Below are 55,023 nucleotides of genomic sequence, written 5' to 3'. Positions count from 1 at the left end.
CGTCAGGCGCAGTATTTCCGCATGCTGCCAGAAGAGAAGTTCCAAGGCATATCGCCATGATGGTTGTAAGAAATTTCTTTTTCATATCGATTCCGCCTTTCTAAATACTTACAAATATCTTAACATATAATGACGATAAGAGTTGAGTCACCGGGGACGTTTCACTTTGACTCATTTTCCAAGGAGTCAATGGGGACGGTTCTCTTTGACTCCTTTTTTCATGTATGGGGAATTATGCGACGGAAAGTGCATCACAAGCCCCTATATAAGGTCGTGTTGGTTGGAGCTTGTTTTTGAAAAGCATCACAAAAATTCACCTATGAAAAATTAGTTGGAAATTACAAAAGTTTTTCAAGGGCCAAACTCAATAAAACTTCATGCCTAGCGCCTTCCCTGCATCACAACTACCGGCCTACGGGTGCCATGTGATGTAGTTTTGGGTAAACACTAATGCCAGACCACAAAACCTTTTTTGCAATTTCCAACTAATTTTGAAACAGAAGAAAAATGTGGGGTGGTCGAAATACCGTTTCCAACCATCGCACAGAGTATAAGCTTCTTGTTATGTACATCTGGCCATTATATCTGCCTGTGGTTATGCTAAAATTATAATGCACAATACCTAAGATGAAGGAGACAGGCAATGAGCAAAGCCCTCGTAATCCCCGACATACACCTCAAACCCTGGATTTTCAGTCAGGCCATCGATATCATGGAGACCACCGATTGTGATAACGCAGTATTCGTGGGCGACCTTGTCGATGACTGGGGCTGTCAGTACAATCTTGAACTTTATGAAGAAACACTGGATGCAGCAATAGACTTTGCCCGTAGATATCCTGACTCTTATTGGTGCTATGGAAACCACGATCTATCGTACCTTTGGAGCCAGTACGATCACCCGGGCTACTCGATAGTTGCTGCGGACCTGGTATGCGACAAGCTTGAGGAACTCCGCGATACATTAAGCGCGCCGGAGAATTACGGCATTATCCATAGGCTGGACAACACGTTGTTCAGTCACGCCGGCCTCACAAGGGAATTTGTAGAGGCGCAGCTCTATAACATGATGGATGACATCGACTGTATGATTGGTATAATTAACGAATATGGCTATGATGAGTTGTGGGAAGATAACTCACCCATCTGGGGTCGTCCCCAGTATGGAACTCTCGCAAAGGGCATGTTCCCTGATGGCTTGTTTCAGGTCGTGGGTCACACTCCGGTAAAAGAGATTTTCGTTCAGCCAAACCTTATCACTGTAGATACATTCTCCACCACAAGCAGTGGGCTTCCGATCGGGAATCAGGAACTTTGCTGGGTTGATACAGTCGCTAAGACCTGGGGATATATTGGTTGATGAAACTCATATTTAGGAGCAAAAGACATTATGGACCATTTTTACTTCATCAGACATGGCGAAACAGTATGGAACGTTGAAAACAAAATATGCGGAGCCACAGACATAGAGCTGACAGCCAAAGGCCATGAGCAGGCCATAGAGACCGGCAAGAAGATCCTCTCTGAAGGCATAAAAGCAGATAAAATATTGTCATCGCCTTTAGTAAGAGCATCTGAGACGGCAAGACACATTTCGGAAATCACAGGCATTCCTATGGAGATAGAGCCAAGGCTCAAGGAGCAGAACTTTGGAATATGGGAATCAACCCCAAGGGATGGAGCAGAGTTTCATGAAGCCAAGAAAGACATGGCAAGCCGATTTGGAACAGGCGAGTCCATGCTTCAATTGGCCCAGAGAATTTACAACCTGCTTGATGATATCAGAAACGGCGATGAAGTTGTCATTCTTGTCGCACATAACGGAATCACAAGAATGGTTGAGTCATACTTCAGAGAAATGGACAACGAGGAGTTTTCCTCCTGTGGAATTAAGAATTGTGAGATCAAGAGATATGATTTTACCTAAACTTACAAGTATATAATATAGTGCCCAAACCCACTCCCTCTGCAGCTTTGATTACACTTTTTTAAGAATTGTTTATGCCCATTTAAGAATATATTGTATATAATGACATTGAGAATACTAGATGTTGTGGTTGATGTTTGTTTATACAAGGAGGTAGCATATGAACATTGATCTGGTATCCGCAAAAAGAGACATGCGCCGCGCCGTTAGCGGCATTTCACCATCAGGAACTGACATGGAAAGGAAATACAACGGAAGCACCATAATCTCATCCATCTCGTTTTCATCAATGCTCGAGAATGCTCTGAGACAGGAGCTTTCAAAAGATACCGGCAAGTAATTGCCGGCTATTTTTTTGAGTCACTGGGGACGTTTCACATTGACTCATTATGAGTCACCGGGGACGTTTCACATTGACTCATTATGAGTCACCGGGGACGTTTCACATTGACTCATTTTTTAGTGGGCATAAGAAAGAGCCAGTAACCCTATATAGGATTGACAACTTCAAAGTAAATGGAGGATTATGATAGAGAAACTCAATAGTCTCTGATCGAAAGAGAAAAGGTAATAAACAATGAGTAAATTAAAACTATGCCTCAGGCACATATCCGAAGTCTTTTTGTACGAGTACTATTGCCTGGGAGATGATGAATACGAATTAACGGATGTGGACACCCTCACACCTCACAAGGAGAGGGCAAAAGAGCTAATGCTCGCCGGCAATTATTCGAAGTCGCAGAAGGAGTGGCTCGACGCACACTTTGAGAATCCGGTAGACATGGAATCAATCCTGGGGATCATCCTCTGCTGCAAGCAGCTGGGCGACACCGAGGGCGAGTATTCCTACACCACGGAGTCATATAACTACTGCTGCACCAGAGCGGAGCTGGCAGCATATTACAGGAACCTGGGCTGGTATTATCTTGAGAGATACAATCCCGAGCTCTCCGCCGCCTGCTACCTCTACAGCAAGTATTTCGAGGAATCCCAGCAAGCCGATGCAGAGCTTGAGTTTCTCGAGAAGGCCATTGGCAAGAAGGTTTCGGCAAAAGACCTTTCTCAGATCCAAAACATACTGAAGGAAAACAACATTCCCACCGAAGCTAATCCGATAACCCTGGCTCTTCTCTACAAGGCAGCAGAGGAAGCACAGGAAGCAGGGGACAAAGCCCAGGCACTGGATTGCTACCGGATGGTATACGACCTCACTGAAGATGAAGAGGTCGGGAGGAGAATTAGTTGTTTGAGCTAAAGCATAGCCGGCAAGTACTTGCCGGCTATTTTTTGCTTCGTTTAAGCTGGGCTTTAGTTCCTGGCGCCATCTTAAAGATGCTCTTGCTTGTCGGATTAATGTTAATATATATATCAATAAAGCAAATGAAATGACGATAAAATAAGTAGGGACATATTTGTTTTCATCATGAAGTGGAGGAAATTCATGAAAAGGAAGTATGGTCTATGTAGTCTGATGCTGATATTGACTATTTTGACAGTCAACATAAGGGCTGTCACTGCTTATGCAGCGCCTCTAAATGAGAAGGATTCCACAAAAGCCATCGATGCTATTTCTGAGAGTGAGTTTGGAGGGAAGGAAGTAAAAGATGATTACCTTCAGGCTATTTCAGACAGTAATGCTGTTTACATCAGCTCTTTTACCATAACAGATCTGGAAGAACCTGTTAATGGTGAACTGTTGGACAAGAGGGCAACGGTGCTTACAAGTGCGGGATTTAGCTGGGAGATTCCGGTAATCTGGGTTAATAAGTATGGTGATCCTGTAGATTTAGGGATAGTTCTTGATGGAGTTGTGATTTGCTATCCGGTAATATGCTTCTATCTTCCAAAGGGCTATTATATCCTCCACAATGACAGTGCTACTTATGACATAGACATGCCATCCTTTTTCTGTGATCTTGTTGATATAAATGGGCTAACCACTGTTTCAAACACAGAAGATAAGGTGACTTATCTTTTTGCTATGCCTATGGATGATTTCAGGGTTCGTGACATAGTGATCGAACCGGAATCAAGTGGAACGGAGCAGGTGACTCCTGAGCCTACACAGTCTTCGCCTGCTATATCGCCTTCGGGAGGCGGAGGAGAGGAACCAAAGCCGGCACCATATCTGGAGGATGACCCAACGCCGGAACCGGCACCCTCACCGGAACCTCAGCCACAACCTGAACCGGATATCGAGGAAAAGACACGGATTGTGACAACGCACTGCGATTCCAGTGTTGTGACAAGATACGGGGTTGAAAATTTGTACAACCTGATTGCTCTGGTAAAAAAAGTTATACATCCGGAGGCAATGACTTATCTTGTTGATCATTTTCCTACATTCACAAGTGCTTATAGAGAAGAGGGGCTGAGCGAACAGGAAGGACTTCATATTATTTATACTGCAACATCAGATGCATTGAGTTATGTGACTTCGGGGAATGATATATCTGCAGCAACCGGCACACAGGATCTGGAATTCCATCACAGATTAACTCTTAATTCCTGCTATCTGTTTTCTTCTGATACCGATCCGGAGTCAGGAGAAACAGCGTACACACTTGATACAGAAGCGGTAAGAAAAGCACTGGATAACAGAATGATCTATGCAGAGATGCAGTCTGTTCTCAATGATTCCTTAAGGGCCGGGATGAGCGGTAGCCATTATGATGCACAGGATGATAGTGTTACGAAGAGTAATTATTCTTCTGTTAAATATCCTGACTGGTTTGGTGCAGCGCTGGGAGCATCGGTGATGAATCCCTACCAGATGTTCAATGAAGCTTTTCATGAAAATTTTAATTATGATGAAGAGACGGGAACATATTCTGCATCAGGAATAGTGAGTGACAATACTGTTAAGCTTATATCATCATCCAATAATATGTATCCAGATGTGGAGGCCATGAAGCCTGCATATACCAGTAATTATCTGGCTTGTGTTTATCTTGGGCACCTCGCTGCCTTAAAATATAATGGACAATCAGCTATTTCAACTGATTCAGGGGGAAACGTAACAAATGTCGACAGTGCGATCATTCGGGGTGGAGTTGATAAGCTTTTGGAAAAACTTAACTCAGGAATGACGCTTGATGAAGTAATATCTGAAATATCTACAGATGATTCGCAAGCTACGCTATATTCAGACACTCAGGATTTTTCGGATAAGTTTTTGCTGGACAATAATGCTCCGTCAACTGAATTCTGCACGGCCTTTTTGAATTATCTTGAGAGTAAGTGCTCGGATACAGGCACTGTGAATGGTTCCATTCTACAGGATTTTTCGTCAACAGTTACATCTCCTCTGGATGAGAGCCTTTTGGCAGATCCGGTTACAGCTTTTGCTATATCAGACTCTAAAGAATGGGTTGCGTCTTCTGTCAATGAAGAAGATGCGTATACCGGCGGAGGGAAGTCAGCGCCGGGTACGATAAATGATAATTCCGCAGCAAATAACCTTTCAACTATGATGTTGGCAGCACCGGCAGTTCTTGCTCCTGAAAATGAATCGGAATGCGAGGAAGACCCGGAAACTGAAAGTGTTTTGGAATCCGAGGGTGTTGCGGAAACAGCGGAAACAGAAGCCAGTGAGATTAATGAAGATGAATGTAACAATTCGGCTATAGAGGAATATGCTGAAGAAAATGTCCTCATCCCGTCTATAATGATCAATAATGACAATCAGGACGGACAGGAAAATGATTCGGGAGATGACTCGGAAAGTGTGGAGTTTGACGCACTTCCTGCAGAAACATCATCTGATGATGAATTGTCATCTGATGACTCAGTTGAACCCGATGAAACAGGTACATGATAAACAATTGGGAATAATCAAAATCCCCAAAGGCACTTGCTGCCTGAGGGGATTTTTTTGACTATAGTATTTATCTAATTTTGTAATCATGTGTCCAAAGATATATCATTCCAATCCTCTTCCTCAGAAACAAGCCACTCCAGGCCTCGTCTACGCTCGGCCACAACCTCGCCGTTGATCTTCGGAAGCTTTTTAAGATTTAACCTGGCATCTTCGGTCGTCCAGTGATATCTGTAAAAGAGATCCAGCATATCCAGAATTTCTTCTATGCCCCGCATGTTGACCTTTGCCTTGAACTCATCGTAATCCTTGCATTCGCGAATTATCCTGATAGCCTTCATATAGTCCATCACATCGACCGGTACTTTGAATTCGTCATCGCCAATAATGCCAAGCGCCCACAGCAAAGCCCACAACGTCTCATACTTCCAGGTGATATTGCACAGGCTCTGTTTCGTGTAGGTCCCGTTCCACAGCTCTTTTTCTTCCTTGTTCAGATAGTCCTCAACTCCGAAGCGTTGAAATTCCTCAGTGAAATAGGATTTTGATTTCTCAAACTCATTATTCAGAGCGTCATGAGCCACCTGAATGATAAGCAAAGTCGATATGGCTTTCTTGCAGATTACATCTACATCCTTAAGCTCTACCTCAGAAGCATCCTCTATGAAAGGCAGACTCTCCAGATATTCTATTCCCTGCTCCTTCAAAAATTCGATACTCTCTCTTTTTCTTTGTTCTGCAGACTTACAGCCACGCTGATCATTATTGGCACTCTTTGATCTTAATTTTTTGATGAAATCGAACAGTCCCATGAGCATTCTCCTTTCAAACAAAAGGCCATGTTTTTATTTTAGTATGTTCGTCTTTTGAATACAATTGCGTGCGGCTTTTTTTGCAAATACATTGCGTATAGATGTAAAAGTGTGGTAATATTAGTTTGCGCACTATGGTATATATCATTAATCATTACCTTGCGTATTATTGATGGAGAGTGAACTATGGAAATTAAAAGAAATATCTATTATAAGATAGCTGAGTGGAAGAAAGAAACAAAGGGGACGAAGGCATTACTGATTGAAGGAGCCAGACGAATCGGAAAATCAACGGTTGCCGAAGAATTTGCTCAGAATGAGTACAAGTCCTACATCTTGATTGATTTTAATAAGGCTAAGAAAAAGATAAAAGATGCCTTTGAATTCCTTGATGATCTGGATGTTTTCTTTCAAACACTGACACTTGAATATAACACAAGGCTTTACCCCAGAGAGTCTCTGATAATATTTGACGAAATACAGAAATTTCCGAAGGCAAGGGAGGCAATTAAATATCTTGTCGCTGACGGAAGATATGACTACATCGAGACGGGTTCGCTGATATCAATTAAAGAGAACGTAGAGAACATAACAATTCCATCAGAAGAACGGAAAATGCAAATGTATCCGGTAAATTTTGAGGAATTCATGGTATACATGGGCGAAGAAATACTTCTTGAACATATAAGGGAATGCTTTGAGAAAAGTCAGCCTCTTGATAGGCAGATGCATAATAAGGCTATGCGTCTATTTATGGAGTATATGCTTGTTGGCGGAATGCCTCAGGCAATAGTCGCATATAAGAAAAATGGAAGGGATTTCCATGCTGCCGATGTAGAAAAGAGGGACATTCTTGCACTCTATGAAGATGACATCAAAAAGGCAGCCAAGAAATATAAATCAAAGGTCTCAGCTATTTTTGATAATATTCCGGGCTTTTTGTCAACGCATGAAAAAAGGGTTGTTTTAAGTGAAGTGGATAGTAATAATGGAACCTTTGATCGCTATGATGAGCCCTTGTTCTGGCTTGGCGATTCCATGATATGTAATCTTTGCTACAAATGTAATGATCCGAACGTTGGTCTGGCATTAAATAAAAATGAATCATATGTAAAATGTTACATGGGAGATACAGGATTATTGGTCAGCCATGCATTCAGTGAGAATGAAATCATGGATGAACAGCTGTATAAGCAGATAATGGATGGTAAACTGTCACTTAATCAGGGAATGCTCTATGAGAATATGATAGCGCAGATGATTACAGCATCAGGTCGTAAGCTTTTCTTTTACACAAGATATAGCGAGGAAAAGCATAGGAATGATATTGAGATAGATTTCATCATTTCGAACGAGAGCAAGACAAAGTTTAAAATCAGCCCTATAGAAGTAAAATCATCAAAAAATTACACTACATCATCACTTGGAACATTCAAAGAACTCTTTAAGAAAAGAATAGATAAGCAGATAATAGTGCATCCTAAGGGATATTCAGAAGCGGATGAAGTCATAAAGATACCTCCATATATGATGCACCTAATATGAACTACCTCAAAGACAGGAAGGGAAAAATATGAAATTCAATGACTCATGTGCCAAGTGCATGTACGACAGGCAATGCCTGAAAACAGACAACAAAGAATATCTGGCCGAAATAAAGCGTCTTCTCGACAACAGGCCGGATGACATAACCAGCCCTCAGTTAGTTGCAGCATTCAACCGGCTTCACGAGAAGTACATCGGTCCTCTCCCAAGTTTCAAGGACGTAAAAAAGCAGTACAACGACCTGGTGCTTTCAATGGAAGACGATCTGAGGGATAAGCTCAGAAAAAGCGCTGATCCCCTCGCCACATCCCTGGTTATGTCCAGAATCGGCAATTACATTGACTTTGCTGCATTAAATGAAGTTAATGTTGATACTTTTCTTTCGCTTTTTGGTGATATAGAGATGCGAGAAGGTACAGATGAATGGATATCAAAAGTTCTACTGGAAGGAAGAAATAAGGAATATATTATTGTCCGTGAAGTATGGTTGGGTACAATAAAAAAGTTAAAACCTTTTGGAACACACTATGATGCATATTTGAGAAAGCATACCACAATGGGGGCATTGCTTGAAAAATACACTATATTTGGGGTATGGGATCTCGGGTTATGTTGGCCTGAATATGAGTGCAATGGTAGGTGGTCTTTGATTGGTTTGTCACATCATAAGGATGATTCAGAATCTGTGAGATTTTCAATATTTCACAGAAATGTTTTTATAGACGACAGTTATTCAGAATTATATATGGAATATCTTGGAATGATTGAACGGTTCCTTGAGGACGGAATAGAACCGATTAGTAGTTATAGACAGTTCGACTTCTTTACTGTTAAGAAACTAGATTTAAGGGATAGATATATTCCTTTAATGCATGAAGTGGCTTATAGCAAGTGAATTGGGGATTGGATTTTTGAATGCATGTGAGTGGGAGCTTCCACTGTGTTACGACGGGGTACATCTTACAGAGGAAGCCCATTTGTCTTTTGCCAAGGAAATCATTTGCTATACTCCCTGAGTCCATAGTAATAGAACTTCTTGATCTTCTCCTTGAGAGATGCAGGCTCGATGACTATGGCATCTCTGCCAAAACGCTTGAAGTATTCTTCCAGCTGAAGCTCAGGCCAGTCAAAGTAGTACAGGTCTCCTTCAATCTTTGAAACGATGGGCCTGTTCTTGGTGATCACCTTAAACTTTTTAACTCCATATTTGTTCAGACGAACGACTGCCTGAACTGTTAATGACACTGAATGAGGGCTCCGGATAGCTTTTTCCTGGAGCTCTTTTTGTATGTCAGGGTCCACGGGAAAGGTGTCGGGAGTTACGAAGACGCTTCTAAGGCGTGATATTCTAAATGTCCTTGGCTTTCCGGTCTTTCTGTCTTTGCATAGCAGGTAGTTGCACTGCTCTTCTTTGGATGGGGCAATGATATATGGCTCAACGCGGAAAGCTCTTTCTTCATCGGAGGATGTGTTGGTAAAAGAGAGAATCCTGTGCTCTTTAAGTGCCCTGGAGATATCCTCATAGGTGTCTTTGAAGATGATCATTTCTCTTTCGCTTCTCGGAATGGACAGATACGAATTAAACATGTCCTTAAGGTACTGGGACAGAGAAGTGTCTTTTAACATGTTGTTCTCGATGATCCTCAGGATCTCATAAGAAGATCCGCTTACGGTAAGAGTGAGGGCGGAGTTCTTGCTGCTCTGCATAGAGTCGGTTTTGATGTATGTACTTATGATCTTGTCCGCCAGGAGGGCAGCGTCCTTGTCACTGATTGAGGTGATGCTGGTCAGATCCTGCTTGATGTTGGTGAGCAGGTTTTCACTGTCGTGCCTGTAGCGGTCGAAGTAATTGACGATCAGGGTCTTCAGGAATGAGTTGAGGTTGACGGACTCGTCCTTCTTGGTGAATTCGAAGAGTTCTGCGTCGTTTATGAGTCTTGTTCTGGTGTCGTCTGAAAGGTAGATTTTGTATTTCTCGGTCATTGTGCACCTCTTAATTGGGGTTGTGAATTGATGTGATTATTGGCTAAATACTGTATATAATACATTATATTGGGGTTGCGACATGGAGTCAATCTGCATCTTTTTATCTCCAACTATAAGGGCTATGATTAAAACACAACAAAGACACAGACAGCAATCATTACAGGATGGCTAGTGGTAAAGCACCGGATCATTGATCCGGAAACGCGGGTCCGAATCCCGCTCCAACCCTTCGGGGTGTATGTGTCTTGAAGGTGCATACAGCAACTAATACTGATCCCGCGACTGTGAATCGCGTCCCTGCACAGCAGGGCGAGTGTGCCGGGCACTATAACCCGGTTGCACCTAGATAAGAGAGGAAATAAAGATGTTACACTTTTTAAAGAGAGAAGCAAACAAAACATATACAGAGAACGGCGCAGCAACTTACGTTTCAACAAAGTCCGACTGCCTGGATCTCTTTGCAACAATCGGCGCGCTCAGGCACGCATCTGATGAAGATATCATAGCCAGATTCACAAGAGCTTATGCCGAGGATGCTGATCTTGCCATGAAGATGCTTTTCTTCGCAAGAGACATAAGAGGTGGCCTTGGCGAGAGAAGAGTCTTCAAGGTTATCCTTAAATACCTGGCTGAGTGCGAGCCTGAATCAGTTAGAAAGAACATCGAGTTCGTTGCTGAGTACGGCAGATACGATGATCTTTTGGCGCTGTTTGGTACACCGGTAGAAAAAGAAGTGCTGGCGTATTTTGACAAAGCGCTCAAAGCCGATATGGCTGCTCTTTCAGCAGATAAGGAAAATGCCGGAGTATCTCTTTTGGCTAAATGGCTTCCTTCAGTAAATACAAGCAACAAAGAAGCTGTCAGAAATGCCAGGAAGATAGCAAGAGCGATGCAGATGACTGATGCTGAGTACCGCAAGGCGTTGTCTGCCCTCAGAGCACAGATCAGAATCATAGAGAACAATCTCCGCGAGAGAGACTACTCTTTTGACTATGCGAAGCAGCCTTCAAAGGCCCTGTACAAATACAGACAGGCATTCATCAGAAACGACAAGGCAAGGTATGAGTCTTTTATTCAAAGAGCGGCTGAAGATCCTTCAGTAATACACACCGGTACGCTAACACCTTATGATGTTATCGCGCCTGTATTAAGGAGAAAAGAGCTCTCTGAGGCCGAGAGACGTGCCATGGATGCAACATGGAATGCGCTTGAGAATTACGCCGGCGCTGACAATTCCCTTGTTGTGGTAGATGGCTCAGCCTCAATGTACTGGAATGCTAACCCAAGCCCTGCAGCAGTGGCACAGTCACTGGGTATCTACTTTGCAGAAAGAAATACCGGCGCATTCCATAACCACTTCATAACTTTCTCTACAAACCCAAGACTCATCGAGATCAAGGGCAGAGACATAGTTGATAAAGTGCGTTACTGCATGAGCTTCAATGAGTGCAGCAATACAAATATTGAAAAGACATTTATGCTTTTGCTTCAGACTGCAGTGCGAAACAGGCTCAGACAGTCTGATATGCCGGAAAAGCTTTATATAATCTCTGATATGGAGTTTGACTGCTGTGCCGGCGATGCAAAGGCAACTAACTTTGAAAATGCCAAAAGAGAATTTGAGAAAAGAGGCTACAGGCTTCCTCAGGTGATCTTCTGGAATGTTAACAGCCGCAATATTCAGCAGCCTGTCAGGATGAATGATCAGGGCGTGGCGCTGGTATCAGGCTGCAGCCCACAGGTCTTTTCAATGTTAAAAGACGGTAACTTGGAACCATATAAATTCATGATGAGCGTCCTTTCAGCTCCGCGCTATGAAAGGATCGCGGCTTAAGGTAATATAAGTGGCAGGGAGTGTGAGCGCTTCCTGCCGGATTGGAAGGATACAATGAATACAATTGAGATAAAGGGTAAGGTAAATACTGCTCTTTGCTATGCCAAGGTTGTTGAGGACGAGGCAATAGAGCAGATAAGACGAATGTGCGACTATCCTATGACTGAGGGGTCAAAGATCAGGATCATGCCTGACGTTCACGCGGGCAAGGGCTGCACAATCGGAACAACAATGACAATCACAGACAAGGCAGTGCCAAACGTGGTCGGCGTGGACATCGGCTGCGGAATGTACACTGTTAACCTTGGCAAGCAGCCCATTGACCTTGAGAAGTTTGATATGGCTGCTTTCACCATCCCTTCAGGAATGGAGGTCTGGGATGGAAGAGTCGAGAAGTTTGATCTTACTGAGCTTCGCTGCTATCGTCAGCTCAAGGATACAAAGCGCCTTGAGAGATCTTTGGGCACACTTGGCGGTGGAAATCACTTCATTGAGATCGACAGAGCTGCGGATGGAACACAGTATCTGATCATACATTCAGGCTCTCGAAATCTCGGAAAGCAGGTGGCTGAGCTTTATCAGACCCTGGCAGTTGACCTTGCCAAGGGGATAGGAGACTATCTTGAGGCAAGAGATCAGCTGATAAAGGAGTACAAGGAGCAGGGCAGACGCACTGAGATCCAGGCAGCGTTAAAAGAGCTTTATGACAAGAAGTACGTAGAGCACCCATCCACTATGCCTGAGGATCTGTGCTACTTGTCCGGCCAGTACCTTGAGGACTACCTCCATGACGTGGAGATATGCCAGAGATTTGCTCGGATAAACCGTGAGAAGATGGCGGAGATTCTTTTGCAAAAGACCGGTCTCTCAGCCGGAGAGTCTTTTCACACAATTCACAACTACATTGATACCGAGGAGATGATCCTCAGGAAGGGCTCTATTGCAGCTCACAAGGGCGAGAAGGTTCTCATCCCGATCAATATGAGGGACGGATCTGTCCTTGCCATCGGCAAGGGAAATCCTGAGTGGAACTACTCAGCTCCTCACGGTGCAGGAAGACTCATGTCCAGAACTGCAGCAAAGAACAACCTCTCAATGGAGGAGTACAAGGAGTCAATGAAGGGGATTTACACTTCATCTGTCTGCGAGGCGACCATCGATGAGGCGCCAATGGCATACAAGTCACTGGAGGATATCATTGATGTGATCAAGGAGTCAGTGGAGATAATTGATGTGATGAAGCCTATATATAATTTTAAGGCTTCGAACTGAGATGGGTCTTCGGATGGATTTTATACTACAAGTTGAATAGACAGGTAAGGCTTTTGGTGTTACTATTCGATATAGAAAGTGATAAGCGGAGCAGAACACGTGCTTCGGGAAAGGAAAAAACATGACAACAATGAATCGCAGTTATTGCCTCTATAGTGAAAGTTATCAGTCAACACTTGGAAAATATTCAGAGTGTGGATTATATTTCATGCTTTCATTTAAGGATAGGCAAATGCGAGAAAATGTTGTTGACATGCGAACCCGGTGGGAATAAGACCAGGCTTTTGCAGATAGATTAACATGTTTAGGCGGCCGCTTACCTTGGATGAAAGGTAGGCGGTTTTTTATTGGTTTGAGTGACATGTGGAAAGGAGCAGAAAAATGGTAACATTTCCGGCAATAGATATGGAGGCAACCGGGCAGAATATCACTAAGCTACGTAAGGATGCAGGCCTGACCGTTAGAGACCTGCAGGGGATGTTTGGATTTACAACACCACAGGCCATTTACAAGTGGCAGAAGGGAACAGCGATGCCAACCCTGGACAACCTGGTTGTGCTGGCGGTGGTCTTTAATGTTCCCATCGATGACATACTCATCGTTGATAACGGCTTTCAGGCGCAGGTAGGCGCCTGAACGATTAAATTGGATAGAGGAGCTGCGCTTTGGGCGCGGCTCCGGGAGCAAGGGTAAGTAGCGAATCGGCAAACGCGGCGGACTGTAAATCCGCTCTCTTCGGAGGTAATGGGCTCGACACCCATCTTGCCCACTAAAGTGTCATCTGATGACACTATTTCTTTTCCCTATTAGAGATTAATAAACTGGCAAGAAGTGTAACAGGCACAGCAAGTACAGATATGAGCGTAGCAGCTCCTGTACTGATGCTGTGTTTGTTTTTGTCATTGGAATTATTCTCACTCATGGCAGATATCCTTTCTGTGAACCAAATATTTGATAAAATAATTATAGTGCTTATTAATGGTTATGCCAAAAGGCTTGTCGCCCGGCGCGTTTAGGGAGCTATGTATGATACGATGAGTAAAGACATATTCTATGACAAAGATATCAGGGAGCCACTGTTTGATTTCCTCGAAAGCTCTTTTGGAAAAGTAAGGATTCTCGAGGAGAAGAGAACCGGCAGCGCTAGGGCGGATGTTGTCATGATCACGCCGGATTATCTGTATGGTATCGAGATAAAAAGCGATGCTGATACTTACGCCAGGCTCGAGAAGCAGGTTAAGAACTACAACTGGTATTACGATCGCAACATCATCGTGGTAGGCTCGTCACACGCAGCCCATGTAAAAGAGCATGTTCCCGACTGGTGGGGCATCATCACGGTTGAAGCTGACGAGAACGGAGCGCCGGACTTTTATGTGATGAGGCAGGCGGACGTCAATCCCAGAGTAAAAGACAAGAGGAAGATCTCCATACTTTGGAGGATTGAGTTAAATCATCTTTTAGAGAAAAATGATCTTCCAAAATATAAAGAAAAGAGCAAGCTCTTTGTACAGGAAAAGCTCATTGAAAAAGTCCCCGGCGATGTCCTGTGGAAGCAGGCATACGAGGAATTGTTTGAGAGAGACTACAACACGATAGCGGAAGAAATTGAGACATATAGAAAGAACAAGCGAAAAGGAGGAAACAAATGAGCAGAGTTAATTTCGGAGCAAAACCACTTATGTACCCACAGCCGGTCCTAATCATCGCGACCTATGATGAGAATGGAGTACCAAATGCCATGAACGCAGCCTGGGGCATAACCACTGACTTTAAGGAAATTACAATCAGTTTGTCAGAGCACAAGACTACTGACAATCTTGCAAAAAGAGGCGCTTTCACAGTGAGCCTTGCTACAGAAGCGCAGGTAATCCCTTGCGATTATGTCGGCATTGAATCAGGCAGAAAAGTACCTGACAAATTTGAAAAGGCCGGATTCCACGCAGTAAAGAGCGAGTTTGTAGACGCTCCGTTAATTGAGGAATTGCCTGTTGCTCTTGAGTGCAAGGTGAAGAGCTTCGAAGATGGCATCCTTCTTGGAGAGATCGTAAATGTCTCTGCAGATGAAAGCGTAGTGACAGATGGTGCTGTCGATATCACAAAGGTAAGACCTATAAGCTTTGATCCGTTCGGTAATGGATATTACGGAATCGGAGAAAAGGTTGGAAATGCTTTTAAAGATGGCGCAAAGCTGAAGTAATGGAGAAAGATGGGCTACCGGATTTCACTATTCGGTAGCCCATTTCTTGGATTACAGTAGAACGGTGATTACTCATTATCGGACTAAGCTGCATATATCTGGAAAACTGGTCCGACTTTTTAGCTTGAAATCCAATGAAAATGTAAGGGGAATAGCTCGTTTATCGGACTAAGCTGCATATATTCGGAAAACTGGTCCGACTTTTTTGCTTGAAATCCAATGAAACTTAAAGGAAAATAGTCAATTTATCGGACTAGTGATTCTGTGGAGTATGGTCAGTCCGACTATAGCGTCTCTCGAGAAGTTAAGAAAGACATTTTTCTTTAAAAAAGTCGGCCTAAATAAGACGTTTATACTTCTTAATCCGACGACCCATGAAATTCTATAAAAATCACTAAGCCAAACAAAGACTTAGGTGTACTACACATAGCACCGAACCCCAATTTTGACATATAATTAAAAGGACTGATCATGCAGGAGGACTTGTACAAAGAAACATGTGGAAGATCAAGCAGATATTTGATGGAGATTATGGTTGCGAGGAGCTCCAGCCGGGACAGAAGCCTAAGGTGTCAGTAACTCTTGTCGATGAAGCCGGGAACGAGAAGTTTGTATCAGCTGAAGACGACTGGCTTGTGGAACAAGGCTTAGATGTTGGCTCAGAGTGGCCATCAGGAGAATGAGATGAAGAAAGTGAGAATCACTGTTAAGAAGATCGCCCGATATGAGGATCTCATGGCAGAGTATGAAAATCCAATAGAGCACGCCTGCTCAATGGAGCTTGGCCAAACCTTTGTCTGCAATGGCTGGGAAAAGCCGGAAGGTTTCTGCAATAGCGCCTGGGAGACAGTTTCTCCTTTTGTGATGACTCTGGCCCATGGCGGAGAGAATTTCTATGACGGATGGATGAAGAATCCCAAGTCTGCGATGATTTCCTGTAACGATGGATTCAGACCGGTGAGCTTTTTGATTGAGACGATGGATGAGGACTGAGCATGTTAGAAGATAAAGCGCGACTTATCATCAATGATATAAAGAATGAAGCAGGCACAAGCCCTGTTGCCATATTCAAAAGAATGGCCAAGAAGGACTACGTGAGTATCCACGGCCCGGAGCATCATATATTAGATGGTGCATGTCTTTTGATAGCATACAAGAATGCCGGCGGCGATATCAACATCGATGAGGCTCTCGAAAAGCTTCTTGGGGAAGGCCTCAGAATGCCCGGAGCCATGTGCGGACTTTGGGGAGTCTGCGGAGCAGTGACATCTATTGGAGCAGCTCTTTCAATAATTGATGGAACAGGCCCGCTATCTGCTGATGGCACCTGGGGAAATCATATGCAGTTCACCTCAGCCGCCCTGAGTGAGCTCGGAAAGGTGAACGGCCCTCGATGCTGCAAAAGGGACGCCATGATCTCTTTTAAAAATGGAATCGAATATGTTAACGAGCACTATAACGTAAAGCTTGAGTATGAGCAGCAGGAATGTGAGTTTTCTTCCGAAAATCAGCAGTGCATAAGGGCGAAGTGCCCATTTTGTTCAAATAAAGAGAATTAAACCACAGGTTTAGTTACATAACGATCTGAAATTGATACAATCACTTCATAATTCAATAAATGAGCAGAAGCAGATTTGACAATTGTTACCGGTGAATTACGCCATAACTGGGTTCAAATCTGCTTTTTTGTTCCTTGAAAACTGAATATGGAGTTACAAATCATTAAATGAAATTATGGAGGATTGTTATGAATTCCAAGATGAAAATTAAAAATCAGATCGCTTACATCTACCAGGCAAAAAGAGGAAGAAAGCGCTACAATGCGCAGATGTCCACGACCTATATTCTCTACATGATGCTCGGTAGTGCATTTAAAAAGTGCATATTTGCCAGCTCTTCTATGGAGGACCGCCTGAAGTTTGAGTATATGAAAATGCCCGTTGCTGATCAGTACGAGACAGAAGATAAGATAATCGACTGGATGGAGAAAACGATAGCCATTCAGGCATGTGAGGAAATTTGGTGCAAAGTATTTACCTATCAGGAAGGTGGTTGCATTGGCATTCGCTTTGAAACATATGTTGGCGCCATAGAGGTGCTTGTTGATGAGAATGGGGATGCGTTTCAACGCATAAAAAAAGAAACGAGCAGGCCACAACAATAAGTGTGGTGAAAACCCGTTTCTTAATTTGAATCTATTCTAAAACATAGAAAATGTCAATATGGTCGCAATAAAGATATAATAATGATTATTCTTGCTTTAGGAGGAGCTATTCGGAAATGGATTCTTTAGATCAAAGAATGAGCTTGCCGATACAGGGCGTAAGCATAGATTGGAACAAAATAGATGAGGGGAGCTACCTTCGCGGGATTGAGGCAATTAAAGGGCTGGAGGAGTTGTCTTTTAACAAGAATATCACGATCTTTGTTGGCGAAAATGGTAGTGGTAAGTCTACGATGTTGGAGGCGATTGCCGTAAGTTATGGATTTAATCCGGAAGGCGGAACCAGAAACTACAGCTTCTCTACATATGATTCACACTCAGAGCTGTGTGATGCCATCAGACTTTCCAGAGGAATCAGAAAGCCGAAGTGGGGATATTTCCTGAGGGCGGAGAGCTTTTACAATGTGGCTTCTGCTGAGGTCGAGTACAGCAAATGGGGTGGTGTGCCTCAGCAGTATCATGAGAAGTCCCATGGAGAGAGCTTTCTGAAGCTGGTTCAGGATAACTTCGGCGGACAGGGGATATATCTTTTGGATGAGCCGGAGGCTGCGTTGTCTCCGCAGAGGCAATTGACCCTGCTCCTGGAGATCGTGAACTGTGCGAAAGAAGATTCGCAGTTTATCATGGTTACACATTCTCCTATTCTTCTGGGTATACCCGGGGCGGAGATCCTCAGCTTCGATGAGGGGCAGATTCACCCGATCGAATATGAGGATACGGACAGCTATCAGATAACGAAGATGTTCATTGAGAACAAGGAGCAGCTTCTTAAAAGACTTTTATGACTCCCTTTTCTGACAGAAGATTGGTTTGTCGTTGTGGTCTATCTCCAAAGTATCCGGAGAAACTCTTATTAGTGCAGTGCCTACAGGCTCGGTGATATGAGCCATGACATCAGGATCAAGCCGGGTGACTTCTGCTATGCTCATCAGGGCGATGTTTTTGTAATCATCATTGTAAGCATCATCCTCGTTGCCGGCCATGAAGCACCATCCGCTGTCATTGTCCCTGACTGATTCATCACGGGTCATGTAGCCGACTTTCCAGCCTTCTTCCAGGATCTTTTTTGAAACATATGCAATCTGCCCCATCATGTCTCTGCGCTGTATCATGTCCTGATAGAACTCTGCGTGGGCCAGGAACTCTTTTACCGAATCGCCGCTTGGAGCGTGATCGGTGTTGATGTCTTCGATGTTTTTGTCCCAGATGAGCTTATCGTCGGCCTCTGTTCTCAGAAGCACAGCAAGTTCCAGCATCTCTTTTTCTGTAGCATCTATAGAAGTCTGGGTTTCGTTGACAAGCTCTTTTCCCTGAGATCCATAAGTATAAACCACCACTTCGCCGCGATCATAGATGGTCGCCTTGACTGCGCCCAGGTTCTCCTTGTCGTTATAGAATATCATGAAGCTGGACAGTTTCTCGTTAACATACCAGTCGAATTCCGTGCCATTGTTTCCGTTCATGTAAAAGACAGCGCCGTTATTCTCCAGGTTTGACCTGCTTACGCCGGGGAGGTGGGTCTCAAGGCAGTTGTCCATTATTTGTTTGAGTTCTGTAAGAATTCTGTTCATTTTAAAATTTCCTCGTTTCTATGGCTTAAATATGGGGTGTTGCAGTTGTTTAGAAATATTTTATCAATATTTTAGGCAATTGCTATCGTTTTAATGTAAAATAAATTTGCATGACTATATTATCAAGGAGAAAGTTTGTTGCATAAACTCTCTGATGAAATAAAAAAATCATATGAGAATCTTAGGATTCCGTTGGTCATTATGGGGCCGGGTGCAAGCGGTGAATTTGAACCGCTTGTTATTTCTGATGGCTTTCTCGAGCAGAATAATATTTCCAGAGAAGAGTTGTATGGCTATTACGGTGACAAGCTGAAAGTAGGCCTGTTCGACAGAGTTCATCCCGCTGAAGAGGAAAAGCTTAAGAAAATCAGTTTCGATTTTCTTGATAAGAAAACCGACTATGACATTACGTTCAGAGTCAGATTGGATGACGGTTTTCACCTTATGCATGGAATCGGCTATTGGCAGACCATGGAAGATGGAACTGATGTAGCCTTCATAGTTTACAACGACGTTCAAAAGCATGAACAGAGTCTTTTGGAAATATCAAATAAGTACAAGCTGTTCCAAAATGATGAATTCTATATCGACGCGCTAACCAATCTGCCAAACATTAACTATACTAACAAATATGGCACTAATAAGATACAGGAAATTGTTGCCGGTGGCGGAACTCCTGTGACTCTTTATGCGGACATTGATTCTATGCAGTCCTATAACAGGAGATATGGGATTAAAAGAGGTGACGACCTCCTTGTACTTGTTGCCAATGTTCTTGCGGCTGAGTTTCCTCATGCAATGGTTTCGAGAATCTTCTCTGACCATTTCGGAATTGTTGATGAATATCATGGCGAAGAAGATATTATCAGCAAAATTGAGAAGGTAAATTCCGAGATTAAATTAAGAGCCTATGGCACAACGACTGGACTGAATGTCGGAATATTTGTGGGCAATGAGAACGTTACGCACGAAGAAGCTGTTGACCATGCTGTTAGAGCCAATAAACTTGTGGGTGAGGATCTGAATAAGTTCTACAGATTCTACACCGAAGAGGATGATACTCTTTATAATCACCAGAGATACATTATTGAAAATTTCGATAAGGCTAAGGAACAGGGCTGGATAAAGGTCTTTTACCAGTGCTTCCTGCGCATTGAAACCGGCAATGGCATGGGATTTGAGGCTTTAGCGAGATGGATGGATCCTGTGCATGGACTTATAAATCCGGCTGAATTCATACCTGCTCTTGAAAAGTATCATCTGATGCATGAGATGGATCTTTATATGTTTGAGACGGTATGTAAAGAGATAAGGATCCGTTACGAGGAGGGACTTCCTCTTTTACCTGTTTCTATTAATTTCTCGCGTCAGGATTTTGACTATATAGATGTGGTTGGTGAGATCAACAGGATCTATGATAAGTATGATATCAGCAAGTATGGCATGGATAAGAGTTACTTCTATATTGAGATCACGGAACAGGGACTGGCAACAGCTACGGACAAGTTCTATGAGCAGCTGGCCAAGATCCGTGAAAATGGCTACAAGCTTTGGGTGGATGATTTCGGTAGCGGATATTCATCCCTCAATGTCTTCAGTAATTTTGATATAGATCTGATCAAGTTTGACATGAATCTTCTGATGAACCTTGACTCCAGAAACGGAGCTAACAGGGTCATAATCAAGGCTATGATCGATGTCGCCCACAAGCTGGGAATCCATACCCTTTGCGAAGGCATGGAGACTGCTGAGCAGAGGCAGTTCCTCTTAGAGGCCGGGTGCGAGCTTGGCCAGGGATACTATTACCACATTCCTGAGAGCCTGGATACTATTCTGGACAGACTCCACAAGGATATTCCTATTCCTAAGTGGGAGTCGGAAGATGAGAGGAATGAGAGGGAGAAGGACTACAGGGGAGAGACTGGAGAGATGAGCCCGGAGAGATGAGCCGATAATATGGATATGAGATGAAGCCCACGTGAGTGTGGGCTTCTTTTTTTGCGTGGGGCAGGGCGGTATTCATATATGTACAGCCAGTTTTGTGTCCACAAGCCGGATTACTTGCTCAAAGTACTGCCAAACTATGTTTTTGCTGTGTCCACTTCTTGGGGTTCGTTTTAATGCGCCATTTCATGCTCTGCTACGGTATTTTAAGAGTTTTTGTTCAGGGACAGTAAGGCTCCATGCGCCTATTCATGCCTTGCTACGGTATATTAAGAGTTTTTGTTCTAGGACAGTAAGGCTCCATGCACCTATTCAAGCTTTGCTACGGTATATTAAGAGTTTTTGCTCCAGGACAGTAGCCCCCTGTGAATCACTTCAATTTCCCTTACGGTATATTTAAAGTTTTTGCTTCAGGACAGTAGTCCCCCGTGAATCGCTTCAGTTTCGCTTACGGTATATTAAGAGTTTTTGCTCAGGGACAGTAGTCCCCTGCGAATCACTTCAATTTCGCTTACGGTATGTATAAAGTTTTTGCTCAGGGACAGTAGTCCCTCGTGAATCACTCCATTTTCCATTACGGTATCTATGCAATTTCCCCTTCAGGACAGTAATTGGCCTCCCATACTCTAAGATAAAACTTGCACAAGGGGTTCTCCCTACCTCAGCGTGCATCCCTTCCTGTACTCTCCTTCTGCCGGCCCCTTAGTGACCTAAACGCATGAAATACCAAAACGTCAAGAATGGGCGCTTTTTGCCCACTTGCTCTGTTCTTGACGTTTTGGTATTTCATGCTACAATCCCCGAAATCAGGGGGCGGCAGAAGAGAACAGGCATTTTTATTGGACTCAATTTGTGGCAGAATAAAGATACCCAAAGAAATACCAAAGTAAATATCCATGTAAATACCCAGAAAGCATCAAAAAGGCTGTTACGAAGCGTTCAAGAATAGTCGAGGCAGATACAATGAACAATAATGATTTCATCCATGATGATGACGACAGATATTTTCATGAAGAAGTAATGCATGAGGACTATTATGGCAAGATGGGTGGCCCTCGCAAGTCAAAGAAGTCCACGTCTGCAATCATATGGATCATCGGCATAATCATAGCTATAGCGACGTGGGATTCGCCTGCGGTGTTGTTCTTTTACATCCTGATTGTTTTGTCCGGGAAGTTGTCTGGAGCGTTTTGAGAGATAAGCATGATCAAGGCACATGTATTTTATGAAGATTTCTAATCTTAGACTGAAAGGCGTATTATAATGTTAGTGTCAGCTTTGTTTTTCGCAATCGCAATAATAGGTCTGTTCACCAGGCATGGCGTTTTAGCCTATGTCTGCTTTTGGATTTCAAGATTGATATTCTTTCCGACCTGCTACATCTGGATTAGGAAGAAGGCCGGAATCTAGGATAGGAGTAATGTGACGTTATGTTTTTTATCATGGGAATAACTGATGGCAGGAAGGACTTTACTTTTAACCAGCTTGTTACCTGCGCTATCTGCGGGAAGTATGGGCGATTCAACGTGTTCATGACATATACGGTGCTGTCGCTTTTCTTCATACCAACGTTTAAGTGGAACAAGCGCTACTATGTGCAGACCAGCTGCTGCGGAACTGTTTACGAGCTTGATCCGGAGATTGGAAGGGCAATCGCCAGAGGCGAAGAGGTGGAGATTCAGCAGAGTCATCTGACCAGAGTAATGGAGGGCAGAGGCTATTCAGTCGGATACAAGAAGTGCAGACAATGCGGATATGAGACAACGGAAGATTTTGATTTCTGCCCTAAGTGCGGAACTAGATTCTGAAGATATAAGAGCTTACAGAGCCCCTGACTTTTTTGAAGTCTGGGGCTTGATTTTTTTTGATACTATATTATAATAACAATTGCACGCAATTATATTGCACATAACGTATAACGCAAACGACGCGAACGACGAGTAGGAGGTAACTTAAATTGAAAAATACAGGTTTATTAGTAGCATGCGCATTTGTTTTCGGAGTAATGATCGGAATCCACAGAAGAGTGATCAAGGCTGTTATTACAGGCAGTCCAATGCCTGAAGCTCCTGCAAGTCATTTCTGGGTTAAGAATCATAGAACAGAAGATTGAAAGAGGTAGCTACAATGAGCAAGATAGAAGTTCGTTACTGTTCAAGAACAAAGTTTGGCAACACCAGAAGAATAGCCGAGGCAATAGCTGAGGGAGCCGGAGCAAAGGCAATCAGCATAGACGATGAGCCAAAGCTTACCGAGAAGGCAGACATTCTTTTCCTGGGCGGAGCGCCTTATGCAAATATCATGGCGCCTGAGCTTAGGGAATATGCTGAGAATCTGGATCCGGCTATGGTGGGGCGGATAGTTCTTTTCACCACATCTAACTGGTCGAGGAGAACAGTGCTTGCGCTTAAGAAGATATTCAAGAGCAAGGGAATCACAGTCTCCGAGGATTATTTCTATGCACACATGCTGAACATAGATGGAAAGATCGACGCAGCTAAGAAGTTCGGCGCAGAAAATTGCTAATATTGAGATGGTACATAAGCCATGTTTCGGTTTGTAAATATGCCGTTACATGGCTTTTTCTTATGCCCGGAAATATAGTATGATGTGTTAGTAGAATAGGAGGAATGAAATGGGAATTTTTGACAAGTTATTTAAAAAAGGCGAACTGAAAGAAGGACCAAAGGCAGAGCCAATGACAGCACCAGAGCAGGCCAAGGCGCCGGAGCCACAAGCAGAAGAAGCTCAGGCAGTCGGTTGGGACGCCATTGAGAAAGAGTTTTTGAGGATTTATCCCGGACAGACTAATCCCAAACACTATGGAACAATCATTAAATGGATCATGGGTGGAGACGATCCGCTGGATGGAATCAGCGTTTACGATGGCGGCGATTTCTGGCACTTTGTATCATTCGGACTTACCGAGATATACGAAAAGGAATGTGAAGATCCTGATATCAGTGGCTACGGCTACGAGCTGACCTTCAAGCTCAAGAAGAATCAGTTTGAAGATGAAGAGGCTGAGATAAGGTGCATTTGTGGCATTCTTCAGATGGTTGCCAGGATGGTATTCAAGAACGGAGATGTGTTCCAGCCGTTTGAGTATCTTTACACAGGGCAGACAGAGGGCATCGATGCTTACAGAAAGTCCAACCTGACCGGATTTATCACGATCAAGGATCCAACAGTTGAGACTATCGATACACCTAACGGCAAAGTTGAGTTCCTGGAGCTCATTGGAATGACTGACGCCGAGCTTAAGACATTGTCTGACAGAGCGTCTGTTGAAGCGCTTTACAACAAGCTGCAGTCGGATGTTACGGATTATCACAGGGAGTCAGTGGCTTGAGGAGAACCGTATGGAACTGATAGTTAAGCACTTTGACGAGCTCAGCACAAAAGAGCTTTATGAGATATTGAAGACGAGAGCAGAAATCTTTGTTGTCGAGCAGGACTGCGTGTATCAGGACCTTGACGACAAAGATCAGGACGCCATCCATGTCTTTTGCTGGAATGATAAAGGGCGAGTGGCCGGCTCCCTTCGCGTTTTCATGAAGGACGAGGAGAACAAGGTCGCTCAGATTGGCAGAGTGGTCACCCTCGAACATGGCAAGGGGCTGGGAAGAAAGCTGCTTAAAAAAGGCGTGGAGGTTGCCGAAAGGTCTTTTGACGCAGACAGAATCTATCTCGAGGCTCAGAAGTATGCAATCGGATATTATGCAAAAGAGGGCTTCGAGGTGACCTCGGATGAGTTCCTGGAGGACGGAATTCCGCACGTGCAGATGGAGCGCAGACGCCGTGTGGACATCGAGGCGGCTGTGGCGCGGATCACTGCCATGGAAGAGATTCTGGACGAGGCTTTGAGAAGGATGGATGCAGCCGGGGAGCGTCCGCAAGACCTGCTTGACTATCAATATGAGGTAAAAGAGCTTTCGGAGTATTACACGGGCCCTGACTGGAAGGCGGACTTTGCGCTTGACGAGGATGGGCTTCTGCCAAAGGACCTGAAGCGCGGAGTGCTTTCTGAAGATGGGATTTATGATGCGCTTGAGCGGAACAAAGAATTGCTGGAAAGGATAAGGTGAACGAGGATGATCAAGATTTACGGAATGCCCACATGCCCATACTGCGACTACATTCATGAGCAGATCGTTGGGCGCGAGAGTGAGTTTGAGTACATTAACATCGGCGAGAACATCAGGAATATGAGTGCTTTCACAAGGCTTCGCGATAATAATCCGGCCTTTGACCACTCCAAGGAGATCGGCGATGTCGGGATACCGGCATTTGTTCTTGAAGATGGCAGCATTACGCTGGACCCAGCAGTTGTGGGACTTGTTGAGTATGGAACGGAAGGTGCCTGCTCGATTGAGGATCATAAGAGCGGGAAAGGGTGCTGAATATGATCTTAGTAACCGGTGCGAAGGGTTTTGTTGGAAATAAAATAATGGAGTTATGTGAGGATGTTGTGGCAGCTCCATCGCTACGGGATGTTTCAGAGGATGATGTGAGGCGTGTGGTGTGTGAGAGCGGAGCGGACGTGATAATTCATACTGCTGCGATTTCTGATATCGGGACTTGTGAGAAAGATCCTGAGGCTTCATACAGGGCCAATGTGTTGTTACCTGTTTATCTGGCAAGGGCAGCAGAGGGCAGAAAGCTCATATGTTTCAGCTCGGATCAGGTGTACACGGGGCTGGAGGATGATGGACCATACACGGAAGAGCGCGTAAAGGCGGCGAATACTTATGCTGGGCACAAGATTGAGATGGAAGAAAGAGTCCTTGATATATGCCCTGATGCAGTAATGCTGCGCGCGGAGTGGATGTATGACTGCGGAGAAGGAAGGCCTAATTACTATCGAAATGTGGTTAATGCAACCGGCTCGGTCAGCTTTGGCTCCGGCAATTTCAGAGGAGTTACCTATGTAAAAGAGGTTGCTGAAAATATGGAGAACGTAATGAAGCTTCCGGGCGGGGCTTATAACTTTGGCAGTGAGACAACTAAGAGCATGTACGAAGTTACAAGGGATTTTGTAGATTCTCTCAGACTTGATGTCAAAGTGGAGGATGCACCTTCGTTGCACAATCTTTGGATGGACTGCAGTAAAGCAAGGAAATATGGCGTTGTATTTAGTGAAGTGTCTGAAGGGCTGCTGAGATGCGCCAGAGATGATGGAAGGTTGAACTGATGAAGATTGAGCATATAGCTATGTATGTGGTTGATTTGGAAAAGACCAGAGATTTTTTTGTTAAGTACCTGGGTGGAAAATCAAATGATGGATACCATAATGTGAAGACAGATTTCAGGTCGTACTTTATTTCTTTTGAAGACGGCGCGAGACTTGAACTAATGACTAAGCCGGAGATTATTGATGCGGATAAGCCTTTGAATAGAACGGGCTATGCGCACATTGCATTTTCGGTTGGAAGTAAGGACAAGGTTGATGAGCTCACAGAACGCTTGAGGGCAGATGGATACGAAGTTGTAAGTGGTCCACGTACTACAGGTGATGGCTATTACGAGAGCTGTATTGTTGCTGTTGAAGGCAACCAGATAGAAATTACGGTTTAGGGCTATAAATCGATGTTTACGGAGTATTAGTCTGATGAAAATGAAGAGTATTGTTGTTCTGGTGGCGCTGATCATATCGGTGGCAGCTGCCGGCTGTGGCCAGAAAGAAGTTCATATTATCGGTGGAGCAGATGGACCGACATCCATCTTTTTGGCAGAAAATAGTAGCGCTGACAGCTACATTCAGATTGATCAGGAAATGGCGAAGGCCATGATGAGCATGGATGACGGCCATGTGGTTGTGGATGTTCGCAGGCAGGATGAGTTTGACGCAGGTCATATCCCCGGAGCAATATGTATTCCAAATGAGAGCATAACAGATACGCAGCCGGCGGAGCTCCCTGATCTGAATCAGGTGATTCTGGTGTATTGCAGAACCGGAAGACGAAGCAAAGAAGCTTCTCAGAAACTGTTTGATATGGGTTACAAAAATGTTTTTGAGTTTGGCGGAATCGTGGATTGGACCGGAGAAGTTGTAACGGAGTAGATGAAAGTGGAAGCAATTAAGAGGTTTAAGGAAGTCAGCGGACTATATATCGAAAAGATTTCAGGCCAGGACAGGCTCGCCTTTGCTATGTCTGATACTGCGGATATGTATGACCTTATAGAATATGCTGAGCGCGGCGGGTATCAGGGCTCGGTGATCAAGTTTTACGATTTTGAAACCGGAAACGTCTACACACCATTTGAGAAAAAGAGGGATGTGATCTACTCCAAGCCGGCATATGATGATGGGGGTTACTATTTCCTTCAGGCTGATTATGGTTTGAAGGGCGTGACTCTTTATAAATATTTTCCGGAAAAAGAGCTTGAGGAGGTTGCTAAGTTTTCTCTGGATGAAGTAGATCTGTACAATCTTCAGGTTGTCGGTCAGAAAGTACATGTAATTAGCCAAAACTCGGAGGTCTTCAAGTGCTATTATCCTGAGAAAATGTCTTTTGCCCTAAATGCAAATGAGACAGTGGAGCTGATCACAGATGACCGGGTTATCCTGGAAGCCTGGATCGAAGAGGGCTGGGATGATGAGAATGATTGCGCGACTGATGAATACAAGTTTTACGACAAGGTGATTGTTAAGGACTTTGAGGGAAATACCATTTCCGAAGAGGGTGGCTCTATTTATCAGGCGGCGGACGGAACGTATTGGATGGCGTGAGATGAGGAGGCAGAATCGCCTCATACAAGGGTGCGATAGAAAGATAAGGGAGAAGACTATGACGAAGGATCCAAAAGAATTTTGTACATGCACAGCTACTGATTGCCCAAACCATCCGGTGAATCATGACCAGGGGTGCAGTTTGTGCATATTGAAGAACCTGACTCGGAAAGAGATACCCGGGTGCTTCTTTAACACTATAGATCATGAGAAGCCGACCAAGGACTGGTACTACGAGGACTTTGCTGCGTTGGTTGAGGCAGCAAAGAAGGATGGGAAGCTGTAAGGAATTAGAAACAATCATATAACGATAGGAGGTCTCTATGGATAAGCTTTTTGAAGTTGCGGATCGTTACATTAAAACCAGTGATTGGAAGACTATCTCGGTTCTTAAGTTTTGCCTGATTTCTCTCGGTGTTATGCTTGGAATGCTTGTAAAGCCTAAGGATAAAAAGAAAGTTTATGGAATCGCAGGAGCAACATTTCTTCTGACATATATTCCACTGATGACCAAGTTTTTTAAAATATATCAAAACGGGGAGAATGAAGTCTGATGGTTAAAAAGATTATTAGAGATCCGATGTTCCTGCAGCAAAAGTCGGAGCCTGCGACAGAGGCGGATAAGCAGGTTATTCAGGATCTTCTTGATACGCTGAGAGCCAACCAGGAGCACTGTGTTGGCATGGCGGCGAACATGATTGGCGTTAAGAAGAGAATCATCGTTGTGGCTATGGGGCCGTTCCAGTTCGCCATGGTAAATCCGGTGATTACCAAGAGGAGCGGTGAGTACAAAACCGAAGAGAGCTGTCTGTCTCTTGAGGGCGTAAGGCCTTGCACCAGGTATAAAGAGATTGAGGTGGACTATCTTGATCAGGACTTTAAGCCTCAGCATGGGAAGTACAAGGATTTTACTGCTCAGATAATTCAGCATGAGATCGATCATTTTGATGGGATATTGATTTGAACACTTCTTTGAATCAGTGACTTATCAGTGTCACACCGGCATCGGAAAGCTCTTCAAGTGTCTTTTCAAATATCTTTTCATTCCTGGCAGCTGTGCAATTCAGGTTAAGAGTTACTTTGTAACCTGCATTGGCAGCGTCCAGGCATGTCTTTTTTACGCAGCTGTTGCCATCAACACCTATTATTTCAAGTTCAGTTATATTAAGGTTCATTAGCTCTTTTACAAAAGAGTCATTTGTGAAGGCGCTGGGGAATCTCTTTTCATGGATGTGTCCTGAGGCGATAAGAAGATCCCGGGCCAGGGCATAGCTGTCATTGTCACCCTGAATTCCAATGTTGCGAAAGTAGAATATAGGCTCGCTGCCTTTTTGAGCCGCAGAAATTCTGGCGTTGATTCTTGTGAGGAGATCAGCGTCGTAATAGGGCAGGTATTTTTCTTGGATATCAATCACTAACAAGGCTTTCATACTATCATTATAGTTCGCGGGCGATGAATTTGTATGTGATTAATAGTAAAATATAACGTGTGGGCTTAATGTAATGATTGGTTGGGACATTTGTAGTGGTTTGAGGTGTAAAAGTACATCACAAGACATTATATACAGCCCCGTTGGTTGGAACGTGTTTTTAAAATGCATCACAAAAATTTCCATATGAAAAAATAGTTGGAAATTACAAAGGCTCTTCAAGGGCCATGGTTTAAAAAACTTCATGCCTAACGTCTTTCCTACATCACAACTACCGGCCTACGGATGTCATGTGATGCACTTGAAGAACAATTCCAAAAATCGCTTTTTGCAATTTCCAACTATTTTTTCTATAGAGGAGAATTGTGGGGTGGTCGATATTACGTTTCCAACCAAGAAGACATATATAGGGGCGTGTGATGCAAAACCCCGGCTTTGGATGGTGAAAAAAGCACCGGAATAATAGAAACCTGGCTCCGGATGGCGAAAAAAGCATCGGAATAACAGAATCTCGGCACCTGAGGCCGAAAAGCCCATCGGAATAGAAGAAAACCGTCCCCCGCACCAAAAAGGAGGCCCGAAATGAGACTTTTCATAGCAATCACCTTCACCGAAGACATGCTGGACGCCCTGGGCGAGATCCAGGATGACCTGCGCCGGAGCGATGTTAGGGGCAGCTACACTCCCCGTGAGAACCTGCACATGACCCTGGCTTTCATAGGAGAGTATGACGACCCGGAGCAGATTGTGGAAGTGATGCGAAAGGTTCCGCTGAGGTCATTCTCCATCAAGCTGAGCGGATATCAGCCCTTTAAGGATATGATTTTTGCAAATTTCGAGGAGAATGAGAATTTAAGAGACTACGTAAAGCGCCTTAGAAAGGCTCTTTTGGATGAGGAGATTCCTTTTGACCGAAAGAAGTTCCTGCCTCATGTGACGCTTATAAGAAGAGCTGAGTGCGTGAAAGGAAAAGCTCTTTTGCCTGAGTTCGGAGACAGTGAATCCATGCGGGTAAATGGGATTTCCGTGATGAAATCTGAGCGTGGAAGGCATGGCATGGTATACACGGAAGTAGGATACGTGGGCGCGTTTTAGGAGGATAGATGAAAAAGCTGAAGATCACATTTAATTCCCCGGTTGTGCTGGGGTTCATATTCATAAGTCTGGCGGTGCTGATTCTGGGCATTTTGACCATGGGCAAGAGCAATGAGCTGTTGTTCATGACTTACCACTCATCGTTGACTAATCCCTTGACTTACGTGAGGTTCTTTACCCATGTGCTGGGACACGGCGGATGGGGGCATTACATTGGGAATGCTTCGTATATTCTGCTGCTGGGGCCGATGCTTGAAGAGAAGTACGGATCCAAGAGAATTCTGTGGGTCATCCTCATAACCGCGGTGGTTACGGGAGTTGTGAACTACGTTCTGTTCTGGAACGTGGCGCTGTGTGGAGCAAGTGGCGTAGTGTTTGCATTCATCCTGCTGACTTCTTTTACAAGCTTCAAGAACGGCGAGATTCCGCTGACATTCATTCTGGTGGCGATAGTCTTCATCGGGCAGCAGGTTTATGAAGGCGTGTTCCTGCAGGATGACATCTCAAATCTGTCGCACATCTTGGGCGGCGTTGTCGGCGCAGTTGTGGGCTACAGACTTAACAAGAAATGAGGAGCTGACGTATGAACATACAGATTTTTGGAACTAAAAAGTGCAATGACACCAAGAAAGCTGAGCGGTTCTTTAAGGAGCGCGGCATAAAATTTCAGTTCATCGACATGAAAGAAAAGGGCATGAGCAAGGGCGAGCTGACCTCTGTCGCAAGTGCCAACGGCGGGATCATGAACATGATAGATCCGGATGCCAAGGATAAAGACACTGTGGCCCTCATCCAGTACATCGCCGAAGAGGACAAGCTTGAGAAACTCCTTGAGAATCAGCAGATAATAAAGACCCCGGTGGTTCGAAACGGCAGGCAGTCAACGCTTGGCTATCAGCCGGAAGTATGGAAGAAGTGGGAGTGAGTATGAGCGAGATTGAAAGACTTAAAACAATAGTTGAGAAGCTCCGCAGCGAGGATGGCTGTCCCTGGGACAAGGCCCAGACGCACGTTTCCCTAAAACCCGGTTGCATCGAGGAGGCAGCAGAGGTCATCGGCGGCATTAACATACTGGAGAAGACCGGCGATCCGGACAATCTGAAGGAGGAGCTGGGAGATCTTTTACTGCAGATCATGTTCCATGCAGTGATGGCTGAGGAGGAAGGTCTTTTCACATTTGATGACGTTGCGAAGGCCATTTCTGACAAGATGGTCCGCAGGCACCCACATGTGTTCGGGGACATGAAGTTTGCTTCGGAAAAAGAGCTTCATGACGCCTGGGCGGAGATCAAGCGCAAGGAGAAAGAAGGCAGAGAGTGGCAGGCTGACTACCTCCCGGAAGCGTTTAATGAGGCAAAAGAGCTGATAGAGAAAGCCAAGGAAAGAAAAGGATTTTAGCGTATGTATTCAAAAATTTATTTGTGTCTTACGGAAAAAGAAGATGAGGTTCTCACAAGGCAGCTGTCGATGCTGAGCGAGAGGCATCATGCGGAAGTTGAAAGAGTGGATGCTGAGAAGGCTGCGCAGATCATCGAAGGTGGTGAGGCGGATGTGCTCTTTATCAGTGATGATAAGGATTTGCTTGCAAAGGCGGTTGAGAAGGGAATTGCGACCAATGACCCTGCCTCGATGAAAGAGTCTTACGAGAAGGCCATGGAAATGCTGAAGGCAATTGGTGGAAGGAGATAGCTTATGGACCTGAGTTTGTTTGAGTGGACAAGAGAGCCGGCAGAGTGGGAAGCGGCTGGTGGCAAGGTGCGGATCACTACGATGCCTCATACGGATCTTTGGCAGCGCACATACTATCATTTCAGAAATGACAATGCGCCGGTTTTTCAGATGGAGACTGAGGAGAAGTTCTTCAGCTTTGTGGTGAAGACTTCCTTTGAGGAGAGCCATCACAGGTTTGACCAGTGCGGAGTTGTTATGTATCTGGACAGCGAGAATTGGGTGAAGGGCTCAATTGAGTTTGAGAATGATGAGTTCCAGCATCTGGGAAGCGTTGTGACCAACCACGGCTACTCGGACTGGGCGACAACCGAGATTCCGGCTGACGTCAAGCAGATGTGGTACAGGCTCAGCAGAAGGGAAGATGATTACTGCATCGAGTGCTCGGAAGACGGCGCAAGATGGAAGCAGATGAGAGTTTGCCACGTGATTGAAGGGGCAGGCAAGATCAGCTTTGGTATCTATGCATGCTCGCCTGAAGACAGCTCTTTTACCGCAGAATTCACTGACATGGAGATGACAGAATGCAAGTGGCCGGCGCACGATGGGCAGCAGCCTGACTGATAGATTGGGGGAGGAATTAGAAATGCAGGGGAAATATCCGGTTATAACACTGTGCGGAAGCACACGCTTTAAGGACCAGTTCATGGAGATGCAAAAGAAACTGACGCTGGAAGGCAACATCGTGATAAGCGTAGGTCTGTTTGGGCATTCCGGCGATTCGGAAGTCTGGGAGAACATGGACGAGGGTACGCTGACCAAGACAAAAGAGATGCTGGACGATATACACAAGCGCAAGATCGATATGTCAGATGAAATCTTCGTCATCAATGTCGGCGGCTATATCGGCGACAGCACAAGGTCCGAGATTGACTATGCCCTGGCACACGGCAAGAAGGTCAGATATCTCGAGGAGTTATCCTGAGGAGATATCCCGAGGAGCTTTGAGTGTGACAGAAATGTGATAGAACTGTTGCTAATATTGTTTTTGTTGAGATCACTACTGAGTATTTTGAAAGGGGAAACAATATGACTGCAATGGTTATGGGAATGAAAGAGCTTATTGCTAAGGCAAAGCAGGAAAAAAAGAAAAAAGACAAGTAATTTTAATCCCCCCAAGGCATGGCGCTTTGGGGGATTTTTCTTTGTTAAGGTGCTAAAATATATAAATATAATACATGACTTGGGGACATGAAAATAAATGGCAGAAGGAATTGATCACAATATAGAGTATTACAATAAAAACGCCGACAGCTTTTTTACCGGATCGGTGAATGCTGATATGGCAGAGGACAGGAAGGCGTTCCTTTCGTATGTTCAAGGCGGCGGTAAGATACTTGATGCCGGCTGTGGTAGCGGAAGAGACAGTAAGGCTTTCCTGGATGCGGGATATGACGTTGTTGCTTTCGACGCGTCGAGGGAGATGCGGATCAGGGCGTCTGAGTACATTGGCAGGGAGGTGCTGGATCTTCGCTTTGAGGAAATCTCTTTTGAAAAAGAGTTTGATGGAATATGGGCGAGCGCTTCGCTCCTTCATGTGCCGGTGGAGGAGTTGCCGGAGGTCATGGGCAGGATGAGAAAGGCGCTGAAACCCGGTGGCGCAATGTATGCGTCCTTTAAGTATGGAGAGGGAACGAAGGTGAGGGGCGAGAGGCTGTTTAGCGATTTTAATGAGAAGAGCGTGGTTCCGCTTTTTGAGAATGCGGGATTTGAGATAGTAAGTAACTCGGTCGGACCAGACTCGAGGCCAGGAAGGGAGACGGAGTACTGGGTAAGTGTGATCGGTGTAGCGCGGTGACATGCGTGATTGGCGTAGTGCGTTAACATATTTGGCGAGTGCAAATTTCTAATATAAATGGAGGGGTGACATGAGCAGATTAAAAGAACTGAGAGAATACGTGGACAAGAAGATAAACAAGATTGATGATGTCGATAAGCGTACCGGCGCGATCGCGCACTTGTATGGCGTATCACTGGCGGCGCAGATACTGGCCAAAAAGCGCGGCCTTGATCCGGAGCTGGCTGCCATGGCAGGAATGCTTCATGACCTGCATGCTTACAAATCAGGATCATACGATGATCACGCGCATCTGGGGGCTGAGCTGGCGAGGAAAGTGCTGGATAAGCTTGGACTGACAACTCCCGATGAGACCGAGATCATCTGCTCGGCCATCTATCACCATGATGACAAGGCAGCAGTAGATGGTCCGATGGATGAGCTTTTAAAGGATGCTGATGTCATCGACCATTGCTTCAAAGATTCATTCAAACCTGTTAAGGAAAAAGAGCAGAAAAGATATGATGCCCTGTGCAAGGAACTTGGGCTCTGATGTATAATTAAGCCGTAGCACTTTTTTATCAGGAGAGGTGCTGCGGCGTTGTTTTTGGGAGGACCCTCCGGACCTTTGTCCGAAGGGCAGTGTGTTATGAAAGTTTATGAAAAGTGTGGGGGTTCAAGAAGTTTTGCTCTCCTTGATGGTTTTATAATACTTGGCCAACTTAAAACGAACCTTAAAATGTTGTGAATAAAATGTGAAGGGGATTTTCAATTAGATTACAAGGAGGAAAAGACATGCCATTCATTTCAACAAAAACTAACGTAACAGTATCAAAGGAAAAGGAAACACAGCTCAAGGAGCGCCTCGGACAGGCCATCTCAATCCTTCCGGGAAAGAGCGAGAGCTGGCTTATGGTAGCAATTGAAGGCGACGTGCCTATGTACTTCAGGGGCGATGATTCTCAGCCTATAGCATTCGTGGATGTTAAGACTTTTGGAGGAGCGCCAAGGAATGCTTATGATAAGATGACGACTGAACTCACCGGAATCTATGGCGATATTTTAGGAGTTGCGCCTGACCACATGTACATCCGCTACTTCGGCTCAGGCGACTGGGGCTGGAACGGGTCTAACTTCTAAAATGAGCCCTAGGGACGGAGTCAGTGGCTCATTTTTGAGCCCTGGGGACGGAGTCAAGGGCTCATTTTGGATGAACCATGAGGAGAGGGGTATAAGAGATGAACATCGCAGTATACTGTGGCTCCAGCAGTGGAAATAATCCTAAGTTTATGGAAACGGCCGGAGCTTTTGGAAAGTGGATAGGGGAGAACGGCCATACGCTTATTTTTGGTGGCGCCAGTAAGGGGCTCATGGGCGCTGTGTCCAACGCGGCCATCGAAGCCGGAGGCAAGGTCATTGGCGTCATTCCGGAAGTTGCCATGATTCAGGCAAGGAAGCACACGGGCCTGACGGAACTCATAGAAACGAAGACCATGGCAGAGCGCAAGTCTAAGATGATCGAGCTTGCAGATGCCTTTGTCGCGCTGCCCGGCGGAATCGGAACTCTTGATGAGATTACGGAAGTGATGTCTTTATCAAGCCTTGGCATAATTAATGCGCCTATAGTCTTCTACAATACTGATGGTTACTACGAGCCTTTCAGGGCGGTTATTGATAATATTCTTAATGCAGAGTTCGGGAGAAAAGAGCTCTTTTCCGACGTGCTCATATCCGGCGATCTGCAGGAAATATCAGGATTTTTGTGTGGTGAAAAGAAATGATTGAAAGAGAGTGGACAAGAAAGCACGATGAGCTTGTGGCTGCCATAGAGCAGCTGGGCTTTCCTGGGGAGCTGGGAGATCAGATCGCAAGGCAGCTTGGAAGCCCCAAGGCCATGGACCGAATGATGGCTTACCTATACAACGTCAAGCCCAGAACAGCGGAGCTCATCGTGGATGAGATGCTCGCCATCTGCAGCGACGTGGATGCCTGGCACAACAAGAAAGCTGCTGAGGAAGCCAACGCCAAGTACAACGAGATGCTGTATTACGGCTTGGGCACTGAAGACGAAGAATAAAAAATGAGCCCCTGACTCCGTCCCTAGGGATCAAAAATGAGCCCTGGGGACGGAGTCAGGGGCTCAAAAATGGAGGCGCCCTGTGTACGTACATGTCATGATATACATACACAGGGCTTTTAAAATGGCTAATCAGGAGACACGGTCCTGAAACATTCGAATTTAATTGAAGATGTAAAGGAGTTGGAGGGCTACAAGTCCGGCAGCAAGCGCTGCTGACAGGATTCCCGTTATTCCTTTTGTTACACTTCTTGGATCTTTGTAACGGCCAAGCAGGTTGATGGCGTCATATGTCTTTGGAATGGGTTTTCCATAGCATCTATAGGTTACATGTTCATTGCTCAACGGTATTTCCTCCGCGAACGCTCGAGGCGCTCAAAGACCCATAACCACTAAATCTTGTGCTCTATAATTTTATTATATACAACATATTCTAAAATGAGCATAAATAAATATTAAAACTTTCTAACCTGATTAACGATGAATTTATGGCGGTTTAGTGTAAAATAGGATATAAGACCGGTTTCGGAACAGGAGAGCTATAAAATGCCATTTCAAATAATCAGAAACGACATAACAAAAGTAAAAGCAGATGCCATAGTGAACACGGCAAATCCCAAAGTAGCCATAGGTAGCGGTGTTGACACAGCCATTTATAATGCTGCGGGAAAAGACAAGCTCCTGGCCGCCCGTGCTAAGATCGGGCCACTGGAGTACGGAGAAGTTGCGATCACAAAGGCCTTTGATCTTGATGCAAAATACATCATCCACGCAGTCGGCTGCTGGTGGGAAGGCGGAAACAAGGGCGAGGCAGAGCTCCTTCGAGGGTGCTATGACAGAGCGCTCGAGCTTGCTGCCAAGAAGAGATGCAAGTCTATCGCGTTCCCGGTAATGGCTACGGGATGCTACGGATTTCCGGCTGAGATAGGTATGGAGGTGGCCGTCAGCTCTTTTACCAAGTTTCTGGAAGAGCATGACATGGAGATATACCTTGTGGTGTTCGACCCGGGAACCGTGAAGGTTTCAGGCGAACTCGGCGAGGAAGTGCGCAGCTTCATAGATGATGACTACGTTACAGAAGCTTACGAGGATGAGTATATTGACCAAGGACTGCCGGAAGGACTGCATGGTTCTGCGCCGACCTGGCATATGGATATGGCGGCAAGAAGAGCAGATTCTGCGCCGACTGAAATGGACGATGGCGTTCCGACCGGAATGGCATACTCGGCGCCATATGAAGCGACAGGCGCTGCGCCATCTGCGCGCAAGGTTAAAGTTGGTGCGCCTGCGCCCAAGATGAACAAGCTCATGAAGGCCGAGTCCCTTGATGATGTGCTGAAAGGGATCTACACGGACTCTTTTGAAAAGCATCTTCAGAAGCTGATCAATAAGAAAGGCCTTAAGAATTCTGAGGTTTACGCTGCGGCGAATATCAACAAGCAGTACTTCTCCAAGCTCCTCAAAGGTCAGGTCAAGCCGTCAAAAGAAAAAGTCCTGGCCCTGGCTGTGGGACTACGCCTTAACATGGATGAAGCAGTGGACTTTTTGAAGATCGCAGGCTACGCTATTTCGCCGATCTCGCAGACGGATGCGGTGGTCAAATACTTCATCGAACATGAGCAGTACAGCGTGATCAAGATAGATATGGTGCTCTTCGACTACGGACTTGCGCCACTTTCAAAGGAAACAAAATAAATTTTCAAGGTCGCCTCCCGTGCGACCTTTTTTATTCCTGCATGAATTACTATTACCTTACAAACAAGGACAGCTCTTCCGCGGGAGCACATCAAAGAAGGAGAGGTAATAGTTATGAGTAAAGGATATACAGAGATTGTTTATATATTGGACAGATCAGGATCCATGGGCGGTCTGGAGCTCGACACCATCGGCGGCTTCAACGCCATGATGGAGAAGCAGAAAAAGACAGGCGAGAAGGCGGTTGTGTCGACAGTTCTTTTCGACGACGTGTGCGAAGTGATCCACGACAGAGTGCCCATCGAGAAGATCGAGAAGATGACAGACAAGCAGTATTACGTCAGAGGCTGCACAGCGCTTCTGGACGCGGTTGGCGGAGCAATCCACCACATCGGTAACATCCACAAGTACGCAAGGGAAGAGGACCGGCCCGAGAAGACCATCTTTGTCATCACAACTGATGGACAGGAGAATGCCAGCTGCAGATACTCTCGTGAGAAGATCGAGAAGATGGTCAAGAAGCAGCAAAAGAAATATGGCTGGGAGTTCATCTTTATCGGAGCCAATATTGACGCCTACGCTGAGGCCCAGAAGTACGGCATCAGAAAAGACAGAGCAGTCAACTACGTAAGCGATGGCATCGGAACAGCCACTGTATACGCAGGAGTTTCAAAGGCTGTCTGTTCAGTAATGATGGCAGGGAGTGCTCGCGAAGCCAGCCGTGACCTCGGCGCCAGCGGCTGGGACGAAGACATCGCAGCAGATTTTGAAAGAAGAGGATGAGCCCTAGGGACGGAGTCAGTGGCTCATTATCAGACAATAAAACATAGGGGTTGGAATTTTCAGATAATGAGCCCATGACTCCGTCCCCAGGGCTCATTTAGAAAGGAAAATTGAGATGGCAGTAAAAGGTGCAGTTTTAGGAGATATATTGGGATCGCAGTACGAATTTAACAGACCGAGGAACCTTGATTGGAAGAATGTTCCGCTGGTATCGTGGCTTCCGATGAGTTACACGGACGACACGGTTATGACTCTGGCCATCAAGAAGGCACTTGTAGAGGGAAAAGACCTTGTTGAGACCATGGTAGCTGTTGGCAGAAAGTACCCGGATTGTGGCTATGGCGGAAGATTCTATGGCTGGATCATGGGGCCTGACCACACGCCTTATAACAGCTGGGGCAATGGCTCAGCCATGAGGACAGCCTATATCGGCGAGGCGTTTGATGACTACGACGAGATGCAGAAGATGGCAGCCGAGGTAGCGGCAGTTTCGCACGATCACCCGGAGGGCATCAAAGGTGCAGTGGTTACGTCCACCTGCATCTGGATGGCAAGGCACGGAAAGAGCAAGCAGGAGATCTATGACTACGTGTTGGAGCAGTATCCAAAGGATTACTACGAGTACAGCATCGCCTACAGCCTTGATGAGATCAGGCCTCGTTACAAATGGAACGAGAGCTGCCAGGGCTCAGTACCTGCGGCAATGAGATGCTTTTATGAGAGTACCGATTACGAGAGCTTTATCCGAAATGTCTTTTCCCTGAAATGCGATTCTGATACCTTCGGAGCAATCGCAGGCGGAGTTGCAGAAGAGTTCTACGGCGGATTCGGAAATGTAGATGCAGAGGGCATCCTGAAGGAGTACCTGACACCGGATCTGTATGAGATTCTGATCGCATAAAATGGTATAATACTGGTGATACTTTAAAGGAGGTAACTTGCATGGAAACCTGGTATTACGTAGTTGTCAGCATTGACGGCGATTATGCAAATCTAAAGAGAACAGATATCGAGTCCGATGATCTGAAATTGGTTGCGAGAGCTCTTTTGCCGGAAGGGATTGCTGAAGGAACGCAGCTGAAGTACGAGTTTATGCAGTATTCGATTGTGTGAGCTTGTTGGAGGAAGAGATAGATCGTTGCTAAAGGCATATTATAGAATATTGACTTATGAAGAATTCCCCAAAGCGTGACTTTGGGGTTTTTTTTGTGGATGTAACGTGACTTGGCGAACCAGATTGACACTTCATCCACTGCAAAATGCTAGAACATGAAAATGCAGTGGTTAAAAAACAACGGTTTTGCAAATGGCTTCCACTGCAAACTATAGAAAAGTGGAGATGCAGTGGATAATAAAAAAGAGTTTTTGGCTAATCATCCACTGCAATTCTGAAAAATGGAAAAATGCAGTGGATATCCGACGGCGGATTAAGGTGATTTTATCCACTGCATTTCGGCAAAAATGAAGATTGCAGTGGAAGGTCATCATGAGATAGGGGAAATTCATCCACTGCAAATACACAAAAAACTATGATGCAGTAGAGATGTGGCTAAGTAACATGAAATATAGGCAGGCGGCCATGATATAATAATTGCAATAAGAGAAAGAACGCCCATGACCAGAAAATCAAGCATAGCAAACAGAATATGCATCTTACTTTTGACTTCATTATGCATCTGCATGTCGACGCTGATGTTGTGCAACGCTACGAGCCGGGCAGCAGAGCAGACCCGGGCGAACAGCGTGGAACCATTAGCAGAGCAGATTCCGCCATACAGCGGAGAAGCCTCTGTAGTGGTAAACGGCAACGTGCCGGAATTCACAGCTGACGAGATCACCACAAGCTCTTTTGAACAATACGGAGAGCTGGACGGGATGGGAAGATGCACGGCGGCGGTTGCGTGCCTTGGCAGGGACCTGATGCCAAAGGAGGAGAGGCAGGAAATCAGCGAGGTCAGGCCGACGGGGTGGAAGCAGAACAAGTACCCGGGACTCATCGACACGGATCAGCCTTTTCTATATAACAGGTGCCACATGATCGGCTTCCAGCTGACGGGCGAGAACGCCAATGAAAAGAACCTTATCACCGGCACAAGGTACATGAATGTTCAGGGGATGCTGCCCTACGAAAATGAGGTGGCGGAGTACGTTCAGGACACGGGCAGGCATGTGATGTACAGGGTTACGCCCGTTTTCAGGGAAAAGAACCTTTTGTGCGATGGGGTTCAGATAGAAGGGTATTCGGTTGAAGATAAGGGGAGAGGAATCTCTTTTAACGTGTTCTGCTACAACGTGCAGCCGGGCGTGAACATAAATTATGCAGACGGCAGCAATGAGCTTGCGCCGGAGGCAGAGACGGTTGTTGAGGGAAGGCCCATTTATGACGCGTGGCGAAGGTTTCGGGAATGGATAGGCAGGATATTTGGCGGGGAGTGAGACTTGCGCGACTTCCGCAGAGACTGAAACTTGCGCGATTCCCGCAAGGACTGCATAAGGAGGAAAAGAGCTATGAGCAATATTCAATTTCACGTAGGAGATATAACAAAACTTGCAGTTGACGCCATCGTAAACGCAGCAAATTCAAGCCTTCTGGGCGGCGGAGGAGTTGACGGAGCAATTCACAGGGCAGCAGGCCCGAGGCTCCTTGAGGAGTGTAGGACTTTGAACGGGTGCAGAACGGGCGAGGCGAAGATCACGGGAGGCTACAATCTTCCGGCAAAGCACGTGATCCACACGGTTGGGCCGATTTACAGCGGAAGTAAGTATGATGCGGAGGACCTTCGGAATTGCTACTGGAACAGCCTGGAAGTTGCCAGGAACAACGACCTTCACAGCATTGCTTTTCCGGGAATTTCGACCGGCGTTTACGGATATCCCAAGAGGGAAGCGGCGGAGATTGCTCTCGCAACGGTAAAAGAGTGGCTTCAGAAGCATGCAGATTATGAGATGGAAGTAACCATAGTGAATTTCAGCCAGGCGGACTACGAGGTCTACAAGGGGATAACAGGATGATCAAAATCGCAGTAATTGGCGTTGGAAATATGGGTAGCAAATATGCGCAGATCCTTCAGGATGGGCTGATTGATGGCGCCGAGCTTTCGGCACTCACCCGCGTAAGAGGCGCATACAGAGAGCTTTTGCAGAAGGCGATTGATAGCGGTGTTCCGGTTTTTGAGAGCGCCGATGCTTTGTTTGAGGCTGTGGAGAGCGGCAAACTTGCGGTGGATGCTGTGATCATTGCAACTCCGCATTTTGCCCATGAAGCAATTGCTGTCAGTGCGTTTGAAAAAGGGCTTCACGTTTTGTGCGACAAGCCCTCGGGCGTGTATTCAAGGCAGGCGAGGCTTATGGAGGAAGCAGCTGATAGGTCGGGAAAGGTCTTTTCCATGGTCTTCAACCAGAGGACGCTTCCTGTGTACATTAAGTTAAAAGAGATTGTGGAGAGCGGAAGATACGGCGCGTTAAAGCGCGTGAACTGGGTGGTTACTGACTGGTATCGCCCGGAGCAGTACTATAAATCAAGCTCTTGGCATGCTACCTGGGACAAGGATGGCGGAGGAGTACTGCTTAATCAGTGCCTTCACAACTTGGATCTCTTGCAGTGGATTTGCGGAAATCCCAAGAGAGTCCAGGGCTTTTGCCATGAGGGAAGATTCCATGACATCGAGGTTGAAGATGACGTTACGGCGTACTTTGAATGGGAAAACGGCGCGACGGGAACTTTCATCACGTCCACAGGAGATGCGCCGGGCATCAACAGACTTGAGCTATCTCTTGAAGAAGCGCTTATTGTGTGCGAAAACGGGAAACTAAGGATTGGCGAAGTGGCGCAGGAGATGGGCTGTAAGGAAGCCGAGTACAGAAAGACTTCCACAGACTTTTTTGCCAAGATAAAAGGAACCTGGAGCGAGATTGTGCCTGAGACTCAGCCGCAGCCTTATGTAGAGGTGATAAAAAGATTTACTGATGAAATAAACGGAACCGGAAAGAGCGTCGCCGACGGCAGAGAAGGGCGAAAGAGCCTGCTTTTGTCCAACGCAATTTATCTCTCCTCCTGGGAAAGAGAGATGGTGGAGCTGCCGGTTATTGGAAGTGACGTCGAAAGGTCTTTTGAAACAAGATTCGAAAGTGCACTCGGGCAAAATGAGCCCTAGGGACGGAGTCAGTGGCTCATTATCAGACAATAGAACTTAGAGATGGGCATTTTCAGATAATGAGCCACTGACTCCGTCCCCGGGGCTCATTTCAGCGGACGTAGTAGTGGCGCCCGAGCCAGCGTGAAAGGCCGTCAAGGCCCGGATATACGATACGCTCCGAGACATTCTGGTGATCGAGCATGTCTCTGATCTGCCAGCGGATTTCCTTCTTTATGATGTAGCGGACGGTCTTTTCGGTGTGCACATCAAGGAACCCCTCGATATCGTGCATATCGGTGGGAATTACGGAGAAGAACGAGTACTGGTTGACGATGCGGACGTCGACTGAAGGCGGCTCTATCATTAGCATGGATGATGAACCCATGTCTTTGTCGTACATATCAAGACTTTCGCAGGCTTCTGTGAGCATGTCTACGGAAAAGACTGTGGTGTTGTACTTGGCAGATATCTCCTTGTACTTATCGGGCAGCAGGTCGTGAAGCTCGTGGATATCAGTGCGCCACACGCAGCTGTCTCTTTTCTCCATATCTTCCATGTCGTTTTCCGTGACGGAAAAGTGCAGGGCGATAAGAGGAGAGAAGGACCAGTCAAGGAGCCTTGTGGGAAGGCCGTGGTGCTGGCCGAAGATCATCTGCCTCCAGACGGAGTTTTCGATGGAAGGCTCTTCCAAAACCGCATATTTAGTGAAGTTTCTGAGCATGCAGGGCTCGAGGACTTTTTGCTTGTCCTTGCAGTTTCTGGCAAGACTCGTAGTTAGCTTAAAGGAAGCATCCGGCTGGCCGCGATAAACAAAGAGATTTCGGTTTCTTTTAAGGTCAGACCGAAATTCCTGCTCGTTAAGGAGCTCATACAGGTGGTCCATATCTTCAATGTAAACAGTCTTGATCATATGCGTCGCCTCCTTTATTTAAGCATATCACAAATTTGGTACCGAAATAACGATAAGTATTATGGGAGTGATTGGAAATTGGAAAAGAGATACAGGCTTTACTTTTACGGAATGGTACAGGGCGTGGGCTTTCGGTTCACGGCCATGCACGCTGCGAATATGTACAGGCTCACAGGATATGTCAGGAATGAGTACGACGGTTCCGTGACCTGCGAGGTGCAGGGCGAAGAAGAGGCCATTGACAGGTTCGTGGCAACTATCCGTAGTGGCAGGTTCATCGACATATCAGACATAGACCGGAAGGAACTTCCACTAATCCCTGATGAAAGGTCCTTTGATGTTAGGTTCAATTAATGAGCCCCGGGGACGGAGTCAAGGGCTCATTATCAGACAATAGAACCTAGGGATGAGTATTTTCAGATTATGATCCCTTGACTCCGTCCCCAGAGCTCATTTTTTTGGTACAATAGAATAAATATACCACTATATTGGAGGAGGTAAAAAAATGGGTAGTATCTTAGACGTAGCTGATATCATCAAAAAGATCAACGGCAACCAGGAGCTGATGGCGCAGATTGCCAAGGCTGATCCCAAGGAGGGAGTTGCTCTTCTGAAGAAGGCCAACATCGATGTTTCAGAGAATGACATCAAGAAGGTTCAGGCTGCTGTAGCTGACGGCAAGCTTGATCTTGGAGACATCAAGAACCTCGCCGGAGGACTGTTCAAGAAGTAAGAAAGTAAAAAGCGCCTTAGTTTAGTACTAAGGTGCTTTTTCTAAAAAAGAGGAAGAGTATATGAAAAAACTTGGATTCGGAACCATGAGATTACCTCGCCTAAACCCTGATGATCCTGCATCGATCGATATTGAGCAGTTCAAGAAGATGGCAGATCTTTTTATGGAGCGCGGATTTACGTATTTTGACACGGCTTATCCCTACCATCAGGAGTGCTCTGAAGGAGCGGTAAAAGAAGCTGTTGTAAGGAGATTTTCAAGAGACAGCTTTGTTCTTGCGGATAAAATGCCGATTCTGAGAGTTACGAAAACTGAGGATTATCAGATGTATTTCGACGAGCAGCTGCGTCGCTGCGGAGTCGATTATTTTGACTACTACCTGCTCCACAACCTGGGCAGAGACAGATATATCAATACTGAAAAGTTCGGTGGATTCCCGTTTATCGAGAAGCTTAAAAGAGACGGTTACGTCCGCAACATCGGATTCTCTTTTCATGATGATGCACAGACTCTTGACAGGATCCTGACTGACCACCCGGAGGTTGATTTCGTCCAGCTGCAGATCAACTATCTTGACTGGAACAGCATTGCCATCGAGTCCGGCAAATGCTACGAAGTGGCACAAAAGCACGGCAAAAAGGTCATGGTAATGGAGCCCGTAAAGGGCGGAGCTCTTGTGAAACTACCGGATGCAGCCATCGCTAAATTCAATGAGTTCTACGCGCCCATGAACAATCCGGCCCTGACCCCTGCATCTTTGGCCATCAGGTACGCAGCATCCCTCAGCGATGTGCAGATTGTCCTAAGTGGCATGAGCGACCTGGCGCAGCTCGACAACAACACCACATACATGCAGGACTTTAAGCCCCTCTCCGAAGAGGAGTACAAGCTTGTGGACGATATAACCGAGATCCTTGGCAGCACCGGAACCATCCAGTGCACCAGCTGCAGATATTGCACGGAAGTTTGTCCGAAGAACATCAACATCCCCGAGTATTTCGGGCTCTTTAACATGCACGCCGTAACCGGAAACAAGTCAAACATGTACTACGAGCGCTTCTCCATGAACCACGGCAAGGCATCGGAATGCATTAAGTGCGGCCTTTGTGAAAAGAACTGTCCTCAGCATATAGAAATCAGGAAGAAGCTCGAGAATTTTGCAGCACTATACGAACAAGAATGAGTCACTGGGGACGTTTCAGTTTGACTCATTTTGAGTCAAACTGAAACGTCCCCGGTGTCTCAAAATGAGATAAAGTGAAACGTCCCCGGTGTCTCAAAATGAGTCAAACTGAAACGTCCCCGGTGACTCATTTTAGTGTTTTGAAAACCGTCCATATATGGTAAGATGAATTATGCGTGACTGTATTTTTATGCATCACGGAGAAGGCAATCAATCAAATCATATTTATGGAGGTATTTATGGCAATGAACAAAGTAGTTGTTGCAGGCGGCGGTGTGTTGGGAACACAGATCGGTCTTATGTGCGCATATACCGGTCATGACGTTACGTTTTGGCTTAGAAGCGAGTCCTCAATCGGAAGAACAACTCCGAAGATCGAGCTCTACAGAAAAACTATGCTGGACGACCTGGCTGCAGCAAAAAACCTGATTGGCAATCCGCTCGGTAAGCTCCTTTATCCCAAGGGACTAATCACAAGCTGGGACGGAATCACTGCTGAGGCTATTGATGAGCTTATAGCCAAGGGCGAGAAGAACATGACAGACAATATACATATCGAGCTTGATATGGCTAAGGCCGTTTCAGGAGCAGATATTGTTATCGAATCCATGGCAGAGGATCCGGACGCCAAGATTGACGTATACGAGCAGATGAAGGACCTTCTTGATCCTGACACCATACTGGTAACCAATTCATCTACTCTTCTTCCAAGCATGTTTGCACAGTACACAGGAAGGCCTGAGAAGTACCTTTCACTGCACTTTGCCAACACCATCTGGAAGAACAACACAGCAGAGATCATGGGACATCCCGGAACAGATCCTGCAATTTACAACAAAGTCGTTGAGTTTGCAAAAGAGATCAACATGATTTCACTTGAGCTCAAGAAAGAGCAGCCCGGTTACATCCTTAACTCCATGCTGGTTCCATTCCTTTCGGCAGCTCAGGCTCTTTGGGCAAAAGAGGTAGCGGATCCCGAGACTATCGACCTTACATGGCGCCTTGCAACCGGCGCGCCCAAGGGACCTTTTGAGATCCTTGACATCGTAGGTCTTGAGACAGCTTACAACATCAACCAGATGAAGCCCGAGGCACAGGATCCCGATTCAACAATCCACAAGATCGGCCTTCTTCTTAAGGAGAAGATCGATAAGGGCGAGACAGGAATCAACGCCGGAAAAGGCTTCTACGAATACAAGAAATAATAAATAATAATGCAAAAGAGCTGCTGGCTCCCGAACATGGGGGTCAACAGCTCTTCATTTTTAGGCTATAATTGATACATTGGAACAATGAAAGAGGAGGCCTTGGGAGGAGATTATCTGAAATGGATTATATTCATACCGTTCAGTATTATGAGACTGATAAGATGGGGATCACCCATCATTCCAACTATATAAGGTGGATGGAGGAAGCGAGGGTCGATTTCCTCTCGCAGATAGGATGGGACTTTGCAAAGCTTGAGGCGATGGGGATTGTCTCGCCCGTGCTCAGCGTAAGCTGCGACTACAAGTTTCCGACCAAATTTTCGGAGAAGGTTTCAATCTGTGTTACAGTTAAAGAGTTTAAGGGCGTCAAGCTCTTTCTCGGATACGAAATGAAGAATGAGGAAGGCAGGACCGTTTGCAGCGGAACCACTTCCCATGCCTTCCTGAACACAGAAGGAAAGCCAATCAGGATGAAGCAGGAGTTTCCTGAATTTTATGAGACGCTCTGCAACCTGGTAAAAGAGATCTAAGACTGGAGAAAAATTATGAAAAAATCAGAACTGTTATTTGCAACCACTGCAACTATTGCGACATTGCTCATGGTAGGCTGCGGAAGCACTCAGCCCCAAGAGCCACAAACCACGGCCACAGCGGAAACACAGGTAACTACTGCTGAGAACCAGCCCCAATCAGAAGAGCCACAAACAAGTGCTGCTCAGCCTGAGGAGACACCTGCTCCCACAGCCCTCGGCACCCCTGAGGTAAAAGACGGAGTTTCCCGCGCTGGCGAAGACTGCGCGGAAGTATACTTTGAGTGGGCCCCGATTGAAGGCGCTGACGGCTACGAAGTATCCGTTGCCAACAAGTACTTTGCAGAAAAAGACTACCGCGAACCCGAAACCGTAGAGACCACCGAGCCTTCCTACGTCGACGGTGCGCAGGATTACTTTGATTTCCAGATAAAGGTCAGAGCATTCGCCGGAGCAGGTAGCGATAGAACCTACGGAGAGTGGAGCTCTTTTGCCGAAGGAAGTGTTTATGAGAAAAAGACCCTTACAGCCGGCGGACCACTTGGCGAGCTATCCATAACCGTCCCCGAGAGCTGGACCTGTGAAGTTTCGAAAGTTGGTGACGACAAGCTCGTTGCTGACGCCTACGGATTCATCCTTGCGCCTGATTCTGCAGATGAGGGACACATAGAGGTCTTTTGCTCAGAGAATTTCGGAGTTTGCGGAACAGGCCTTAAGAGTGAGGAGATAGAAATTGCAGGGCTCAAGGCGCACGTTGGCACCTATGACGAGCACGAGCACTGGGATTTCATAATAATTGGCGAGGACCAGCCACAGATGATCGCTCAGACCATTGGCTGCGATTCATGGTTTGGAAGCCAGTTCGAGGAGGCACAGGCTGTTCTTGACACGCTTAAACTTGACACAAGCAAGACGAAAGGATGAGGTATGAGAACACTTTTTATCGGAAACAGCCACACCTATTACAACGACATGCCCAAGATGTTTAAGGACATCTGCGCTGAGAACGGGATCGACATGCAGGTGACCATGCTGACCAAAGGCGGAATGGGCTTTGATTATCACGCAGAGAACGAGCAGACCAGGTTCAACATTTTGTTTGGGGACTACGACTTTATCATTCTGCAGCACGTTGCGCACCCCATGGGTGAGTACGAGGTCATGGAAGCAGCTGCCGACAAGCTCATGGGCTGGATCAGGCAGACTAAGGCCGTTCCCTGCTACTACATGACCTGGGCCGAGGAATACAACGAAGGTTATCAGACCGAGATGAGCGCAAGGTACAGGAAGCTTGGCGAAAGACATAACTGCCTTGTGGCACCTGTCGGCGAGAAATGGTGGGAAGAGGTTCACAAACATCCGGAAGTCGATCTGTTTTTTACCGACAGAAGACACGCTTCCCCGGCGGGTTCCAGGCTGATCGCCCAGACCATTTTTGATACGTTAAAAGACAAAATGAAATAATTTTCAAAATTCATGTAACCAACTACTATCAAACATCGCTATATAAAGTGAAGGCCTTAAAAGAAAGAGAGGATCATCTTAATGGATGACTCAGCAATTGTAGATCTTTACTTAATAAGAGATGAGACGGCTATATCACAGACATCGCAAAAATACGGAAACGGACTGCGCAGCATCGCCGGCAATGTCCTTGCGGATGCAGAGACGGCCAAGGAGTGCGAGAACGACGCATACCTTCAGACATGGAACCTGATTCCGCCAAACGAGCCCAGAAGCTATCTGTTCGCATTTGTCGGCAAGATCGTCAGGCACCTGGCAATCGACAGGCTTCGCCACGAGAGCAGGCAAAAGAGATCTGCCCGGTACTGCGAGCTATCGGACGAGATGCTTGAGTGTATCCCCGGAAGCACAGACGTTGCGGGTGAATTTGATGCAAAAGAGCTCTCGGAGTGCATTAACTCTTTTCTTGATTCCTGTACAGAGGAGCAGCGAAACATCTTCGTCAGAAGGTACTGGTACTTCGATTCCGTAACTGAGATTTGTCAAAGGTATTCCCTCCCCCAGAGCAAGGTCAAGACCACGCTCTTTAGGATGAGAGAGAAATTAAAAGGCCATCTCACAGACGGAGGATTCACTTTATGAACGAACATGATTTATTAGATGCAATTGGCGATATCGATCCAAAGCACATCGAAAGCGCAGGAGGCGCAGGAGGAAAGGGAAAGGCTAATGCTGCAAAGCGCAGTAACGTGGCGCGTTTCAGAAGCCTTTATCTGGCGGCAGCAGGTCTTTTGCTACTGGTGGTAGCAGGCGTGGTATTCAGAAATATCAGGCAGGTTCCCGCTACCGAAGAGGCACTTCCCGAGACGGATGAGATTACTACACTTCAGGCGCCTGCCACTGAGACAGAAAGCGTGTCGACCATGGGCGCGATCACTGAGCAGGCAGAAGAGACAGAAGAAGCAGTGGCAGTAGAGGCGGAGATTTCCGAGGATAGCCTTGATATGGACTTTAACAGCGCGCTTATAAACTTCATAGAAAGCTCAGGTTTTGAGAACCAGAACTACATGGTATCTCCAACTTCCTTCAGAGCTGCTCTGGCACTGGCAGTATCCGGCGCGGATAATGAGACCAAAGACCAGCTCCTTGAGGCTATGGGCTTTAAGAGCATGGAGGAGCTGACGACCTGGTACGAAGGTGTTTCTGCATCCGTCGATTCCTACAACGAGTGGCTTGAGTTTGCCAAGAAAGATTTCGAGGAATACAAGGAATATTACGGCGATGATGCCAAGGCACCGGAAGGAAGCTTTGACCTTCAGAACTCTATCTGGCGCAACACCAAGGCCAGTGGCAAGCTCTCCAAGAAGTACATCAAACTTGTAAAAGAGAACTTCGGCGCAACAGCAGAGAACGTAGCGCCCGACAAGATCACAGACAAGGTCAACTCATGGATCAACAAAAACACAAACGGCCTTATTCCGACCATCAGCAATGACCTTTCCTACGCAGACCTGATCCTTGTTAACACGCTCTACTTACGTGCCGGCTGGGTTAGCTCTTTTGAAGAATTTGCTACAAAAGAAGGCGACTTCACCACAATCTCCGGCGATGTTGTCAAAAAAGATTTCATGCATCAGCAAAGCCGGTTCATGTATTACGAGGATGAGAACGGCAAGTTCGTGGTTCTTCCTATGAATGGCGGAATCAATGCAGTCTTTATCCTTGGCGACGTGGAAGACGTTGTGGGCAAGATGGCAAGTGCGACGGCCGAGGAAGTTGCAGTTGCGCTTCCTAAATTCGAGGCAGAGACTGAGTTTAGTAATAACGAGCTGGTTGACTTCTGCAAGCAGCGCGGAGCAGCAGATGCCTTCACTGCAAACGCAGACTTCTCGCTGATGAGCGACGACATGTCAGTATTTATCTCCGACATCATTCAGAAGACCAAGATCAAAGTCGACGAAGAGGGCATTGAAGCTGCAGCAGCGACAGCTATCATGATGACTGAAGGCGCATTCTTAGAGCAGCCTGAGGTAAAAGAGTTTACCGCTGATGAGCCGTTTAAGTTCATGATTCTGACGGCATCTGAAGAACCGGAACTTCTTTTCTACGGACAGATCGTTGAATGATAATACAGTGCTAAAGCCTTATAAAAGGGCCTTTTCGAAAGAAAGGGCTCTTTTTTGTTAGCATAAACTAATAAATATTCACAAAAGTTGTTGACAATTAAATTGATATATGAGAATATGTCATGGTTAGCGAACGCTAACAACGAGGAGGGTAAAATGAAGAACAAAATCTTATCAACAATGCTTGCAGTCTCAATCAGCATGTTAGCAATGGCTTGCGGAGCTGCCGGCGAAATCAATACAACAGAAGAAACTGTAAACGAAGTAGAGACTGAAAAAACCGAAGCCGGTTCAGTGGAGGAAGCTGTTACGGATGAATTGTCCGAGAGCTCTTTTCCCATGACAATAACACACGGCCTCGGCGAGATAGTCCTTGAGGAGAAGCCGGAAAACGTAGTTGCCATCGCCTGGGGAAACCCTGATGTGCCTCTTGCTCTAGGCGTTATCCCGGTTGGAATCTCCGAGGCGAACTTCGGACCAAGAGATGAGAACGGCCTTCTTGCATGGACAGCCAAGGCTTTCGAAGATGCGGGCGTTACACCTAACGTCTTCGATGACACAGACGGATGGGACTACGAGGCAATTTCAGATTGCAACCCCGACGTCATCCTTGCTGCTTACTCAGGACTTAGTCAGGAGGAGTACGACAGACTCTCAGAGATCGCACCGGTTGTGGCTTACCCCGAGATCGCCTGGACAACAACCTGGCAGGAAGAGGCCATAAACGACGCCAAGGCCCTTGGTCTTGAGAAGGAGGGAAAAGAGCTTGTGGAAGAGACAGAGAAGCTCATCGCCGATAAGCTCACCCAGTATCCTGACCTTGCAGGCAAGAGAGTAGCTTTTGCATGGCTCTCTGAGGACGACCTTGGAACCTTCTACATCTACACAGGAAATGATCCAAGAGCAGCTTTTCTTTCAGACCTTGGACTTGTAACACCTGATAGCGTAAAGAGCCTTATCACCAGCGATCAGGATTTCTCAATTGCAGTAAGTGCTGAGAATGCAGATCTTTTAAATGATGTAGACATCATCATTACTTACGGTACAGAGTCCCTGGTTGATGCAATGCAGGCTGACGGAAGATTTGCAAATATCCCGGCGGTTAAGGACGGAGCGTTTGTACTTCTTGATTCCAACGATGTTCTTGCAGCAGCAAGCACACCTACAGTTCTTTCCATTCCTTATGCAATTGATGATTATTTGAAAGCTATAAACGATGCAGCACAGAAAATTCAGTAACAATCGCATATTTATTGCACTGGCAATTGAAATTTGTTTTGTCATTCTAAGTCTTTTTCTTTCCATATCCTATGGAAGCAAGAGTATTCCTTTTGGTGACACCATGAGCTACTTCACAGGTGGCATGACCGACGAATTTTTAAGTGCAGTTATCGCAGCCAGAATCCCAAGGACAGTCTTTGGGCTTCTGGCCGGTGCTGCCTTAGGGGTATCGGGTGCTCTTATGCAGGCAATAACAAGAAACCCCATAGCAGACCCCAGCATCCTTGGAGTAAACACGGGAGCTGCGCTGTTCGTGGTGGTTGGTATCGCCTATCTAAACATTTCCTCAGGCATCAGGTTAATAGGTATATCTTTTGCAGGAGCTCTTTTAACAGCACTGTTCGTATATGGCATTGCGTCTGTCGGGTACGGCGGAGCCAATTCCATTAAGCTGGCACTGGCGGGAGCTGCGGTTTCAACGGCCCTGGGAGCGCTGGTAAATACCATCATGCTTCCGGATACGCAGGTCATGAAGCAGTTCAGGTTCTGGCAGGTGGGCAGCATCAGCGTAGCAACCTGGGAGGACATAAAGCTCATCGTTCCTTTCCTGGTGATTGGTGTTGTCTGCGCAGTTGTGCTGGCATCGCCCTTAAATGCCATGGCTCTTGGAGATGAGATGGCAATATCCCTGGGCGTCAAAGTCGGAGTTGTCAGGATGTTTGCAGCCCTTGCAGGCGTTATTCTCTGCGCTTCGGTCACGGCTCTTGCTGGACCCATCGGCTTTGTGGGACTTATGCTTCCCCACATTTTCAGGCAGCTCTTTGCCAGCGACTTAAGGCTTGTAATCCCCATGTCGGCCATCGGCGGAGCGGGACTTCTTACTTTTTCGGATGTCCTGGGAAGAGTCCTTGGAAGGCCCGGAGAGCTGGAAGTTGGCATCATCACTGCGATAGTCGGTGCACCTGTTTTTATTTGGATTGTATGTAAGACAAAGGCTAAGAGTATATGACAAAGAACCTTGAACATGATCTTAGAAATATATATAGAAAACACAGCCGCCTGAACACCGCTTGTATAGTGGCTTTGCTGGTGATCATTGCCGCACTTGGAGTGCTGATGATGACCCTGGGCAATACCAATTATTCGTTAAAAGAGGTGCTGGCTTACCTTTTAAGATCTGAGAGCAAAGGTGCGGCTTACAACATAAAGACCATAAGGCTTCCTAAACTTATTGTGGGAGGCTTTGCGGGATTTGCGTTTGGAATTTCCGGATACACTTTCCAGAATTTACTAAGGAATCCGCTGGCGTCACCTGATATCATCGGAGTTTCTGCAGGGTCTTCCGCAGCAGCGGTGTTCTGCATTCTGATCCTTGGAATAAGCGGACCGGCGGTGACTTTTTTCGCTGTGGCAGCAGGACTTCTCATCACGACTGTGATCTTTGTGCTGTCGGGCAGAGGAAGCTTTTTTGGCAGCAGGATGATCCTCATCGGAATTGGAATTCAGGCGGTTTTGAATGCGCTTATTTCCTGGATGTTGCTGGTGGGCTCTGAATATGATGTGGCAACGGCACTTAGGTGGCTTCGAGGAAGCCTTAATCTGGTGCAGATGAGCGATGCTCTGGGAATTACGCTGGTCACTGTGATTTGCAGCGCTCTGCTACTTATCTGCAACAGGTATCTGAGGATGATGCAGCTGGGAGATGAGTATGCGACAACTCTTGGAGTTCCGCTCTCGGCAGTGAGATTCTGCTGTATGTTGTGCGCGCTAGTGCTTAGCGCAACTGCTGCGTCGATCACTGGACCCATTGCATCGGTTGCGTTTTTATCAGGACCCATCGCCGGCAAATGCACCAAGAACGGTAAGAACGCCATGGCAGTTGCCGGACTTATCGGAACCATACTTGTTTATGCATCGGAACTTGTTGGGAAAAACATGTTTGAAACCAAGTATCCTGTTGGCGTTGTCACGGGACTTTTGGGAGCACCTTATCTTTTGTTTTTGCTGCTTAACCTTAACAGGAAGGGAGAAAAGATCTAATGGATGGATTTGCACTTAGTCATGATTTCTGCGCAAGAAACATCAGCGCAGGATATGAAGAAAACCTAATATTAAAGGATTTGGACATCATCGTTCCTGCAGGGAAATTCAGCGTGCTGATAGGTCCCAACGGCTGTGGTAAGTCAACTCTTTTAAAGAGCTTTGCGCGCCTCTTAAAGCCAAAGGATGGCGACGTGGTACTGGACGGGAAGTCAATCTATGACATTCCGACACAGCGTTTATCCAAGCAGATAGGTCTTTTGCCCCAGTCGCCGATTGTTCCGGCGGGCATAACCGTGGCGGATCTGGTTGCAAGGGGAAGGTTCCCGTATCAGAATCTCTTCGGACAGCTCTCAAAGGCAGATTACAAGGCGATTGCCGACGCCATGGAGGCCATGGGGATTGCGGACCTTGCGGATAAGAGCGTGGATTCATTGTCCGGCGGACAGAGGCAGAGGGTGTGGATCGCGCTGGTGCTGGCGCAGGATACGGACATTCTTCTTCTGGATGAGCCGACAACCTATCTGGACATCACTTATCAGGTGGAGATCCTGGACTGTCTTGCGATGCTTAATAAGACCAAAAAGACTACAATCGTTGCGATCCTTCACGACATAAATCTCTCGATCAGATACGCCGACCACATCTTTGCCATGAAGAGAGGCAGACTCATTGCCGAGGGCGAGCCAAGGGAGATCATCACGCCTGAGCTTATGATGGAGGTTTACGGCATGGAGAGCGACATCATCACAGATCCTGCCACGGGAGACCCTTACGTTATCCCAAGAAGTAAGGCCTGCTGAAAGTGAGCCCTGGGGACGGAGGTAGCGGACCAAAGGTGAACCCCGGGGACGGAGTCAGTGGCTCATTATCAGATAATTAACTGCTAGAAAAATAACTTTCAGATAATGAGCCACTGACTCCGTCCCCGGGGCTCACTTTTGGTCCGCTACCTCCGTCCCCAGGGCTCATTTGGCGTATTGGAAATTTGACTGTCGTAAGGCGGCTGTCTTGGTGTAGAA

71 protein-coding genes and 2 tRNA genes (1 of these 73 only partly in view) are annotated in these 55,023 nt (G+C 46.1%); 66 read left to right on the top strand and 7 right to left on the bottom strand.

Annotated elements, in window-relative coordinates:
* On the bottom strand, positions 1-85 hold the start of the coding sequence (locus tag G633_RS0110910) for a right-handed parallel beta-helix repeat-containing protein (protein WP_026519944.1). 1,718 nt of this gene lie to the left of the window's left edge; the window shows 85 of its 1,803 coding nt (coding positions 1-85); the start codon lies at positions 83-85; the stop codon falls past the left edge of the window.
* 558 nt (positions 86-643) lie between these two features.
* Here G633_RS0110910 and G633_RS0110905 point away from each other — a divergent pair.
* The 5 genes from G633_RS0110905 to G633_RS0110880 all read left to right on the top strand — a co-directional run bounded on the left by G633_RS0110905 (position 644) and on the right by G633_RS0110880 (position 5,744).
* Positions 644-1,360: a metallophosphoesterase gene (locus tag G633_RS0110905; RefSeq protein WP_026519943.1), complete on the top strand. Its 717-nt coding sequence runs from the start codon at positions 644-646 to the stop codon at positions 1,358-1,360.
* A 30-nt stretch (positions 1,361-1,390) separates the two neighbouring features.
* Positions 1,391-1,927 (top strand): histidine phosphatase family protein, encoded by a 537-nt coding sequence (locus G633_RS0110900; protein WP_022770403.1) that lies wholly within the window; start codon positions 1,391-1,393, stop codon positions 1,925-1,927.
* Positions 1,928-2,087: 160 nt separating this feature from the next.
* Complete coding sequence (locus G633_RS0110895) at positions 2,088-2,267, top strand: hypothetical protein (protein WP_026519942.1); 180 nt, start codon at positions 2,088-2,090, stop codon at positions 2,265-2,267.
* 237 nt (positions 2,268-2,504) lie between these two features.
* Complete coding sequence (locus tag G633_RS0110890; RefSeq protein ID WP_155834943.1) at positions 2,505-3,182, top strand: hypothetical protein; 678 nt, start codon at positions 2,505-2,507, stop codon at positions 3,180-3,182.
* A 186-nt stretch (positions 3,183-3,368) separates the two neighbouring features.
* A complete protein-coding gene (locus tag G633_RS0110880) occupies positions 3,369-5,744 on the top strand; it encodes a hypothetical protein (RefSeq protein ID WP_026519940.1) in 2,376 nt (791 codons plus the stop codon).
* Between the two features lie 86 nt (positions 5,745-5,830).
* Here G633_RS0110880 and G633_RS0110875 read toward each other — a convergent pair whose 3' ends face one another.
* The gene (locus G633_RS0110875; protein ID WP_051200121.1) at positions 5,831-6,556 is read right to left on the bottom strand and encodes a DUF4272 domain-containing protein; all 726 of its coding nucleotides are present in this window, start codon (positions 6,554-6,556) and stop codon (positions 5,831-5,833) included.
* 186 nt (positions 6,557-6,742) lie between these two features.
* Between G633_RS0110875 and G633_RS0110870 the strand changes: the two genes are divergently transcribed.
* Together G633_RS0110870 and G633_RS0110865 are read left to right on the top strand one after the other, a co-directional pair.
* Positions 6,743-8,101 (top strand): ATP-binding protein, encoded by a 1,359-nt coding sequence (locus G633_RS0110870; RefSeq protein WP_026519938.1) that lies wholly within the window; start codon positions 6,743-6,745, stop codon positions 8,099-8,101.
* Positions 8,102-8,129: 28 nt separating this feature from the next.
* Entirely contained in the window at positions 8,130-8,996 is an 867-nt protein-coding gene (locus G633_RS0110865; protein ID WP_026519937.1) for an ARMT1-like domain-containing protein, read from the top strand.
* 101 nt (positions 8,997-9,097) lie between these two features.
* Here G633_RS0110865 and G633_RS0110860 read toward each other — a convergent pair whose 3' ends face one another.
* Positions 9,098-10,084 (bottom strand): WYL domain-containing protein, encoded by a 987-nt coding sequence (locus G633_RS0110860; protein WP_026519936.1) that lies wholly within the window; start codon positions 10,082-10,084, stop codon positions 9,098-9,100.
* Between the two features lie 165 nt (positions 10,085-10,249).
* Here G633_RS0110860 and G633_RS0110855 point away from each other — a divergent pair.
* The 12 genes from G633_RS0110855 (at position 10,250) to G633_RS0110800 (ending at position 18,402) form a co-directional block, all read left to right on the top strand.
* Positions 10,250-10,312 (top strand) — tRNA-Asn (locus G633_RS0110855).
* A 139-nt stretch (positions 10,313-10,451) separates the two neighbouring features.
* Positions 10,452-11,921, top strand: a complete 1,470-nt coding sequence (locus tag G633_RS0110850; protein WP_026519935.1) for a DUF2828 family protein — start codon at positions 10,452-10,454, stop codon at positions 11,919-11,921.
* 54 nt (positions 11,922-11,975) lie between these two features.
* The gene (locus tag G633_RS0110845; RefSeq protein ID WP_026519934.1) at positions 11,976-13,193 is read left to right on the top strand and encodes an RNA-splicing ligase RtcB; all 1,218 of its coding nucleotides are present in this window, start codon (positions 11,976-11,978) and stop codon (positions 13,191-13,193) included.
* 381 nt (positions 13,194-13,574) lie between these two features.
* Positions 13,575-13,829 carry a helix-turn-helix domain-containing protein gene (locus G633_RS0110840; RefSeq protein WP_026519933.1) on the top strand — a complete coding sequence of 85 codons (255 nt, stop codon included), beginning with the start codon at positions 13,575-13,577 and terminating at the stop codon, positions 13,827-13,829.
* Positions 13,830-13,880: 51 nt separating this feature from the next.
* A tRNA-Tyr gene (locus G633_RS0110835) sits at positions 13,881-13,962 on the top strand.
* Positions 13,963-14,239: 277 nt separating this feature from the next.
* Positions 14,240-14,845: a sce7726 family protein gene (locus G633_RS0110830; RefSeq protein WP_026519932.1), complete on the top strand. Its 606-nt coding sequence runs from the start codon at positions 14,240-14,242 to the stop codon at positions 14,843-14,845.
* Positions 14,842-15,393, top strand: a complete 552-nt coding sequence (locus tag G633_RS0110825) for a flavin reductase family protein (RefSeq protein WP_026519931.1) — start codon at positions 14,842-14,844, stop codon at positions 15,391-15,393. Before G633_RS0110830 ends, G633_RS0110825 begins: the two co-directional genes overlap by 4 nt.
* 497 nt (positions 15,394-15,890) lie before the next feature.
* Entirely contained in the window at positions 15,891-16,076 is a 186-nt protein-coding gene (locus tag G633_RS0110820) for a hypothetical protein (protein ID WP_026519930.1), read from the top strand.
* A gap of 1 nt (position 16,077) precedes the next feature.
* Positions 16,078-16,386, top strand: coding sequence for a TIGR04076 family protein (locus G633_RS0110815; RefSeq protein WP_026519929.1), 309 nt, complete (start codon positions 16,078-16,080; stop codon positions 16,384-16,386).
* Positions 16,387-16,388: 2 nt separating this feature from the next.
* Positions 16,389-16,952, top strand: a complete 564-nt coding sequence (locus G633_RS0110810) for a DUF5714 domain-containing protein (protein WP_026519928.1) — start codon at positions 16,389-16,391, stop codon at positions 16,950-16,952.
* A 200-nt stretch (positions 16,953-17,152) separates the two neighbouring features.
* Positions 17,153-17,557, top strand: a complete 405-nt coding sequence (locus G633_RS0110805; protein ID WP_207638107.1) for a hypothetical protein — start codon at positions 17,153-17,155, stop codon at positions 17,555-17,557.
* 116 nt (positions 17,558-17,673) lie between these two features.
* Positions 17,674-18,402 carry an AAA family ATPase gene (locus G633_RS0110800; RefSeq protein WP_026519926.1) on the top strand — a complete coding sequence of 243 codons (729 nt, stop codon included), beginning with the start codon at positions 17,674-17,676 and terminating at the stop codon, positions 18,400-18,402.
* On the opposite strand, the gene G633_RS19355 is transcribed toward G633_RS0110800, so the two are convergent.
* On the bottom strand, positions 18,397-19,188 hold the full coding sequence (locus G633_RS19355; protein WP_051200120.1) for a DUF2185 domain-containing protein: 792 nt from the start codon (positions 19,186-19,188) through the stop codon (positions 18,397-18,399). The two genes, G633_RS0110800 and G633_RS19355, sit on opposite strands and share 6 nt — an antisense overlap.
* 138 nt (positions 19,189-19,326) lie before the next feature.
* On the opposite strand from G633_RS19355, the gene G633_RS0110790 reads away from it, so the two are divergent.
* The 15 genes from G633_RS0110790 (at position 19,327) to G633_RS0110715 (ending at position 28,829) form a co-directional block, all read left to right on the top strand.
* Positions 19,327-21,135 (top strand): EAL domain-containing protein, encoded by a 1,809-nt coding sequence (locus tag G633_RS0110790; protein ID WP_026519925.1) that lies wholly within the window; start codon positions 19,327-19,329, stop codon positions 21,133-21,135.
* A 960-nt stretch (positions 21,136-22,095) separates the two neighbouring features.
* A complete protein-coding gene (locus tag G633_RS0110780; RefSeq protein ID WP_026519924.1) occupies positions 22,096-22,326 on the top strand; it encodes a hypothetical protein in 231 nt (76 codons plus the stop codon).
* 236 nt (positions 22,327-22,562) lie between these two features.
* On the top strand, positions 22,563-22,940 hold the full coding sequence (locus G633_RS0110775) for a zinc ribbon domain-containing protein (RefSeq protein ID WP_026519923.1): 378 nt from the start codon (positions 22,563-22,565) through the stop codon (positions 22,938-22,940).
* A gap of 149 nt (positions 22,941-23,089) precedes the next feature.
* Positions 23,090-23,245 carry a hypothetical protein gene (locus G633_RS19945; protein WP_022770933.1) on the top strand — a complete coding sequence of 52 codons (156 nt, stop codon included), beginning with the start codon at positions 23,090-23,092 and terminating at the stop codon, positions 23,243-23,245.
* A 14-nt stretch (positions 23,246-23,259) separates the two neighbouring features.
* Positions 23,260-23,658, top strand: coding sequence for a flavodoxin family protein (locus G633_RS19350; RefSeq protein WP_051200118.1), 399 nt, complete (start codon positions 23,260-23,262; stop codon positions 23,656-23,658).
* 109 nt (positions 23,659-23,767) lie between these two features.
* Positions 23,768-24,484, top strand: a complete 717-nt coding sequence (locus G633_RS0110760; RefSeq protein ID WP_026519922.1) for a suppressor of fused domain protein — start codon at positions 23,768-23,770, stop codon at positions 24,482-24,484.
* Between the two features lie 10 nt (positions 24,485-24,494).
* The gene (locus G633_RS20405) at positions 24,495-25,220 is read left to right on the top strand and encodes a GNAT family N-acetyltransferase (protein WP_081664753.1); all 726 of its coding nucleotides are present in this window, start codon (positions 24,495-24,497) and stop codon (positions 25,218-25,220) included.
* A 6-nt stretch (positions 25,221-25,226) separates the two neighbouring features.
* Positions 25,227-25,535, top strand: a complete 309-nt coding sequence (locus G633_RS0110750) for a hypothetical protein (protein WP_026519921.1) — start codon at positions 25,227-25,229, stop codon at positions 25,533-25,535.
* Between the two features lie 2 nt (positions 25,536-25,537).
* Entirely contained in the window at positions 25,538-26,326 is a 789-nt protein-coding gene (locus G633_RS0110745) for an SDR family oxidoreductase (RefSeq protein ID WP_026519920.1), read from the top strand.
* The gene (locus tag G633_RS0110740; protein ID WP_026519919.1) at positions 26,326-26,709 is read left to right on the top strand and encodes a VOC family protein; all 384 of its coding nucleotides are present in this window, start codon (positions 26,326-26,328) and stop codon (positions 26,707-26,709) included. Before G633_RS0110745 ends, G633_RS0110740 begins: the two co-directional genes overlap by 1 nt.
* A gap of 34 nt (positions 26,710-26,743) precedes the next feature.
* Complete coding sequence (locus tag G633_RS0110735; protein ID WP_196804253.1) at positions 26,744-27,196, top strand: rhodanese-like domain-containing protein; 453 nt, start codon at positions 26,744-26,746, stop codon at positions 27,194-27,196.
* Positions 27,197-27,865 carry a hypothetical protein gene (locus G633_RS0110730; RefSeq protein ID WP_026519917.1) on the top strand — a complete coding sequence of 223 codons (669 nt, stop codon included), beginning with the start codon at positions 27,197-27,199 and terminating at the stop codon, positions 27,863-27,865.
* Positions 27,866-27,923: 58 nt separating this feature from the next.
* Positions 27,924-28,151, top strand: coding sequence for a DUF6485 family protein (locus G633_RS0110725; RefSeq protein ID WP_022770694.1), 228 nt, complete (start codon positions 27,924-27,926; stop codon positions 28,149-28,151).
* A gap of 37 nt (positions 28,152-28,188) precedes the next feature.
* Positions 28,189-28,419, top strand: coding sequence for a hypothetical protein (locus tag G633_RS0110720; protein WP_026519916.1), 231 nt, complete (start codon positions 28,189-28,191; stop codon positions 28,417-28,419).
* Positions 28,419-28,829, top strand: a complete 411-nt coding sequence (locus G633_RS0110715; protein ID WP_026519915.1) for a peptide deformylase — start codon at positions 28,419-28,421, stop codon at positions 28,827-28,829. The genes G633_RS0110720 and G633_RS0110715 overlap by 1 nt, the downstream gene beginning before the upstream one ends.
* 13 nt (positions 28,830-28,842) lie before the next feature.
* On the opposite strand, the gene G633_RS19345 is transcribed toward G633_RS0110715, so the two are convergent.
* Positions 28,843-29,295 carry a cysteine hydrolase family protein gene (locus G633_RS19345; RefSeq protein WP_081664752.1) on the bottom strand — a complete coding sequence of 151 codons (453 nt, stop codon included), beginning with the start codon at positions 29,293-29,295 and terminating at the stop codon, positions 28,843-28,845.
* A 582-nt stretch (positions 29,296-29,877) separates the two neighbouring features.
* Here G633_RS19345 and thpR point away from each other — a divergent pair.
* From thpR to G633_RS0110650, 12 genes are all read left to right on the top strand, one after another.
* Positions 29,878-30,390 carry an RNA 2',3'-cyclic phosphodiesterase gene (gene thpR, locus G633_RS0110705; RefSeq protein ID WP_026519914.1) on the top strand — a complete coding sequence of 171 codons (513 nt, stop codon included), beginning with the start codon at positions 29,878-29,880 and terminating at the stop codon, positions 30,388-30,390.
* An 8-nt stretch (positions 30,391-30,398) separates the two neighbouring features.
* Complete coding sequence (locus G633_RS0110700; RefSeq protein ID WP_022770689.1) at positions 30,399-30,962, top strand: rhomboid family intramembrane serine protease; 564 nt, start codon at positions 30,399-30,401, stop codon at positions 30,960-30,962.
* An 11-nt stretch (positions 30,963-30,973) separates the two neighbouring features.
* Complete coding sequence (locus G633_RS0110695) at positions 30,974-31,315, top strand: arsenate reductase family protein (RefSeq protein WP_026519913.1); 342 nt, start codon at positions 30,974-30,976, stop codon at positions 31,313-31,315.
* A gap of 2 nt (positions 31,316-31,317) precedes the next feature.
* A complete protein-coding gene (locus tag G633_RS0110690) occupies positions 31,318-31,788 on the top strand; it encodes a MazG nucleotide pyrophosphohydrolase domain-containing protein (RefSeq protein ID WP_026519912.1) in 471 nt (156 codons plus the stop codon).
* Between the two features lie 3 nt (positions 31,789-31,791).
* Positions 31,792-32,079, top strand: a complete 288-nt coding sequence (locus G633_RS0110685) for a hypothetical protein (protein WP_026519911.1) — start codon at positions 31,792-31,794, stop codon at positions 32,077-32,079.
* A gap of 3 nt (positions 32,080-32,082) precedes the next feature.
* Positions 32,083-32,682, top strand: coding sequence for a DUF1349 domain-containing protein (locus G633_RS0110680; protein ID WP_026519910.1), 600 nt, complete (start codon positions 32,083-32,085; stop codon positions 32,680-32,682).
* A gap of 22 nt (positions 32,683-32,704) precedes the next feature.
* Entirely contained in the window at positions 32,705-33,043 is a 339-nt protein-coding gene (locus G633_RS0110675) for a hypothetical protein (protein WP_026519909.1), read from the top strand.
* Between the two features lie 276 nt (positions 33,044-33,319).
* A complete protein-coding gene (locus tag G633_RS0110670) occupies positions 33,320-33,916 on the top strand; it encodes a class I SAM-dependent methyltransferase (RefSeq protein WP_035771081.1) in 597 nt (198 codons plus the stop codon).
* Between the two features lie 70 nt (positions 33,917-33,986).
* Positions 33,987-34,448 (top strand): HD domain-containing protein, encoded by a 462-nt coding sequence (locus G633_RS0110665; RefSeq protein ID WP_026519907.1) that lies wholly within the window; start codon positions 33,987-33,989, stop codon positions 34,446-34,448.
* 242 nt (positions 34,449-34,690) lie between these two features.
* Positions 34,691-35,035, top strand: a complete 345-nt coding sequence (locus G633_RS0110660) for a phenylpyruvate tautomerase MIF-related protein (protein WP_026519906.1) — start codon at positions 34,691-34,693, stop codon at positions 35,033-35,035.
* Between the two features lie 98 nt (positions 35,036-35,133).
* Positions 35,134-35,676, top strand: a complete 543-nt coding sequence (locus tag G633_RS0110655) for a TIGR00730 family Rossman fold protein (RefSeq protein ID WP_026519905.1) — start codon at positions 35,134-35,136, stop codon at positions 35,674-35,676.
* Positions 35,673-35,972, top strand: a complete 300-nt coding sequence (locus tag G633_RS0110650; protein ID WP_022770677.1) for a hypothetical protein — start codon at positions 35,673-35,675, stop codon at positions 35,970-35,972. The genes G633_RS0110655 and G633_RS0110650 overlap by 4 nt, the downstream gene beginning before the upstream one ends.
* Before the next feature lie 162 nt (positions 35,973-36,134).
* On the opposite strand, the gene G633_RS0110645 is transcribed toward G633_RS0110650, so the two are convergent.
* Positions 36,135-36,317, bottom strand: a complete 183-nt coding sequence (locus tag G633_RS0110645) for a hypothetical protein (protein WP_026519904.1) — start codon at positions 36,315-36,317, stop codon at positions 36,135-36,137.
* Positions 36,318-36,518: 201 nt separating this feature from the next.
* On the opposite strand from G633_RS0110645, the gene G633_RS0110640 reads away from it, so the two are divergent.
* The 7 genes from G633_RS0110640 (at position 36,519) to G633_RS18140 (ending at position 42,604) form a co-directional block, all read left to right on the top strand.
* Positions 36,519-37,667: a macro domain-containing protein gene (locus G633_RS0110640; protein ID WP_026519903.1), complete on the top strand. Its 1,149-nt coding sequence runs from the start codon at positions 36,519-36,521 to the stop codon at positions 37,665-37,667.
* A gap of 114 nt (positions 37,668-37,781) precedes the next feature.
* Positions 37,782-38,450, top strand: a complete 669-nt coding sequence (locus tag G633_RS0110635; RefSeq protein ID WP_026519902.1) for a vWA domain-containing protein — start codon at positions 37,782-37,784, stop codon at positions 38,448-38,450.
* Positions 38,451-38,565: 115 nt separating this feature from the next.
* The gene (locus G633_RS0110630; RefSeq protein WP_035771078.1) at positions 38,566-39,351 is read left to right on the top strand and encodes an ADP-ribosylglycohydrolase family protein; all 786 of its coding nucleotides are present in this window, start codon (positions 38,566-38,568) and stop codon (positions 39,349-39,351) included.
* 41 nt (positions 39,352-39,392) lie between these two features.
* The gene (locus G633_RS0110625) at positions 39,393-39,563 is read left to right on the top strand and encodes a hypothetical protein (protein ID WP_022770670.1); all 171 of its coding nucleotides are present in this window, start codon (positions 39,393-39,395) and stop codon (positions 39,561-39,563) included.
* Between the two features lie 630 nt (positions 39,564-40,193).
* The gene (locus G633_RS18145; RefSeq protein WP_330363350.1) at positions 40,194-40,886 is read left to right on the top strand and encodes a DNA/RNA non-specific endonuclease; all 693 of its coding nucleotides are present in this window, start codon (positions 40,194-40,196) and stop codon (positions 40,884-40,886) included.
* Between the two features lie 72 nt (positions 40,887-40,958).
* On the top strand, positions 40,959-41,462 hold the full coding sequence (locus G633_RS0110615) for an O-acetyl-ADP-ribose deacetylase (RefSeq protein ID WP_026519900.1): 504 nt from the start codon (positions 40,959-40,961) through the stop codon (positions 41,460-41,462).
* Positions 41,459-42,604 carry a Gfo/Idh/MocA family protein gene (locus G633_RS18140; protein WP_035771075.1) on the top strand — a complete coding sequence of 382 codons (1,146 nt, stop codon included), beginning with the start codon at positions 41,459-41,461 and terminating at the stop codon, positions 42,602-42,604. Before G633_RS0110615 ends, G633_RS18140 begins: the two co-directional genes overlap by 4 nt.
* Positions 42,605-42,695: 91 nt before the next feature.
* Here the strand turns inward: G633_RS18140 and G633_RS0110605 are convergent, their stop codons facing one another.
* A complete protein-coding gene (locus G633_RS0110605) occupies positions 42,696-43,496 on the bottom strand; it encodes an FRG domain-containing protein (RefSeq protein WP_051200115.1) in 801 nt (266 codons plus the stop codon).
* A 78-nt stretch (positions 43,497-43,574) separates the two neighbouring features.
* Between G633_RS0110605 and G633_RS0110600 the strand changes: the two genes are divergently transcribed.
* The 13 genes from G633_RS0110600 (at position 43,575) to G633_RS0110540 (ending at position 54,804) form a co-directional block, all read left to right on the top strand.
* On the top strand, positions 43,575-43,850 hold the full coding sequence (locus G633_RS0110600) for an acylphosphatase (protein WP_026519898.1): 276 nt from the start codon (positions 43,575-43,577) through the stop codon (positions 43,848-43,850).
* Between the two features lie 151 nt (positions 43,851-44,001).
* Complete coding sequence (locus tag G633_RS0110595) at positions 44,002-44,229, top strand: hypothetical protein (protein ID WP_026519897.1); 228 nt, start codon at positions 44,002-44,004, stop codon at positions 44,227-44,229.
* Positions 44,230-44,290: 61 nt separating this feature from the next.
* Positions 44,291-45,412: an aldo/keto reductase gene (locus G633_RS0110590; RefSeq protein ID WP_026519896.1), complete on the top strand. Its 1,122-nt coding sequence runs from the start codon at positions 44,291-44,293 to the stop codon at positions 45,410-45,412.
* Between the two features lie 239 nt (positions 45,413-45,651).
* Positions 45,652-46,617, top strand: coding sequence for a 3-hydroxyacyl-CoA dehydrogenase (locus G633_RS0110585; protein ID WP_026519895.1), 966 nt, complete (start codon positions 45,652-45,654; stop codon positions 46,615-46,617).
* Between the two features lie 122 nt (positions 46,618-46,739).
* The gene (locus G633_RS0110580) at positions 46,740-47,150 is read left to right on the top strand and encodes an acyl-CoA thioesterase (RefSeq protein WP_026519894.1); all 411 of its coding nucleotides are present in this window, start codon (positions 46,740-46,742) and stop codon (positions 47,148-47,150) included.
* A gap of 15 nt (positions 47,151-47,165) precedes the next feature.
* Entirely contained in the window at positions 47,166-48,074 is a 909-nt protein-coding gene (locus G633_RS0110575; protein ID WP_026519893.1) for a hypothetical protein, read from the top strand.
* Between the two features lie 3 nt (positions 48,075-48,077).
* Positions 48,078-48,614 carry an SGNH/GDSL hydrolase family protein gene (locus tag G633_RS18135; RefSeq protein ID WP_051200113.1) on the top strand — a complete coding sequence of 179 codons (537 nt, stop codon included), beginning with the start codon at positions 48,078-48,080 and terminating at the stop codon, positions 48,612-48,614.
* A gap of 81 nt (positions 48,615-48,695) precedes the next feature.
* Complete coding sequence (locus G633_RS0110565; protein ID WP_035771072.1) at positions 48,696-49,256, top strand: RNA polymerase sigma factor; 561 nt, start codon at positions 48,696-48,698, stop codon at positions 49,254-49,256.
* Positions 49,253-50,740 (top strand): serpin family protein, encoded by a 1,488-nt coding sequence (locus G633_RS0110560; protein ID WP_026519891.1) that lies wholly within the window; start codon positions 49,253-49,255, stop codon positions 50,738-50,740. Before G633_RS0110565 ends, G633_RS0110560 begins: the two co-directional genes overlap by 4 nt.
* 156 nt (positions 50,741-50,896) lie before the next feature.
* Complete coding sequence (locus tag G633_RS0110555) at positions 50,897-51,979, top strand: iron-siderophore ABC transporter substrate-binding protein (protein ID WP_026519890.1); 1,083 nt, start codon at positions 50,897-50,899, stop codon at positions 51,977-51,979.
* Entirely contained in the window at positions 51,957-52,970 is a 1,014-nt protein-coding gene (locus G633_RS0110550) for a FecCD family ABC transporter permease (protein ID WP_026519889.1), read from the top strand. The genes G633_RS0110555 and G633_RS0110550 overlap by 23 nt, the downstream gene beginning before the upstream one ends.
* Entirely contained in the window at positions 52,967-54,001 is a 1,035-nt protein-coding gene (locus tag G633_RS0110545; protein WP_026519888.1) for a FecCD family ABC transporter permease, read from the top strand. The genes G633_RS0110550 and G633_RS0110545 overlap by 4 nt, the downstream gene beginning before the upstream one ends.
* Positions 54,001-54,804: an ABC transporter ATP-binding protein gene (locus G633_RS0110540; RefSeq protein WP_035771070.1), complete on the top strand. Its 804-nt coding sequence runs from the start codon at positions 54,001-54,003 to the stop codon at positions 54,802-54,804. The genes G633_RS0110545 and G633_RS0110540 overlap by 1 nt, the downstream gene beginning before the upstream one ends.
* Positions 54,805-55,023 lie beyond the last annotated feature (219 nt).

The organism is Butyrivibrio sp. FCS006, from assembly GCF_000424525.1.
In the GTDB taxonomy this organism is placed as follows: domain Bacteria; phylum Bacillota; class Clostridia; order Lachnospirales; family Lachnospiraceae; genus Butyrivibrio.
The sequence above is the reverse complement of the archived record's forward strand: the minus strand, read 5'-3'. Positions and strand labels throughout refer to the sequence as shown.

Excerpts from the sequence above, each read along its gene's own strand:
- G633_RS0110625 (WP_022770670.1), top strand. The coding sequence starts at position 39,393 with ATGGAAACCTGGTATTACGTAGTTGTCAGCATTGACGGCGATTATGCA.
- G633_RS0110805 (WP_207638107.1), top strand. The coding sequence starts at position 17,153 with ATGAAAATTAAAAATCAGATCGCTTACATCTACCAGGCAAAAAGAGGA.
- G633_RS0110595 (WP_026519897.1), top strand. The coding sequence starts at position 44,002 with ATGGGTAGTATCTTAGACGTAGCTGATATCATCAAAAAGATCAACGGC.
- G633_RS18135 (WP_051200113.1), top strand. The coding sequence starts at position 48,078 with ATGAGAACACTTTTTATCGGAAACAGCCACACCTATTACAACGACATG.
- G633_RS0110760 (WP_026519922.1), top strand. The coding sequence starts at position 23,768 with ATGGGAATTTTTGACAAGTTATTTAAAAAAGGCGAACTGAAAGAAGGA.
- G633_RS0110690 (WP_026519912.1), top strand. The coding sequence starts at position 31,318 with ATGAGCGAGATTGAAAGACTTAAAACAATAGTTGAGAAGCTCCGCAGC.
- G633_RS0110560 (WP_026519891.1), top strand. The coding sequence starts at position 49,253 with ATGAACGAACATGATTTATTAGATGCAATTGGCGATATCGATCCAAAG.
- G633_RS0110750 (WP_026519921.1), top strand. The coding sequence starts at position 25,227 with ATGATCAAGATTTACGGAATGCCCACATGCCCATACTGCGACTACATT.
- G633_RS0110605 (WP_051200115.1), bottom strand. The coding sequence starts at position 43,496 with ATGATCAAGACTGTTTACATTGAAGATATGGACCACCTGTATGAGCTC.
- G633_RS0110850 (WP_026519935.1), top strand. The coding sequence starts at position 10,452 with ATGTTACACTTTTTAAAGAGAGAAGCAAACAAAACATATACAGAGAAC.
- G633_RS0110585 (WP_026519895.1), top strand. The coding sequence starts at position 45,652 with ATGGCAATGAACAAAGTAGTTGTTGCAGGCGGCGGTGTGTTGGGAACA.
- G633_RS0110815 (WP_026519929.1), top strand. The coding sequence starts at position 16,078 with ATGAAGAAAGTGAGAATCACTGTTAAGAAGATCGCCCGATATGAGGAT.
- G633_RS0110700 (WP_022770689.1), top strand. The coding sequence starts at position 30,399 with ATGAAAAAGCTGAAGATCACATTTAATTCCCCGGTTGTGCTGGGGTTC.
- G633_RS0110740 (WP_026519919.1), top strand. The coding sequence starts at position 26,326 with ATGAAGATTGAGCATATAGCTATGTATGTGGTTGATTTGGAAAAGACC.
- G633_RS0110890 (WP_155834943.1), top strand. The coding sequence starts at position 2,505 with ATGAGTAAATTAAAACTATGCCTCAGGCACATATCCGAAGTCTTTTTG.
- G633_RS0110825 (WP_026519931.1), top strand. The coding sequence starts at position 14,842 with ATGAGCAGAGTTAATTTCGGAGCAAAACCACTTATGTACCCACAGCCG.
- G633_RS0110670 (WP_035771081.1), top strand. The coding sequence starts at position 33,320 with ATGGCAGAAGGAATTGATCACAATATAGAGTATTACAATAAAAACGCC.
- G633_RS0110580 (WP_026519894.1), top strand. The coding sequence starts at position 46,740 with ATGGATTATATTCATACCGTTCAGTATTATGAGACTGATAAGATGGGG.
- G633_RS0110900 (WP_022770403.1), top strand. The coding sequence starts at position 1,391 with ATGGACCATTTTTACTTCATCAGACATGGCGAAACAGTATGGAACGTT.
- G633_RS0110845 (WP_026519934.1), top strand. The coding sequence starts at position 11,976 with ATGAATACAATTGAGATAAAGGGTAAGGTAAATACTGCTCTTTGCTAT.
- G633_RS0110720 (WP_026519916.1), top strand. The coding sequence starts at position 28,189 with ATGGATAAGCTTTTTGAAGTTGCGGATCGTTACATTAAAACCAGTGAT.
- G633_RS19355 (WP_051200120.1), bottom strand. The coding sequence starts at position 19,188 with ATGAACAGAATTCTTACAGAACTCAAACAAATAATGGACAACTGCCTT.
- G633_RS0110800 (WP_026519926.1), top strand. The coding sequence starts at position 17,674 with ATGGATTCTTTAGATCAAAGAATGAGCTTGCCGATACAGGGCGTAAGC.
- G633_RS0110685 (WP_026519911.1), top strand. The coding sequence starts at position 31,792 with ATGTATTCAAAAATTTATTTGTGTCTTACGGAAAAAGAAGATGAGGTT.
- G633_RS0110680 (WP_026519910.1), top strand. The coding sequence starts at position 32,083 with ATGGACCTGAGTTTGTTTGAGTGGACAAGAGAGCCGGCAGAGTGGGAA.
- G633_RS19350 (WP_051200118.1), top strand. The coding sequence starts at position 23,260 with ATGAGCAAGATAGAAGTTCGTTACTGTTCAAGAACAAAGTTTGGCAAC.
- G633_RS0110540 (WP_035771070.1), top strand. The coding sequence starts at position 54,001 with ATGGATGGATTTGCACTTAGTCATGATTTCTGCGCAAGAAACATCAGC.
- G633_RS18140 (WP_035771075.1), top strand. The coding sequence starts at position 41,459 with ATGATCAAAATCGCAGTAATTGGCGTTGGAAATATGGGTAGCAAATAT.
- G633_RS19345 (WP_081664752.1), bottom strand. The coding sequence starts at position 29,295 with ATGAAAGCCTTGTTAGTGATTGATATCCAAGAAAAATACCTGCCCTAT.
- G633_RS20405 (WP_081664753.1), top strand. The coding sequence starts at position 24,495 with ATGGAACTGATAGTTAAGCACTTTGACGAGCTCAGCACAAAAGAGCTT.
- G633_RS0110775 (WP_026519923.1), top strand. The coding sequence starts at position 22,563 with ATGTTTTTTATCATGGGAATAACTGATGGCAGGAAGGACTTTACTTTT.
- G633_RS0110715 (WP_026519915.1), top strand. The coding sequence starts at position 28,419 with ATGGTTAAAAAGATTATTAGAGATCCGATGTTCCTGCAGCAAAAGTCG.
- G633_RS0110810 (WP_026519928.1), top strand. The coding sequence starts at position 16,389 with ATGTTAGAAGATAAAGCGCGACTTATCATCAATGATATAAAGAATGAA.
- G633_RS0110745 (WP_026519920.1), top strand. The coding sequence starts at position 25,538 with ATGATCTTAGTAACCGGTGCGAAGGGTTTTGTTGGAAATAAAATAATG.
- G633_RS0110660 (WP_026519906.1), top strand. The coding sequence starts at position 34,691 with ATGCCATTCATTTCAACAAAAACTAACGTAACAGTATCAAAGGAAAAG.
- G633_RS0110635 (WP_026519902.1), top strand. The coding sequence starts at position 37,782 with ATGAGTAAAGGATATACAGAGATTGTTTATATATTGGACAGATCAGGA.
- G633_RS0110860 (WP_026519936.1), bottom strand. The coding sequence starts at position 10,084 with ATGACCGAGAAATACAAAATCTACCTTTCAGACGACACCAGAACAAGA.
- thpR (WP_026519914.1), top strand. The coding sequence starts at position 29,878 with ATGAGACTTTTCATAGCAATCACCTTCACCGAAGACATGCTGGACGCC.
- G633_RS0110875 (WP_051200121.1), bottom strand. The coding sequence starts at position 6,556 with ATGGGACTGTTCGATTTCATCAAAAAATTAAGATCAAAGAGTGCCAAT.
- G633_RS0110895 (WP_026519942.1), top strand. The coding sequence starts at position 2,088 with ATGAACATTGATCTGGTATCCGCAAAAAGAGACATGCGCCGCGCCGTT.
- G633_RS0110735 (WP_196804253.1), top strand. The coding sequence starts at position 26,744 with ATGAAAATGAAGAGTATTGTTGTTCTGGTGGCGCTGATCATATCGGTG.
- G633_RS0110780 (WP_026519924.1), top strand. The coding sequence starts at position 22,096 with ATGAACAATAATGATTTCATCCATGATGATGACGACAGATATTTTCAT.
- G633_RS0110545 (WP_026519888.1), top strand. The coding sequence starts at position 52,967 with ATGACAAAGAACCTTGAACATGATCTTAGAAATATATATAGAAAACAC.
- G633_RS0110575 (WP_026519893.1), top strand. The coding sequence starts at position 47,166 with ATGAAAAAATCAGAACTGTTATTTGCAACCACTGCAACTATTGCGACA.
- G633_RS0110675 (WP_026519909.1), top strand. The coding sequence starts at position 32,705 with ATGCAGGGGAAATATCCGGTTATAACACTGTGCGGAAGCACACGCTTT.
- G633_RS0110725 (WP_022770694.1), top strand. The coding sequence starts at position 27,924 with ATGACGAAGGATCCAAAAGAATTTTGTACATGCACAGCTACTGATTGC.
- G633_RS0110590 (WP_026519896.1), top strand. The coding sequence starts at position 44,291 with ATGAAAAAACTTGGATTCGGAACCATGAGATTACCTCGCCTAAACCCT.
- G633_RS0110870 (WP_026519938.1), top strand. The coding sequence starts at position 6,743 with ATGGAAATTAAAAGAAATATCTATTATAAGATAGCTGAGTGGAAGAAA.
- G633_RS0110695 (WP_026519913.1), top strand. The coding sequence starts at position 30,974 with ATGAACATACAGATTTTTGGAACTAAAAAGTGCAATGACACCAAGAAA.
- G633_RS0110840 (WP_026519933.1), top strand. The coding sequence starts at position 13,575 with ATGGTAACATTTCCGGCAATAGATATGGAGGCAACCGGGCAGAATATC.
- G633_RS0110655 (WP_026519905.1), top strand. The coding sequence starts at position 35,134 with ATGAACATCGCAGTATACTGTGGCTCCAGCAGTGGAAATAATCCTAAG.
- G633_RS0110865 (WP_026519937.1), top strand. The coding sequence starts at position 8,130 with ATGAAATTCAATGACTCATGTGCCAAGTGCATGTACGACAGGCAATGC.
- G633_RS0110565 (WP_035771072.1), top strand. The coding sequence starts at position 48,696 with ATGGATGACTCAGCAATTGTAGATCTTTACTTAATAAGAGATGAGACG.
- G633_RS0110630 (WP_035771078.1), top strand. The coding sequence starts at position 38,566 with ATGGCAGTAAAAGGTGCAGTTTTAGGAGATATATTGGGATCGCAGTAC.
- G633_RS0110615 (WP_026519900.1), top strand. The coding sequence starts at position 40,959 with ATGAGCAATATTCAATTTCACGTAGGAGATATAACAAAACTTGCAGTT.
- G633_RS0110640 (WP_026519903.1), top strand. The coding sequence starts at position 36,519 with ATGCCATTTCAAATAATCAGAAACGACATAACAAAAGTAAAAGCAGAT.
- G633_RS0110880 (WP_026519940.1), top strand. The coding sequence starts at position 3,369 with ATGAAAAGGAAGTATGGTCTATGTAGTCTGATGCTGATATTGACTATT.
- G633_RS0110820 (WP_026519930.1), top strand. The coding sequence starts at position 15,891 with ATGTGGAAGATCAAGCAGATATTTGATGGAGATTATGGTTGCGAGGAG.
- G633_RS0110555 (WP_026519890.1), top strand. The coding sequence starts at position 50,897 with ATGAAGAACAAAATCTTATCAACAATGCTTGCAGTCTCAATCAGCATG.
- G633_RS0110730 (WP_026519917.1), top strand. The coding sequence starts at position 27,197 with ATGAAAGTGGAAGCAATTAAGAGGTTTAAGGAAGTCAGCGGACTATAT.
- G633_RS0110650 (WP_022770677.1), top strand. The coding sequence starts at position 35,673 with ATGATTGAAAGAGAGTGGACAAGAAAGCACGATGAGCTTGTGGCTGCC.
- G633_RS0110905 (WP_026519943.1), top strand. The coding sequence starts at position 644 with ATGAGCAAAGCCCTCGTAATCCCCGACATACACCTCAAACCCTGGATT.
- G633_RS0110550 (WP_026519889.1), top strand. The coding sequence starts at position 51,957 with ATGCAGCACAGAAAATTCAGTAACAATCGCATATTTATTGCACTGGCA.
- G633_RS0110665 (WP_026519907.1), top strand. The coding sequence starts at position 33,987 with ATGAGCAGATTAAAAGAACTGAGAGAATACGTGGACAAGAAGATAAAC.